At 75.2% G+C, this 55,824-nt stretch carries 57 protein-coding genes (1 of these 57 only partly in view); 32 read left to right on the top strand and 25 right to left on the bottom strand.

The features are described from left to right. The 6 genes from ACI8AG_RS06790 to ACI8AG_RS06765 form a co-directional block, all read left to right on the top strand. A protein-coding gene (locus ACI8AG_RS06790) for an FtsX-like permease family protein (RefSeq protein WP_456596411.1) crosses the window boundary here: on the top strand, positions 1-2,518 show its 3' portion. 11 nt of this gene lie to the left of the window's left edge; the window shows 2,518 of its 2,529 coding nt (coding positions 12-2,529); its start codon lies off the left edge, out of view; it ends in the stop codon at positions 2,516-2,518. 110 nt (positions 2,519-2,628) lie between these two features. Further along, positions 2,629-3,165, top strand: a complete 537-nt coding sequence (locus ACI8AG_RS06785; RefSeq protein WP_456596410.1) for an N-acetyltransferase family protein — start codon at positions 2,629-2,631, stop codon at positions 3,163-3,165. Then, a complete protein-coding gene (locus tag ACI8AG_RS06780; RefSeq protein ID WP_456596409.1) occupies positions 3,162-3,815 on the top strand; it encodes a GNAT family N-acetyltransferase in 654 nt (217 codons plus the stop codon). Before ACI8AG_RS06785 ends, ACI8AG_RS06780 begins: the two co-directional genes overlap by 4 nt. After that, the gene (locus ACI8AG_RS06775) at positions 3,812-4,447 is read left to right on the top strand and encodes a hypothetical protein (RefSeq protein ID WP_456596408.1); all 636 of its coding nucleotides are present in this window, start codon (positions 3,812-3,814) and stop codon (positions 4,445-4,447) included. Before ACI8AG_RS06780 ends, ACI8AG_RS06775 begins: the two co-directional genes overlap by 4 nt. Before the next feature lie 41 nt (positions 4,448-4,488). Next, the gene (locus ACI8AG_RS06770) at positions 4,489-4,680 is read left to right on the top strand and encodes a hypothetical protein (RefSeq protein ID WP_456596407.1); all 192 of its coding nucleotides are present in this window, start codon (positions 4,489-4,491) and stop codon (positions 4,678-4,680) included. Positions 4,681-4,789: 109 nt separating this feature from the next. Continuing rightward, positions 4,790-5,887, top strand: coding sequence for a hypothetical protein (locus ACI8AG_RS06765; protein ID WP_456596406.1), 1,098 nt, complete (start codon positions 4,790-4,792; stop codon positions 5,885-5,887). Positions 5,888-5,891: 4 nt separating this feature from the next. On the opposite strand, the gene ACI8AG_RS06760 is transcribed toward ACI8AG_RS06765, so the two are convergent. Further along, positions 5,892-6,068: a hypothetical protein gene (locus ACI8AG_RS06760; RefSeq protein WP_456596405.1), complete on the bottom strand. Its 177-nt coding sequence runs from the start codon at positions 6,066-6,068 to the stop codon at positions 5,892-5,894. Between the two features lie 57 nt (positions 6,069-6,125). Then, positions 6,126-6,992, bottom strand: coding sequence for a DUF368 domain-containing protein (locus ACI8AG_RS06755; protein WP_456596503.1), 867 nt, complete (start codon positions 6,990-6,992; stop codon positions 6,126-6,128). 273 nt (positions 6,993-7,265) lie between these two features. Between ACI8AG_RS06755 and ACI8AG_RS06750 the strand changes: the two genes are divergently transcribed. From ACI8AG_RS06750 to sigB, 3 genes are all read left to right on the top strand, one after another. Next, positions 7,266-7,796 carry a DUF421 domain-containing protein gene (locus ACI8AG_RS06750; RefSeq protein ID WP_456596404.1) on the top strand — a complete coding sequence of 177 codons (531 nt, stop codon included), beginning with the start codon at positions 7,266-7,268 and terminating at the stop codon, positions 7,794-7,796. A gap of 199 nt (positions 7,797-7,995) precedes the next feature. Then, positions 7,996-8,427, top strand: a complete 432-nt coding sequence (gene dtd / locus ACI8AG_RS06745) for a D-aminoacyl-tRNA deacylase (protein ID WP_456596403.1) — start codon at positions 7,996-7,998, stop codon at positions 8,425-8,427. Positions 8,428-8,708: 281 nt separating this feature from the next. Further along, the gene (sigB, locus tag ACI8AG_RS06740; RefSeq protein WP_456596402.1) at positions 8,709-9,695 is read left to right on the top strand and encodes an RNA polymerase sigma factor SigB; all 987 of its coding nucleotides are present in this window, start codon (positions 8,709-8,711) and stop codon (positions 9,693-9,695) included. 199 nt (positions 9,696-9,894) lie between these two features. Here the strand turns inward: sigB and ACI8AG_RS06735 are convergent, their stop codons facing one another. Both ACI8AG_RS06735 and ACI8AG_RS06730 read right to left on the bottom strand, forming a co-directional pair. Beyond that, positions 9,895-12,648 carry a bifunctional acetate--CoA ligase family protein/GNAT family N-acetyltransferase gene (locus ACI8AG_RS06735; protein ID WP_456596401.1) on the bottom strand — a complete coding sequence of 918 codons (2,754 nt, stop codon included), beginning with the start codon at positions 12,646-12,648 and terminating at the stop codon, positions 9,895-9,897. Then, complete coding sequence (locus ACI8AG_RS06730; RefSeq protein ID WP_456590975.1) at positions 12,641-13,822, bottom strand: acetoin utilization protein AcuC; 1,182 nt, start codon at positions 13,820-13,822, stop codon at positions 12,641-12,643. Before ACI8AG_RS06730 ends, ACI8AG_RS06735 begins: the two co-directional genes overlap by 8 nt. 155 nt (positions 13,823-13,977) lie before the next feature. Here ACI8AG_RS06730 and ACI8AG_RS06725 point away from each other — a divergent pair, with 155 nt between their 5' ends. From ACI8AG_RS06725 to ACI8AG_RS06715, 3 genes are all read left to right on the top strand, one after another. Further along, complete coding sequence (locus ACI8AG_RS06725) at positions 13,978-14,703, top strand: metal-dependent transcriptional regulator (RefSeq protein ID WP_456590976.1); 726 nt, start codon at positions 13,978-13,980, stop codon at positions 14,701-14,703. Positions 14,704-14,727: 24 nt separating this feature from the next. Beyond that, a complete protein-coding gene (locus ACI8AG_RS06720; protein ID WP_456596400.1) occupies positions 14,728-15,036 on the top strand; it encodes a hypothetical protein in 309 nt (102 codons plus the stop codon). Positions 15,037-15,106: 70 nt separating this feature from the next. Next, positions 15,107-17,185 (top strand): alpha/beta fold hydrolase, encoded by a 2,079-nt coding sequence (locus ACI8AG_RS06715; protein ID WP_456596399.1) that lies wholly within the window; start codon positions 15,107-15,109, stop codon positions 17,183-17,185. 15 nt (positions 17,186-17,200) lie between these two features. On the opposite strand, the gene ACI8AG_RS06710 is transcribed toward ACI8AG_RS06715, so the two are convergent. The 3 genes from ACI8AG_RS06710 to ACI8AG_RS06700 form a co-directional block, all read right to left on the bottom strand. Then, on the bottom strand, positions 17,201-18,298 hold the full coding sequence (locus ACI8AG_RS06710; protein ID WP_456596398.1) for a DUF4192 domain-containing protein: 1,098 nt from the start codon (positions 18,296-18,298) through the stop codon (positions 17,201-17,203). Between the two features lie 316 nt (positions 18,299-18,614). Beyond that, positions 18,615-19,382, bottom strand: a complete 768-nt coding sequence (locus ACI8AG_RS06705; RefSeq protein ID WP_456596397.1) for a hypothetical protein — start codon at positions 19,380-19,382, stop codon at positions 18,615-18,617. Between the two features lie 36 nt (positions 19,383-19,418). Then, positions 19,419-19,712, bottom strand: a complete 294-nt coding sequence (locus ACI8AG_RS06700; RefSeq protein ID WP_456596396.1) for a Dabb family protein — start codon at positions 19,710-19,712, stop codon at positions 19,419-19,421. A 94-nt stretch (positions 19,713-19,806) separates the two neighbouring features. Here ACI8AG_RS06700 and ACI8AG_RS06695 point away from each other — a divergent pair, with 94 nt between their 5' ends. Genes ACI8AG_RS06695 through ACI8AG_RS06670 form a run of 6 tightly spaced genes read left to right on the top strand, consistent with a single transcriptional unit; the run spans position 19,807 to position 25,090 of the window. Beyond that, the gene (locus ACI8AG_RS06695; protein ID WP_456596395.1) at positions 19,807-21,060 is read left to right on the top strand and encodes a glycosyltransferase family 4 protein; all 1,254 of its coding nucleotides are present in this window, start codon (positions 19,807-19,809) and stop codon (positions 21,058-21,060) included. Continuing rightward, positions 21,054-21,821, top strand: coding sequence for a class I SAM-dependent methyltransferase (locus ACI8AG_RS06690; RefSeq protein WP_456596394.1), 768 nt, complete (start codon positions 21,054-21,056; stop codon positions 21,819-21,821). The genes ACI8AG_RS06695 and ACI8AG_RS06690 overlap by 7 nt, the downstream gene beginning before the upstream one ends. Positions 21,822-21,834: 13 nt before the next feature. Then, the gene (locus tag ACI8AG_RS06685) at positions 21,835-22,920 is read left to right on the top strand and encodes a prenyltransferase (RefSeq protein ID WP_456596393.1); all 1,086 of its coding nucleotides are present in this window, start codon (positions 21,835-21,837) and stop codon (positions 22,918-22,920) included. Beyond that, the gene (locus ACI8AG_RS06680) at positions 22,917-23,792 is read left to right on the top strand and encodes a glycosyltransferase family 2 protein (protein ID WP_456596392.1); all 876 of its coding nucleotides are present in this window, start codon (positions 22,917-22,919) and stop codon (positions 23,790-23,792) included. The genes ACI8AG_RS06685 and ACI8AG_RS06680 overlap by 4 nt, the downstream gene beginning before the upstream one ends. After that, positions 23,789-24,736 (top strand): glycosyltransferase family 2 protein, encoded by a 948-nt coding sequence (locus tag ACI8AG_RS06675; protein WP_456596391.1) that lies wholly within the window; start codon positions 23,789-23,791, stop codon positions 24,734-24,736. The genes ACI8AG_RS06680 and ACI8AG_RS06675 overlap by 4 nt, the downstream gene beginning before the upstream one ends. Before the next feature lie 42 nt (positions 24,737-24,778). Further along, positions 24,779-25,090 carry a hypothetical protein gene (locus ACI8AG_RS06670; RefSeq protein WP_456596390.1) on the top strand — a complete coding sequence of 104 codons (312 nt, stop codon included), beginning with the start codon at positions 24,779-24,781 and terminating at the stop codon, positions 25,088-25,090. 16 nt (positions 25,091-25,106) lie between these two features. On the opposite strand, the gene ACI8AG_RS06665 is transcribed toward ACI8AG_RS06670, so the two are convergent. The 4 genes from ACI8AG_RS06665 to ACI8AG_RS06650 form a co-directional block, all read right to left on the bottom strand. Continuing rightward, on the bottom strand, positions 25,107-25,439 hold the full coding sequence (locus ACI8AG_RS06665; RefSeq protein WP_456596389.1) for a TraR/DksA family transcriptional regulator: 333 nt from the start codon (positions 25,437-25,439) through the stop codon (positions 25,107-25,109). 81 nt (positions 25,440-25,520) lie between these two features. Then, entirely contained in the window at positions 25,521-26,138 is a 618-nt protein-coding gene (locus ACI8AG_RS06660) for a class I SAM-dependent methyltransferase (RefSeq protein WP_456596388.1), read from the bottom strand. A gap of 14 nt (positions 26,139-26,152) precedes the next feature. Beyond that, a complete protein-coding gene (locus tag ACI8AG_RS06655) occupies positions 26,153-27,427 on the bottom strand; it encodes a YibE/F family protein (RefSeq protein WP_456596387.1) in 1,275 nt (424 codons plus the stop codon). 48 nt (positions 27,428-27,475) lie between these two features. Next, a complete protein-coding gene (locus tag ACI8AG_RS06650) occupies positions 27,476-27,940 on the bottom strand; it encodes an STAS domain-containing protein (protein WP_456596386.1) in 465 nt (154 codons plus the stop codon). A gap of 156 nt (positions 27,941-28,096) precedes the next feature. Between ACI8AG_RS06650 and ACI8AG_RS06645 the strand changes: the two genes are divergently transcribed. The 7 genes from ACI8AG_RS06645 (at position 28,097) to ACI8AG_RS06615 (ending at position 33,441) form a co-directional block, all read left to right on the top strand. Further along, positions 28,097-28,594 carry an Hsp20/alpha crystallin family protein gene (locus ACI8AG_RS06645; protein WP_456596385.1) on the top strand — a complete coding sequence of 166 codons (498 nt, stop codon included), beginning with the start codon at positions 28,097-28,099 and terminating at the stop codon, positions 28,592-28,594. Between the two features lie 103 nt (positions 28,595-28,697). Continuing rightward, positions 28,698-29,045: a helix-turn-helix domain-containing protein gene (locus ACI8AG_RS06640; protein ID WP_456590993.1), complete on the top strand. Its 348-nt coding sequence runs from the start codon at positions 28,698-28,700 to the stop codon at positions 29,043-29,045. 60 nt (positions 29,046-29,105) lie between these two features. After that, positions 29,106-29,426 (top strand): metal-sensitive transcriptional regulator, encoded by a 321-nt coding sequence (locus ACI8AG_RS06635; protein ID WP_456590994.1) that lies wholly within the window; start codon positions 29,106-29,108, stop codon positions 29,424-29,426. Positions 29,427-29,450: 24 nt separating this feature from the next. After that, positions 29,451-29,663: a heavy-metal-associated domain-containing protein gene (locus ACI8AG_RS06630; protein WP_456596384.1), complete on the top strand. Its 213-nt coding sequence runs from the start codon at positions 29,451-29,453 to the stop codon at positions 29,661-29,663. A gap of 13 nt (positions 29,664-29,676) precedes the next feature. Further along, positions 29,677-30,585, top strand: coding sequence for a hypothetical protein (locus tag ACI8AG_RS06625; RefSeq protein WP_456596383.1), 909 nt, complete (start codon positions 29,677-29,679; stop codon positions 30,583-30,585). Continuing rightward, positions 30,582-32,903 (top strand): heavy metal translocating P-type ATPase, encoded by a 2,322-nt coding sequence (locus ACI8AG_RS06620; RefSeq protein ID WP_456596382.1) that lies wholly within the window; start codon positions 30,582-30,584, stop codon positions 32,901-32,903. The genes ACI8AG_RS06625 and ACI8AG_RS06620 overlap by 4 nt, the downstream gene beginning before the upstream one ends. 166 nt (positions 32,904-33,069) lie before the next feature. Beyond that, positions 33,070-33,441, top strand: a complete 372-nt coding sequence (locus ACI8AG_RS06615) for a hypothetical protein (protein ID WP_456596381.1) — start codon at positions 33,070-33,072, stop codon at positions 33,439-33,441. Here the strand turns inward: ACI8AG_RS06615 and ACI8AG_RS06610 are convergent. Together ACI8AG_RS06610 and ACI8AG_RS06605 are read right to left on the bottom strand one after the other, a co-directional pair. After that, positions 33,427-34,350 (bottom strand): M56 family metallopeptidase, encoded by a 924-nt coding sequence (locus ACI8AG_RS06610; RefSeq protein WP_456596380.1) that lies wholly within the window; start codon positions 34,348-34,350, stop codon positions 33,427-33,429. The two genes, ACI8AG_RS06615 and ACI8AG_RS06610, sit on opposite strands and share 15 nt — an antisense overlap. An 18-nt stretch (positions 34,351-34,368) precedes the next feature. Next, entirely contained in the window at positions 34,369-34,731 is a 363-nt protein-coding gene (locus ACI8AG_RS06605) for a BlaI/MecI/CopY family transcriptional regulator (protein WP_456596379.1), read from the bottom strand. Positions 34,732-34,852: 121 nt separating this feature from the next. On the opposite strand from ACI8AG_RS06605, the gene ACI8AG_RS06600 reads away from it, so the two are divergent. The 3 genes from ACI8AG_RS06600 to cydC are packed head-to-tail and all read left to right on the top strand — an operon-like array spanning position 34,853 to position 40,920. Further along, positions 34,853-36,442, top strand: coding sequence for a cytochrome ubiquinol oxidase subunit I (locus ACI8AG_RS06600; protein ID WP_456596378.1), 1,590 nt, complete (start codon positions 34,853-34,855; stop codon positions 36,440-36,442). A gap of 36 nt (positions 36,443-36,478) precedes the next feature. Beyond that, positions 36,479-37,522 carry a cytochrome d ubiquinol oxidase subunit II gene (gene cydB / locus ACI8AG_RS06595; RefSeq protein ID WP_456596377.1) on the top strand — a complete coding sequence of 348 codons (1,044 nt, stop codon included), beginning with the start codon at positions 36,479-36,481 and terminating at the stop codon, positions 37,520-37,522. Continuing rightward, positions 37,519-40,920, top strand: coding sequence for a thiol reductant ABC exporter subunit CydC (gene cydC / locus ACI8AG_RS06590; RefSeq protein WP_456596376.1), 3,402 nt, complete (start codon positions 37,519-37,521; stop codon positions 40,918-40,920). Before cydB ends, cydC begins: the two co-directional genes overlap by 4 nt. A 6-nt stretch (positions 40,921-40,926) precedes the next feature. On the opposite strand, the gene ACI8AG_RS06585 is transcribed toward cydC, so the two are convergent. After that, positions 40,927-41,556 carry a hypothetical protein gene (locus tag ACI8AG_RS06585; protein WP_456591006.1) on the bottom strand — a complete coding sequence of 210 codons (630 nt, stop codon included), beginning with the start codon at positions 41,554-41,556 and terminating at the stop codon, positions 40,927-40,929. A 17-nt stretch (positions 41,557-41,573) separates the two neighbouring features. On the opposite strand from ACI8AG_RS06585, the gene ACI8AG_RS06580 reads away from it, so the two are divergent. Further along, complete coding sequence (locus ACI8AG_RS06580) at positions 41,574-41,807, top strand: hypothetical protein (RefSeq protein WP_456596375.1); 234 nt, start codon at positions 41,574-41,576, stop codon at positions 41,805-41,807. 39 nt (positions 41,808-41,846) lie between these two features. Here ACI8AG_RS06580 and ACI8AG_RS06575 read toward each other — a convergent pair whose 3' ends face one another. From ACI8AG_RS06575 to ACI8AG_RS06560, 4 genes are read right to left on the bottom strand one after another with little or no spacing between them, the layout of a single operon-like run. Beyond that, positions 41,847-42,257, bottom strand: a complete 411-nt coding sequence (locus tag ACI8AG_RS06575) for a universal stress protein (RefSeq protein ID WP_456596374.1) — start codon at positions 42,255-42,257, stop codon at positions 41,847-41,849. After that, positions 42,254-43,795 carry a tripartite tricarboxylate transporter permease gene (locus ACI8AG_RS06570; protein ID WP_456596373.1) on the bottom strand — a complete coding sequence of 514 codons (1,542 nt, stop codon included), beginning with the start codon at positions 43,793-43,795 and terminating at the stop codon, positions 42,254-42,256. Before ACI8AG_RS06570 ends, ACI8AG_RS06575 begins: the two co-directional genes overlap by 4 nt. Continuing rightward, positions 43,788-44,348, bottom strand: coding sequence for a tripartite tricarboxylate transporter TctB family protein (locus ACI8AG_RS06565; RefSeq protein ID WP_456596372.1), 561 nt, complete (start codon positions 44,346-44,348; stop codon positions 43,788-43,790). The genes ACI8AG_RS06570 and ACI8AG_RS06565 overlap by 8 nt, the downstream gene beginning before the upstream one ends. Then, a complete protein-coding gene (locus ACI8AG_RS06560) occupies positions 44,345-45,328 on the bottom strand; it encodes a Bug family tripartite tricarboxylate transporter substrate binding protein (protein ID WP_456596371.1) in 984 nt (327 codons plus the stop codon). Before ACI8AG_RS06560 ends, ACI8AG_RS06565 begins: the two co-directional genes overlap by 4 nt. 194 nt (positions 45,329-45,522) lie before the next feature. On the opposite strand from ACI8AG_RS06560, the gene ACI8AG_RS06555 reads away from it, so the two are divergent. Together ACI8AG_RS06555 and ACI8AG_RS06550 are read left to right on the top strand one after the other, a co-directional pair. Then, positions 45,523-47,118: an ATP-binding protein gene (locus ACI8AG_RS06555; RefSeq protein ID WP_456596370.1), complete on the top strand. Its 1,596-nt coding sequence runs from the start codon at positions 45,523-45,525 to the stop codon at positions 47,116-47,118. Next, positions 47,115-47,831 (top strand): response regulator, encoded by a 717-nt coding sequence (locus ACI8AG_RS06550; RefSeq protein WP_456596369.1) that lies wholly within the window; start codon positions 47,115-47,117, stop codon positions 47,829-47,831. Before ACI8AG_RS06555 ends, ACI8AG_RS06550 begins: the two co-directional genes overlap by 4 nt. Positions 47,832-47,837: 6 nt before the next feature. On the opposite strand, the gene eutC is transcribed toward ACI8AG_RS06550, so the two are convergent. From eutC to eat, 3 genes are read right to left on the bottom strand one after another with little or no spacing between them, the layout of a single operon-like run. Continuing rightward, on the bottom strand, positions 47,838-48,563 hold the full coding sequence (gene eutC / locus ACI8AG_RS06545) for an ethanolamine ammonia-lyase subunit EutC (RefSeq protein WP_456596368.1): 726 nt from the start codon (positions 48,561-48,563) through the stop codon (positions 47,838-47,840). Further along, positions 48,560-49,975 carry an ethanolamine ammonia-lyase subunit EutB gene (locus ACI8AG_RS06540; RefSeq protein ID WP_456596367.1) on the bottom strand — a complete coding sequence of 472 codons (1,416 nt, stop codon included), beginning with the start codon at positions 49,973-49,975 and terminating at the stop codon, positions 48,560-48,562. The genes eutC and ACI8AG_RS06540 overlap by 4 nt, the downstream gene beginning before the upstream one ends. Beyond that, positions 49,972-51,384 carry an ethanolamine permease gene (gene eat / locus ACI8AG_RS06535; RefSeq protein WP_456596366.1) on the bottom strand — a complete coding sequence of 471 codons (1,413 nt, stop codon included), beginning with the start codon at positions 51,382-51,384 and terminating at the stop codon, positions 49,972-49,974. Before eat ends, ACI8AG_RS06540 begins: the two co-directional genes overlap by 4 nt. A gap of 257 nt (positions 51,385-51,641) precedes the next feature. Between eat and ACI8AG_RS06530 the strand changes: the two genes are divergently transcribed. Then, positions 51,642-52,190 carry a hypothetical protein gene (locus ACI8AG_RS06530; RefSeq protein WP_456588579.1) on the top strand — a complete coding sequence of 183 codons (549 nt, stop codon included), beginning with the start codon at positions 51,642-51,644 and terminating at the stop codon, positions 52,188-52,190. Between the two features lie 124 nt (positions 52,191-52,314). Here the strand turns inward: ACI8AG_RS06530 and ACI8AG_RS06525 are convergent, their stop codons facing one another. The 4 genes from ACI8AG_RS06525 to ACI8AG_RS06510 all read right to left on the bottom strand — a co-directional run bounded on the left by ACI8AG_RS06525 (position 52,315) and on the right by ACI8AG_RS06510 (position 55,753). Then, the gene (locus ACI8AG_RS06525) at positions 52,315-53,313 is read right to left on the bottom strand and encodes a Brp/Blh family beta-carotene 15,15'-dioxygenase (protein WP_456596365.1); all 999 of its coding nucleotides are present in this window, start codon (positions 53,311-53,313) and stop codon (positions 52,315-52,317) included. Between the two features lie 4 nt (positions 53,314-53,317). Continuing rightward, a complete protein-coding gene (locus ACI8AG_RS06520; RefSeq protein ID WP_456596364.1) occupies positions 53,318-54,238 on the bottom strand; it encodes a bacteriorhodopsin in 921 nt (306 codons plus the stop codon). Positions 54,239-54,373: 135 nt separating this feature from the next. Further along, the gene (locus ACI8AG_RS06515) at positions 54,374-55,273 is read right to left on the bottom strand and encodes an SDR family NAD(P)-dependent oxidoreductase (protein WP_456596363.1); all 900 of its coding nucleotides are present in this window, start codon (positions 55,271-55,273) and stop codon (positions 54,374-54,376) included. A 78-nt stretch (positions 55,274-55,351) separates the two neighbouring features. Continuing rightward, on the bottom strand, positions 55,352-55,753 hold the full coding sequence (locus ACI8AG_RS06510) for a hypothetical protein (protein ID WP_456596362.1): 402 nt from the start codon (positions 55,751-55,753) through the stop codon (positions 55,352-55,354). Positions 55,754-55,824: the final 71 nt, after the last annotated feature.

Genomic DNA, 55,824 nt, shown 5'->3' with positions numbered 1-55,824 from the left:
GGCTCTCGCCAACGCGCTCGCGCACCGGTCCCGGCTTGCGCTGACCTGGCTGGCCGTCGCGCTCGGTGTCGCGTTCGCCGCCGGCAGCCTCGTGCTCACCGACACCAGCAGTCGGCTGCTCGACGAGCAGTTCCGCGCCACCGCCGCCGGCGTCGACCTCACCGTCCGGGGTGCGGCCGCCTTCGACGCCGCGATGGGGGTCGAGGTGCAGCGCGACCCGCTACCGGTCGGGCTCGCCGACCGCACCGCTGCCACCCCCGGTGTCGACCGGGTCCGGGCGGTGGCCTCGGGTCCAGGGCAGCTGCAGGTCGACGGGCAGTCCGTGGGACTGGCGGGGCCGACCATCCTCGCCTCCTGGGCCGAGGCCCCGTTCACTGCCTACAGCCTGCGGGCCGGCCGCGCCCCGGCCGGTGACGGGGAGGTGGTGCTCGACTCGGCGACCGCCGCCGAGCACGGCATCGCTCTCGGCGACACCGTCACCGTGTCGGCGACCGCCAGCCGGCAGCTGCGCGTCGTCGGCCTGACCGGCGTCGGAGACGGCGACGGCCTGGCCAACAGCACCGTGGCGCTGGTCGACCTGCCCACCGCGCAGGCGCTGCTCGACCTCGGCGCCGGCGTCACCTCGCTCGACGTGCTCGCTGCCGACGACGTCGCCGTGACCGATCTGCGCGGCGATCTGGCCGCCGCCCTCGGCGAGGACTACGCCGTGGCCAACGCCCAGGACGCCGCCGCCGCCAGCGCCGACGCCGCCAAGGAGAGCATCGACTACCTGCGCATCGTGCTGCTGGCGCTGGCCGCCGCCGGTCTCGTCGTCGGCGGGTTCCTGATCGCCAACACCTTCGGCATCGTGCTCACCCAGCGCGCCGGGGAGCTGGCGCTGCTGCGTGCCGCCGGAGCCACCGGCCGGCAGGTGTTCGTCTCCGTGCTCGGTGAGGCGCTGCTGGTCGGCGTCACCGGCGCCGCGGGCGGCACCGCCGCCGGAGTCGGCGCCGCCTACGCCCTGCGGGGGCTGGCCTCCGGCGTCGGGTTGGCGCTGCCCGACGGCCCGCTGACCGTCACCGCCCGCACGATCGTCGTCGCGCTGGCCTCCGGCACGGTGATCACGCTGCTGGCCGTGCTGGGTCCGGCCCGACGGGCTGCCCGCACCGCGCCGGTGGAGGCCATGCGTAGCTCCGACCCGGTGCCGACGGCCCCCCGACGCGGCCGGCTGATCGCCGGCTGGGCGGCCTCCGCGCTCGGCCTGGCGGGCCTGCTTGCCGCCGCGCTGCTGCGCGACATCGCCGGCGTCGCGCTGGGCGCGGTGCTGCTGCTGTTCGGCCTGATCGTGCTGGGCCCCGTGCTGACGCCGCGGCTCGCGCGCGCGGTCGGCCGGCCGCTCACCGGCCTCGGCGTGCCCGGCCAGCTGGCCCGGGAGTCCGTGGTGCGCAACCCGCGGCGTACCGCAGCCACCGCGATGGCCCTGGCGCTGAGCCTGGCGCTGATCGGCTTCGTCACGGTGCTCGGCAGCTCGGTGAAGGCCATCGGCGCGACCACCGGTGAGGCGATCACCGCCGACCTGCTGGTGCAGAGCAGCCGCGACGAGATGCTCGGCGGACTGTCCCCGCAGATCGCCGCCCGCGTCGCCGCCCTGCCCGAGGTCGCCACCGTCTCCGCGGTCCGCTACGGCCACTGGCTCGACGCCGGCACGACCAGCGCGCTCACCGCGGTCGACCCGGCCACCCTGCCCCGTGTCGCCGACATCGACATGACCGCCGGCGACCTGGCCGCCCTCATCGACGGGGGCATAGTGCTCGCCGACGGCGTTGCTGCCGAGCGCGGCCTGTCCGTCGGCGACAGTCTCGCGCTGACCCTCCCGCGCGACGGTGACCAGCGGCTGCGGGTGGTCGGGCTGATGGCCGACGACTCCGCCCGCGCGCTGTCCACCAGCTACGTCATCTCCCTGGACACCTACGCCGCCCACTTCAGCGAGAACGTCGACGCCACCGTCTACGTCGCCCTCGCCGACGGCACCGACCCGGCCCACGCGCGGACGGCGCTGCGCACAGCGGTCGCCGACTTCCCCAACGCCGAGGTGCTCGACCAGGCCGAGGCCGCGGCCGGTCGCGCCGCCGCCGTCGACCAGGTGCTCGGCCTGATCACCGTGCTGCTCGGTTTCGCCGTCTGCATCGCGCTGCTGGGCATCACCAACACCCTGGCGCTGTCCATAGTCGAGCGGACCCGCGAGATCGGGCTGCTGCGGGCGGTCGGCATGACCCGCGCGCAGCTGTCGTCGATGGTCCGAGCCGAGGCGGCGCTGATCGCCGCCGTCGCCGCGGTCGTGGGGATCGGTCTCGGTCTCGGTCTGGCCGCGGCCACCCTGGCCGGGTTGTCCGGGGACAACTCGTTCGTCATGGAGGTCCCCGTGGTCCGGCTGCTCGCCGTCGCCGCCGTGACGGTGCTCGCCGGCCTGGCCGCCGGTCTGCTGCCCGCCCGCCGGGCCGCCCGGCTCGACGTGCTCACCGCCATCGCCGCCCGGTGATCGCCCGGTACCGGGCCCGGCCGCACCCGGGTCGGGCACCGGCACCTCCCCGCTGCGACCGTCCGACCTCCACCCCGCCCCGAGTCCACGCCACACTGCAGGAGCCGACCATGACCCATCTGCCCGCGGCCGACAGCAGCTCCCTCGCCAAGTCGACCCCGCCCGTCGCGATCCGGCGGGCCGCACCCACCGACGCCGCCGTCGTCGCCGCGATGGTCGGCGAGCTCGCCGCCCACGAGAACCAGAGCGCACACGTGCACGTCGATGTGGAGCAGTGGCGTCGGCTGCTCGACCGCCCCGATGTCATCGTGCTGCTCGCCGAGCGGGCCGGACAGGCGGTCGGCTACGTCTCCGCCCTTCGCCGGCTGCACCTGTGGACCGGCGGCGACGTGCTCGACCTCGACGACCTCTTCGTCCGCCCCGGCCACCGCGACGGCGGCGTCGGCCGCCGGCTCATGGCCGCCCTCGCCGCACTCGCCGCACCCGACCAGCTGCTCATCCGCTGGGGCATGGAGGTCGACAACATCGACGCCCAGCGCTTCTACCGCCGCCTCGGCGCCACCCTGCGGCCCAAGGTGCTCGCCGCCTGGACTCCCGCCGCCTACCGCCACCTCACGTCAGCCCGCCCCCGGCCGGAGGACCGATGACGCTGCACCTGCGCCCCGCCACGGCCGGCGACCTCCCGGCCGCGGCCGCGCTCCTCGCCGACGCCTTCACCGACTACCCCTGGACCCGCTGGACCGTCGCCGCCGACGACCACGACCGGCGGCTGACGGCACTGCAGGAGCTGTACCTCACCGCCGTCGCCCTGCCCTACGGACACATCGACCTGGGCTGCACCGACGACGTCCCAGCGGCGGTCGCGGTCTGGCTGCCCGGCACCGCCGTCCCCGACCAGGTGTGGCGCGAGATCGGACCGGCGGTCGCCGACCTCGCCGGTGACCGCGCGGCCACGGCCGCCGCCGCCGACGCCGTGTTCGCCCCGTACCGGCCCGACGGCGAACACCTGCTGCTGGCCAGCGTCGGCGTGGGAAGGAGCTACCAGGGGCGGGGCCTGGGGGCGGCCGCCCTCGGACCGGGGCTCACCCGCGCCGATCGATCCGGGCTGCCGGTGCACCTGGAGACCAGCGCGCCGCGCAACGTGCGCTTCTACCAGCGCCTCGGCTTCACGGTGACCGACGTCGTCGACCTGCCCGACGGTGGTCCACGCACCTGGCTGATGCACCGTGCGCCACGCTCCGCCGACGTGGGCTCCGCCGACACCGGGACGGCGGTCGGAGCGGAGTCCATCCGGTGAACGGGTTCCTGATCGCACTCGTCGTGGCCTGCGAGGTCGGCTTCTGGTGCCTGCTCGGGGCCGGCCTGATCGCCCGCTACCTCCTGCGCCTGCGCCGCACCAGCGCTGTCCTGCTGGCCGGCGCCCCGATGCTCGACCTGGCCCTGCTCATCGCCTCCGTCCTCGACCTCCGCTCGGGCAGCACAGCCGGCGCCGCGCACGGGCTCGCCGCCGTCTACATCGGCTTCTCCGTGGCCTTCGGATCGGTCACCCTGCGCTGGGCCGATCAGCGCTTCGCCCACCGGTTCGCCGGTGGCCCGCCACCCGTCCGCCCGCCGAAGGACGGGCAGGCACGGGCCCGCTACGAGTGGCAGCTGTGGGCCCGGGCACTCGCCGGGTGGACGGTGGCCTGCGGCCTGCTCGGCCTGGCCATCCTCGCCGTCGACGACCCGGCCCGCACCACGCACCTGACCGGCTGGATCGACGGCCTGACCGCCGGGGTGATCATCTGGGCGCTGGCCTGGCCCCTGCCCTACGCCCTCTGGCCGAAGATCCACCGGTCACGATGCCGCACCCAGTCGTGGCCGGTGCACGATCAGGCTGGTTACCGGCAGCGCTCACCGCTCGGGAGCTGGCGCCGGACCGGGTGCTGACCTCGTGACGGCGTGGTGCCGCGACTTCTAGCCTGGAGCGGGTGAACTGGCCACGGTGGGACAGCGGGGCGCGCTGGTGGCTGATGGCTGCGGCCGTCGTCATGGGCGCAGCCGCGGCTGTCGCGGAGCTCTGGTGGACGACCGCCGGCATGGCCGTCCTCGTCGTCGGTCACCTGGCCGCCCTCGTCCGCCGGCGTCGGCGAGAAGACAGCGGGGATCGCCCGGGCCAGTGAGCCCAGCCGGACGCACCCGCTCTGCGAGCGTTGACCCGCAACCGCGGCGCACGTGCCCGGCTCCGCCGGTGGCCTCCGCAAGGAGTGCGGACCGCGGGAGGATCGGGAGATGCCGCGCCGTCCAGCTCTCCGGGCCACCCTGGCGTTGGTGCTGGTCACGACCGCGCTCGCCGTCGCGGGACTGGTGTGCCACCCGGCCGTGCGCGCGACCGCGAAGGCCGTGTTCGTGCTCGACAGCGCGCTCGACGGGCCGCTCCCCCGGCCGTGGGCGCCACCGGTCGAGCGCAGCGAGCAGCAGTTGGGGGACGTGGTCGTCGACCGCTACTCGCCCGCTGCTGACGCGCCGCCGGTCCTCGTGGTGCCCGGTGCGGCCCCCGCCGGGCGGGACGACGAGCGTGTCGTGTCCCTGGCCTCGTCGCTCGCCGCCGCGGGGCGGGAGGTGGTGGTCCCCGAGCTGAACCTCTACGGGCAGGTGCTGGACGTCGACGACCTCGCCCGGGTGGTGGAGGTGGCCGCGGAGCTCTGCCGCGGTGGCGATGAGCTGGTGCTCCTCGGGTTCTCCTACGGCGGGTCCCTCGCCCTGGTCGCGGCCGCCGACGAGCGCGTGGCCGGCTGCATCGACCTGGTCGCGACCTTCGGCGCCTACGCCGACCTGGTCGGGGTCCTCCAGGCGGCGGTGACCGGGGTCTCTGTCGTGGACGGTGAGGTGCACCCGTGGCAGGGCTCCGACGAGTCCGTCGTCCGCACGGTGCTCCGGGACGCGGCGACGCAGCTGGTGCCCGAGGATCAACGGGAGCCGCTGCGCCGCGCGCTCGAGCAGCGCGACCCGAGCGGTCTGCCCGCCGCCGCGCGCCACGTCTACCGCATGGCGACCACCGACGACCCGATGCTGGTGGCCGACCTCGCCCGGAGCCTCCCGCCGCCCGGGGACGCCCTCGTGGAGACGTTCTCCCCCGTCGACGTCGCCGACGACGTCGAGGCCGACGTGCTGGCCGCACACGCCCTCGACGACCCGGCCGTACCGGTCGCGGAACTCGTGCGCCTCCAGCGGGCCTTCCCCGAGGCGGAGGTGGCGGCTGTTCGTTCCTTCGAGCACGTCGACCTGGCCACGGACGCCGACCTGGGCGCCCTGCTCAGCGATCTGGTGACCGCATGGGGATTCATGCAGGGCGTGCTGCGGGCGCAGGAGGACTGGCCCTGGGACTAGGGGCTCAGCGCGCGACCTCGTCGACCAGGTCCTCCGCGGCCCTGCGCGTGCGCCGCAGCAGCACCTCGCCGCCGGCCCAGAGCGCCACGAAACCCGCGACGATCAGGACCCACGCGGGATCGGGCCACTCGATGATCGACTGCACGTGGCGGTGCAGGAGGCCGATGAGAAGCGCACCCACCAGGCGATCTTGGACACCAGCAACGAGAACGACGCAGGCCCTGTCGAGCGGCCTCGATCAGCGGGGGTGGCTGTGCGGCCGCGCGCCCTCGGGCGCGGCCCGCCGTTCGACGTAGGCCTGGATGGCCACGAAGGCGGTGACCACGAGACCGGCGCCGATCGCGAGGGCGAACATCGGCAGCCCGCCGTCGTCCGGTGCCAGCAGGGTCCGCTCCTCGTCCTGCCACGGCCACAGCGCGCGCAGGCACCCCACCATGAGGCCGCTCATGATCGCCAGGGTCAGGGCGCGGTGCCGGTGGAGGGCTGCCTGCAGGGCCTTCACGAACATCCCCAGCCCGAGCGCCGCGCCCAGGGCGAAGGCGCCCACGTAGGCGAGATCGCGGTCGTTCACCGCGGCCAGGGTGGGCTGGTAGAGGCCCAGTGTCAGCAGGAGGAAGGAACCTGACAGCCCGGGCAGCACCAGCGCGCAGATCGCCACCGCCGCGGCGACGACGACCACCGCCAGGGGTGGGTCCACGTCACCTGCGGGCGGCAGGCCGGTGAGCACGAACGCCGCGACGGCGGCCAGCACCGCTGCGGCGACGTCGCGCGAGGACCAGCGCCCCACCATCCGGGCCGGCACGATGATCGAGAACAGCACCATCCCGAAGAAGACCGCGCGGGCGCCCACGGGGTGGTCGGTGATCACCGGCTCCAGGAGGCGGGCGGCGGCGAGGACGGCGAAGAGCATGCCGACGAGCACCGGGACGATGGTCGACCACTCCGCTCGGCCCACCTGCTCCCGGGCTCGCGCCCACTGGCCCGTCACGGCCAGCCGCAACGCGGTCACGACGTGCCCGGCACCGTCGATGAGCCGCTCGTAGACCCCCACGACGAGGGCGACCGTTCCCCCGCTGACCCCCGGCACGACCTCCGCGGCGCCCATGGCCACGCCGCGGAGGACGTGACCGGGGGCGGGAGGCAGGCGCGACGGCCGCTCGGGTGGGGCAGAACTCGCGTTCACTGGTGGGCGCACCAGGACGAAGTTACCGCCGACACCCTGGCGCGATGTGGTCGTCGACCGGTGCGCCGCGAAGGCGTCGTCCGACGGAGCTGCCCGCCCGGTCCCAGCGTTCCCGGCTGGCGCGATCGAGGCCCCCCCGTTGAGGTGGTCATCGGCGTCGACAGTGGCGCCCTGACACCTCCGGAGGGCACCCGCGTGAACCAGACCCAGTTCCTCTGGGACGGCTGGGACCCGATCCTGCGCATCCTCCTGGTCGGCACCCTCGGCTACATCTGGCTGGTGCTGCTGCTGCGCGGCACCGGCCCCCGCAACATGGCCAAGATGACGCCGTTCGACTTCGTCATCACCGTGACGCTCGGCTCGGCGTTCGGCCGGGTGCTCACCGCCTCGGAGGTGCCGTTGTCGGAGGCGTTCGTGACGTTCGCGCTCCTCGTCGCGCTGCAGTGGCTGTTCGCCGCGGGGCGGGCGCGGTGGTCTGCCCTCAGGCGGCTGGTGGACCCCGGCCCGACGCTGCTGTTCCACGACGGGCAGCCGGTGGACCGCGCGCTGCGCCGGCACCGCATGATCGAGGCGGACCTGCACTCGGCGGCGCGGGAGAAGGGGTTCGGTTCACTGGACGACGTCGCGGCGGTGATCCTGCAGGCCGATGGCACGCTCGCCGTGGTCGGCGCGAGCAAGATGGGCGACGGCGCCTCGGTGCTCCCCTTCACCTCGACCGGGAGGTGACGACGACGGCGGCGCGCCGCCCAGGGTCGGCACCGGCCGTCGTCGTGGCCATGATCAGCTTCTCCCGGTCGGTGTGCCGCGACCGATCCGGCAGCACCATCGGCGCCGCGGCTGTGGCGGGGCTGTGCGCCGGCCCCGCCCTCCATGCGGGTCCGCAGGCCCCCGCCCGTCGCCGGCCGGGGCGCGGGAGGATGCCGAGGTGCGAGCGGTGGTGAGCCGGGTGAGTACAGCGGCTGTAACTGTGGACAGCGGAGTCGTGGGCGAGATCGGCCCCGGCTTGCTGTCACTGGTCGGAGTGGGCCGGGACGACGACGCGGACCGGGCACGGGCGATGGCGCGCAAGATCCACGAGCTGCGCATCTTCCCGGGGCCTGACGGCGCGGTGTCCGCGTCCGACCTCGGGCTGCCGCTCCTCGTCGTCAGCCAGTTCACGCTCTACGCCGACACGCGCAAGGGCCGCCGCCCGTCCTGGCAGGACGCCGCCCCGGGCGAGCTCGCCGAACCCCTCGTCGACGAGGTCGTGGCCGAACTGCGCCGCCGCGGCGCGACCGTGGCCACCGGGGTCTTCGGTGCCAGCATGCGGGTCTCGTCGGTCAACGAGGGGCCGATGACCCTCCTCCTGGAGGTCTGACCTGCGGAACCGCCCGGGGTCAAATGACATGACTGGGACCCCGCGGCCCCGGGTACCGAGGGGTGACCGAAGACACTCCCTGTCGGTTTGCTGTGAACGGCGGGTTAGCGGAACACGAACCCCCGTGGCGGCCGTTGTGCAGGGCGTACCACACCGGACAGAGAAGAGCGGGACCGGCCGGTGACCCCGTAGCCGTGGACCCGCTCCACGCCTGGACCGCACCGCCGCCCGACGACGCCCGGCAGGTGCATCCGAACCCAAGGCAAGGACGAAGACCCATCGTGACGCTGCTGCAGTCCTCCCCCACCGACACCCTGGACGTGCGCGCCCCCCGGCGGGAGCCCGACACCAGCGGCCTGGTCTCCACCGACCTCGTGCGCGTCTACCTCAACACGATCGGCAAGACCGCTCTGCTCACCGCGGAGCAGGAGGTGGAGCTGGCCAAGCGGATCGAGGCCGGGCTTTACGCCGAGCGCCTGCTCGCCGAGCAGGAGGGCCTCACCCCGGCCCGCAAGCGCGACTACAAGATCCTGGCGACCGACGGCAAGGCGGCCAAGGCGCACCTGCTGGAGGCCAACCTCCGGCTCGTCGTCTCGGTGGCCAAGCGCTACACCGGCCACGGCATGACGTTCCTGGACCTCATCCAGGAGGGCAACGTCGGCCTGATCCGTGCCGTCGAGAAGTTCGACTACACCAAGGGCTTCAAGTTCTCCACCTACGCCACCTGGTGGATCCGGCAGGCGATCACCCGCGCCATGGCCGACTCCGGGCGCACGATCCGGCTGCCCGTCCACCTGGCCGAGCAGGTCAACAAGGTGGTCCGGACCCGCCGGCGCATGCACCAGGAGCTGGAGCGCGAGCCCACCGCCGAGGAGCTGGGGCTGGAGCTCGACCTGCCCGAGGAGCGGATCACCGAGCTGCTCGAGTACAGCCGCGACCTGGTCAGCCTCGACCAGACCGTCGGCGCCGACGAGGAGTCCCGCCTGGGTGACTTCATCGAGGACGCCGACGCCGCCGTCGCGGAGGATGCCGTGGCCTTCCAGATGATGAAGGGCGATGTGCGCACCGTGCTCTCCACGCTGGAGGACCGCGAGCGGGACGTCGTCGTGCTGCGCTTCGGCCTCGACGGCGGCCAGCCCCGGACGCTGGAGCAGATCGGCAAGCAGTTCGGTCTCTCCCGCGAGCGGGTGCGCCAGATCGAGCGCGAGACGATGGCCAAGCTGCGCGACCCGCAGCGCGCCGACGCCCTGCGCGACTATCTCGCCTGAGCGATGACACTGTCGTCCTCCGGACGACACCACGGCCACGAGCCGTCCCCCGGCTGCGCTGAGCGTGTCCACGGACGTCCTGCCGGGAGCCTCCGGCTCCGCGCCAGGACGCCGTTGCGCGCAGAGCGGCTCACCTCGACGAGGTGACTGGCCGGGCACGAGAGCCCGTCCCCGACCCCGGGGGCGGGCTCTCGGCGTCTCAGACCGGCGAGCGCATCCTCCTGGGCCCGGGGTCGACCCGGGCGGTGGGCGGACCGATGCGGGCGGTGCCGCCGGCCACCACGAGCGACCGGCCACCGTGCCACGGGTTCTTCGGACCCACGATGACCGGCTCCAGCTGCAGGTGCAGCACCTCGGGCAGGTCGTCGGCGAGGCGGGCCACCCGCAGCAGCAGGTCTTCCAGCGCCTCCACGTCGACCGGCTCCGCACCCCGGTAGCCGTCGAGCAAGGGCCAGGCGCGCGGCGCGCGGACGAGCTCGGCTGCGTCCAGGTCGGTCAGCGGCAGCGTTCGGTACGCCCGGTCGCCGAGCAGGTCGGTGGCCACGCCCCCGACGCCGAAGCTGACGAGCGCCCCGAACGACGGGTCGTCGACGATCTCGACCACGGTGGCGACACCGGGGGCGGCCATCTGCTGGACGATCACCGGATCGCCCGCCGGGATCGCGGCGTAACCGGCGCGGACGGCGTCGGCGTCGAGGAGGTCGAGGCGCACCCCGCCGAGGTCGGACCGGTGCCGCAACCACGGCGCTGTGGACTTCAGGACGACGGGGTAGCCGATCTCGTCCGCGGCGGCGACGGCGTCCTCCGCGCTGGTCACCGTCCGCGTCGCGAGGACCGGGACGCCGTAGGCCCCGAGCAGCTCGATCAGCTCGTGGTCGACCAGCTCGCGCCCGCCGGCGCCCTCGGCGAGGACGCGGCGGACCAGGCCGCGGGCGGCGGCCTCGTCGACGTCGGGCAGGTCGGGGACCTCGCCGACCGGGCGGCGGCGCCATCGGCCGTACTCCACCACCTTGGCCAGCGCGATGACCGCCCGCTCGGGCGTGCTGTACGACGGCACCGAGCCGCGGGCGGGCATCCCGTGCTCGTCGAGCACCGCGAGCTCGGGCGGGATGCCCTCGGCGGAGAGGAAGCTGGCCACGATCGGCTTGCCCGACCCGGCCGAGACCTCACGCAGCGCCGGCCCGTACTCGGCCGACCCGGCCATCAGCGGCGGCAGGAACACCGCGATCACCGCGTCGACGCCCTCGTCGTCGACGGCGGCCTGCAGCGCGGCCCGGAACTCCTCGGGGCTGCCGGCGACCCCGATGTCCACCGGCGCGTCGTGCGCCAGCTCCATCCCCTCCTCGAGGACGGCGTCGGCGACGAGCACCCCGATGGCGGTCGAGTTGCCCACGACCGCGACCCGGGTCCCGGCGGGCACGGGCTGGTGGGCCAGCAGCGTGCCGACGTCGAACAGCTGCGCGACGGTCTCCACGCGGATCACCCCCGCCGAGGCGAACAGCGCCGCCACCGACTGCTCGGGCACCGCCACCGACGTGCCCGCGAGGCCCGGGGTGACCCCGACGTGCCGGCCGCTCTTCACCGCGACGACCGGCTTGGTGCGCCCGACGGTGCGGGCCAGCCGGGCGAACTTGCGGGGGTTCCCGAAGCTCTCCAGGTGCAGCAGCACCACCTCGGTGCCGGGGTCGGTGGACCAGTACTGCAGCAGGTCGTTGCCGCTGACGTCGGCGCGATTGCCGGCGGAGACGAAGGTGGACAGTCCGATGCCCCGGCTGCGGGCCCGCTCGAGCAGCGCGACGCCGAGCGCGCCGGACTGGGCGAAGAACCCGACCCGGCCACGGCCGGGCACCATCGGCGCGAGGCTGGCGTTGAGCCGCACCTCCGGGTCGGTGTTGACCACGCCCAGGCAGTTGGGCCCGACCACCCGCATGCCCGACGCGCGGGCCGCGGCGACCAGCCGGCGTTCGGCCTCACGCCCCTCCGGCCCGGCCTCCCCGAAGCCGCCGGAGATCACGACCAGGCCGCGGACCCGCTTCCGGCGGCAGGCCTCCACCACACCGGCGACCTCGTCGGCGGGCACGGCCAGGATCGCCAGGTCGAGGTCGTCGGGGATGGACTCGATGTCGGCGTACGCCGGGACGCCGCGCACGTGCCGGGCGCCGGGGTTGACCGGGTAGACCGGCCCGGCGAACCCGTAGTCCAGCAGGTGCCGGAGCACCGCGTTGCCGATCTTGCCGGCGTCGTTGCTGGCGCCGACCACGGCCACCGAGGACGGCGTCAGCAGCCGGGCGATCGACCGCGACTCGCTGCGCTGCTCGCGCTCGTAGGCGACCGCGAGCGCGTCCTCCGTCTGCTCGATGGGGAAGGTCAGGTGGACGACGCCGTCCTCGTACGAGCGCTCGGCCTTGTACCCGGCGTCGCGGAAGACCCGCACCATCTTGCTGTTCTGCGCCAGCACCTCGGCGACGAAGCGCTTGATGCCCCGCTCCCGGCCGGCGGCGGCGAGGTGCTCGAGCAGCACCGAGCCCAGTCCCCGCCCCTGGTGGGCGTCCTCGACCAGGAAGGCCACCTCGGCGTCGTCGGTGCCGGGGTACCGGTCGTAGCGGCCGACGGCGACGACCTGGTCGCCCAGCAGCACGACGAAGGCGACCCGGTTGTCGTGGTCGACGTGGGTGAACCGGTGCAGGTCGCGCTCGGACAGCCGCTTCATCGGCCCGAAGAACCGGTAGTAGCGGGTCTGGTCGCTGCTGCGCTCCATCAGCCCGTTGAGGCCGGCGGCGTCCTCGGGGCAGATCGGCCGCAGGTGCACCGTGCCGCCGTCGGCGGCGACGATGTCGGCCTCCCAGTGCGGTGGCGGCGTCGGGTTCTGCTGCTGCTCGTCGGGCGGCCCCTCTCCAGGGGCCCGCTGCGAGCCTGCGAGCGGTGGGGGGGAGAGGGGTCCTTGTTCAGTCACGGGGGTCGTCCGGGTCGAGGCCGAAGTAGGGGAAGCTGGCACGACGGGTGCGCATGATCGCCCGGTCGACCCGGGACTCGGTGAAGGTGTCCCACCGGGAGAAGCCGGTGTACCCGCCCTCGGTCATGTGCGTGGGCGGTCGGGCGCGCAGGCCGCGGCGCAGCACGTCCTCGCGCCACGGCTCGGGGATCTCCGTGGCCGGGTCCAGCGTCGCGCCACCGGCCTCGGCGATCAGGTGGGTCCACGCTCGGGGCACGCAGCGCACCAGGCCGTACCCACCGCCACCGAGGGCGACCCAGCGCCCGTCGCAGATCTCGTGGGCCAGTTCGTGCATGGCCTTGTAGCTGGCGCGCTGCCCGTCGACGGTGAGCGCGAGGTCGGCCAGCGGGTCCTCGTGGTGGGCGTCGCACCCGCACTGGGTCACGATGATCTGCGGCGCGAAGGCCTTGAGCACGCTGGGCACGACGGCGGTGAACGCCCGCAGCCAGGACGAGTCGTCCGTGCCGTTGGGCAGCGCGAGGTTGACGGCGCTGCCCAGGGCCTTGCCGGGGTCGCCCGTCTCCTCCGGGAAACCGGTGCCCGGGAACAGCGTCAGCGGCGTCTGGTGGATGCTCACGGTGAGCACCCGGGGGTCCTCGTAGAACGCGGCCTGGACCCCGTCACCGTGGTGGACGTCGAGGTCGACGTAGGCGATCCGCTCGTACCCCTGGCCGAGCAGCCAGGCGATGGCGATGGCGGCGTCGTTGAAGATGCAGAAGCCCGAGGCGGCCCCCCGCATCGCGTGGTGCAGGCCGCCGGAGATGTTCACCGCGTGCTGTGCGGCGCCGCTGTGCACCTGCTGGGCGGCGAGCACGCTGCCCCCGGTGATCAGCGCCGCGGCCTCGTACATCTCCGGGAAGATCGGGTTGTCCGGGGTGCCCAGACCGTGGCCGACGCCGGGATCGGCCGGCGCCTGGCGCACCGCCTCCAGGTACAGCGGGTCGTGGACCAGGGTGAGCAGGTCCTCGCCGGCCGGTTCCGGTGCGAGCACCCGCAGCCGGTCGCTGGACAGCAGGCCGAGGCCGTCGGCCAACCGCATCGTCAGGTCCAGCCGCACCGGGTGCAGCGGGTGGTCGCCTCCCATCGTGTAGCCGAGCAGCGCGTCGTCCCAGACGACGGCGACCGAGTCGCTCACGGCACCTCCCCTCCGGCGCGCCCGGCCGGGCGCGGCGGCTCGGTCGCCGACGCTACCGGGTCCCGTGGTGACCGGTACCTCGGCGAGACCGCTCGCCGGGGGGCCGGTGACCGCCCTCCGGCCCCGTAGACTGGACGCCGACACGGAGGAGACCTGTGAACGACCTCATCGACACGACCGAGATGTACCTCCGGACGATCTTCGAGCTGGAGGAAGAGGGCATCGTCCCGCTCCGGGCCCGCATCGCCGAGCGCCTGCACCAGAGCGGTCCGACGGTGAGCCAGACGGTCGCCCGGATGGAGCGCGACGGCCTCCTGACCGTCGAGGGCGACCGGCACCTGCAGCTCTCCGAGGAGGGCCGCCAGCTGGCCACCGCGGTCATGCGCAAGCACCGGCTCGCGGAGTGCCTGCTCGTGGACGTGATCGGCCTGGACTACGCCGACGTCCACGAGGAGGCCTGCCGCTGGGAGCACGTGATGAGCGAGGCGGTCGAGCGCCGTCTGCTGTCCCTGCTCGGCAACCCCACCGTGTCGCCGTTCGGCAATCCGATCCCCGGGCTGGAGGCCCTGCGCGGCGACGAACCGCTGGGCGGTGAGACCTCCGCGGTCCTCGACTCCCTGACGCTGCTGTCGACCACCGCCTCGGCAGAGGGCCGGCCGGTGGTGATCCGCCGGATCAGCGAGCAGCTGCAGGAGAACGCCGAGCTGCTGCGTGCGCTGGCCGACCACGGGGTGCGCCCGGGCGTCACGATGACGGCCCAGCTGGTCGACGGATCGGTGAGCCTGGACGGGTACGTGCTGCCCGCCGGTGTCGCCCAGCACATGTTCGTGAGCGCCGTCGACGAGGAGCTGACCCCGCTCGAGGCCGCGCCGCGCCTCTGAGCCGACCGGATGCAGGAGGTGGGCGTGGACGAGCACGCGGCGACGGCTCCCCGGGCCGCCGAGGTGTTCCTCGCGCGGCTGCTGCCCCGGCCCGGCGGGGCGCTGCTGCACCGCCTGCGGGTGGCCGGGGCGTTCGCCTCCGGGCTCCTGTGGGGCCTGCTGCCCGCGCCGTCGGTGCACGATGTCGTGGTGACCCGACGGGACGACGGCAGGGAGGTGCTGCGCTTCCCGGCCGGTGACCCGTTCGCGGCCGGGGACATGCTGCGGGCGGTGGACACGGAGCTGGCGACGCTGGGCCCGGAGGAGTTCCTCCGGGCCTGGGACGTGCGCTGACGCACAGCGGGGCGCTGCGCGGCTCACTACGGTGAGGCGGTCCCCCGCTGCCGTGCGAGAGAAGGCCCTGGTGAGCTCGTCCGCTCCGGCACCCGCAGACATCTCCCCCGAGCCGGCACCCACGCCGTTCCACCGGCTGGCCGATTTCACCGCGTTGCCGCGGATCGGCGCCCTGGCGCTCTCTCCGGACGGGACCCGGCTGGCGGTCTCGCTGCAGACGCTGGACCGCGAGGGCAAGAAGTGGCAGTCGGCGGTGTGGGAGCTCGACCCGCAGGGTGCGCGGCCCGCCCGGCGGCTCACCCGCAGCGCGCCGGGCGAATCCGCCCCCGCCTGGGCGCCGGACGGCTCGCTGCTGTTCACCTCGGCCCGGCCCGACCCCGGCGCGGAGCCGGCGGCCGAGCCGAAGCCGTCGCTGTGGCGCCTCCCCGCCGAGGGAGGCGAGGCCCGGCCGGTGCTGGGACGCCCGGGGGGCATCGGCTCCTTCGTCGTCGCCGCCGGCAGCGGGGACGTCGTGGTCGTCTCCGCCACCATGCCCGGCGGCTCCGACCCGGACGCCGACGAGGAGCGGCGCAAGGCCCGGAGCGAGGCCGGGGTCTCGGCGATCCTGCACGAGGCGTACCCGGTGCGGTACTGGGACCACGACCTCGGACCGGCGGCTCCGCACCTGTTCTGGGCCGGGCAGCTCCCGACCGAGGAGCAGCCGGCCGGCAACCCGCCGGTGGAGCTGCGCGACCTGACCCCGGACGCGACCCCGCCCAACGGGTCGGGCGACGACATCGCGCTCTCCCCCGACGGCCGCCTGCTGGCCCGGGCCGAGGAGGTGCCCGACGGGCCGGCCGGCCGGCGCACCCGGCTGGTGCTCACCGACACCGGCTCCGGCGACACGCGGGTGCTGGTGGACGACCCGCTGGCCGATGTCCACTCCGCGGCCTTCTCCCCGGACGGCGCCCGCCTGGTCTGCGTACGGGAGGCGATGTCCTCCTACGCCGAGCCGCCGGACTACACGTTGCTCCTGGTCGAGGTCGCCGACGGCTCCGCCCGGGAGCTGACCCCCGACTTCGACCGCTGGCCGAGCGCACCGCAGTTCGCCGCCGACGGCACCGCCGTCCACTTCCTCGCCGACGAGGACGGCCGGCACGCGATCTTCCGCGTACCCGTCGACGGCGGGGAGCCGGTGCGGCTCACCGCCGACGGCGCCTACAGCCACCTGCAGGTCGCCCGGGACGGCAGCGCGCTGTACGCCCTGCGGTCGGCGTACGACTCGCCGCCGCTGCCGGTCCGCCTGGACCCGACGGCCCCGATGCAGGACCCGGAGCCGCTGCCGAGCCCGGCGGCGATCGACCGGCTGCCCGGCAGCCTGCACGAGGTGGAGGCGACCGCGGCCGACGGCACCCGCGTGCAGTCGTGGCTGGTGCTACCCGACGGGGCCTCGGCGGAGGCACCGGCCCCGCTGGTGCTCTGGATCCACGGCGGCCCGCTGATGAGCTGGAACTCGTGGTCCTGGCGCTGGTGCCCGTGGGTGCTGGCGGCCCAGGGCTACGCGGTCCTCCTGCCCAACCCGGCGCTGTCCCAGGGCTTCGGCCAGGATTTCGTGCGCCGGGGCTGGGGCGAGTGGGGCGACACCCCCTACACCGACCTGATGGCGGCGGTGGACGCCGCGGAGCAGCGACCCGACGTCGACGCCGCACGGACGGCGGCGATGGGCGGCTCCTTCGGCGGCTACATGGCCAACTGGATCGCCACCCGGACCGACCGGTTCCGGGCGATCGTCACCCACGCCAGCCTGTGGAACCTCGAGCAGTTCACCGGCACCACCGACGCCGCGTACTACTGGGAGAAGGAGTGGGGTGACCCGTTCACCGAACCGCGGCGGTACGAGCAGAACTCCCCGCACCGCTACGTGGACCAGATCCGCACCCCGATGCTGGTCATCCACGGCGACAAGGACTACCGGGTGCCGATCGGTGAGGCACTGGCGCTCTGGTACGGCCTGCGGAAGCGCGGCGTCCCCTCGAAGTTCCTCTACTTCCCCGACGAGAACCACTGGGTGCTGACGCCGGGGAACAGCCGCCTCTGGTACGAGACCGTGCTCGCCTTCCTGGCCGAGCACGTGCGTGGCGAGCAGTGGCGGCGGCCCGAGCTGCTCTGAGGACCGGCGCACGGCTCACCCCGGCCGGCGGCTGCCGCCGTCGGTGCCAGCCCGCGCCAGCAGGTCGCGCAGCCCCGCCGGCGGCAGGCAGGCATCCAGGGCCTGGCGGAGCAGATGGGCCAGGCTGTACCCGGGATCGCCGTCCAGGGCCCGGTCGAGGGCGATGCCGGCCATCGCCCCGTCGCCGCGCAACCAGGCGCTGACCGCCAGGAGGGTGGCCGGGGCCGCGTCGAGCGGCGCGGGCAACCGCCGGGCGCACTCGGTCCAGAGCACCTCCGCCGCTGCGGCGTCGGCGCCGAGCGCCAGCTGCAGGGCGCGGTCGCGCACCTGCACGTCGCGCAGCGCCCAGGCCAGACCGGCCAGCTCGTCACCACCGAGCGGTCCCTCGCCGGACGGGCCCGGCCGGTACCGCGCGACCGCCCGCCGGACCGCGGCCCACGACTCCTCGGCCAGCGCCGCCCACCCCACCTCCCGGAGCCGGGCCGAGCGCTCCTCGGCGGCGCGGAGACAGGCGGCCCGCATGCCTCCACCCGGCCCGGGCGGCGAGGTGAGGCGCTCGGCCAGCGCCGCCCGGTCGGGGGCCACCACCTGCCCGGTGCTGATCGCGGCGGCCGGCAGCGCACCGACCCCGCCGGGCAGGGGCGTCCCCGCCGACGGTGCGCAGCAGGGGTGCGGGCAGTCGTAGGACCACCAGCGCCCGCGCCGGACGAGCAGCGCGTCGCGCGGGGCGATGCCGGTGGCGGCCAGGGCCAGGACGAGTTCGTGCACCAGCGTCCGGTGCGGCAGGACGCCGGCCGGCCCCTCCTCCGCGCCGCCCTGACCGGTGTCGTCGGGCGCCTCGGAGACCACCACGACCAGCGCGGCCGCGGGCCGGTCGCTGTGCAGGCTGTCGACCAGCAGCCGCGCGATCCCCGCGCCGTCGCCCGACGGGGGGAGGTCGCCCCGGACCGTGAGCCCGACCCGCCCGCCCGACGGGCCGCCCAGGCCGATCAGCACGATCGACTCGGCCGGGTGGAAGCCCAGCAGGTGCGGTAGCGCAGCGGCCACCTCCCCGGGGTCGGAGAGCCGGATCTCCAGCTGGTCGGCGGGTTGCTGCGCGGTGGGCACGTCCATGCGGGCGACCCTGCTCGCGCCCGGGCCGCGGCGAGCGGCCCCGGGTCGATCTGTGGACGGCGACCGCTCCTGTGGACGCCTCAGCCCACCGGAGCGGGCAGGGCGCAACCGCCCGCGGAGCACGCCGTCCCGCCGCGGGTCCGGGACGACTCCGGGTGGGGGGCCTGGCGGAGCTCGTGCCCTGCCCACAGGGGCGGGCAGGGCACGAGCTCCGAGGCCGCTACCCGTGTCGCCCCCTCCCCCGGGACAGGGCAACCCCCGGGACGGCCCGGAGCGCCGGGCCGTCGTGGCATGGCCGGCGTGGCCGGCGGCCGGCTCAGCCCAGCGCGTCGGCCTGCGTCTCGTAGGCCTGCTGGAGCAGCTCGGCGAAGGGTGCCGGGTCGGCCGGTGTGGCGCCGGCGAGCCCGGTGTCCAGGGACACCAGGAGGAGCAGCCGGTCGTCGTCCTCCACCGCCCCGATCAGCGTCGGCACGGTCACCCGAGAACCGTCGGGGGCGGTGATCGCGGTCGTGTAGCGCACGAGGGCCGAACCGTCACCCAGGTCGGCCACCGGGAGGTTCTCGAAGGAGACCGCCGCCTCACCGATCTGCGGGGAGGCGAGCTGCGCCTCGGGGCAGCGCTCGACGGCGTCGGCCAGCTGCGCGACGGCGCCGTCCAGCGGTCCGCCGCGCACCAGCATCTGCACCGTCGTCGCCGATCCGGTGGTCGCGCTCTGCGCGGCGACGTCCTCGAACGCCGCCAGATCGGGCTGGGTGCCGTCCACGGCGGCCCGGCAGCTGTCCGGGGTGATCTGCACGTCCGGCGCGGCGGCCGCGATGCCCGCGCCCAGGCGCAGCTGCTCCGGCGACACCGCCACCACGGTGGCGTCGGGACCGAAGGCGTCGGCGGGCAGCAGCCCAGAGGTCAGATCGGGCGCCTCCGTCGCCTGCGCGGCGGAGGCCTCCGCTGCCGAGGAGGCGGCCGCGGCGGTGCGGTCCGAGGCGTCCCCGCCGCCGCAGCCGGTCAGCAGCACGACGGCGGCCGCCCCGGCCAGCAGGGCGCCGGGACGACGGTGCCGGCCGGGGAGGCGGTGTGCGGAGGTCATGGCGAAGACGCTAGTCGGCGGGCACCGCACCGCCCCTCAGATCCGGTGCTGGATCGCCGCCCGCGAGGCCAGGATGGGCCGCACGTGGTCGGCGATGACCGCCAGGTGCACGGGGTCCTGCGCGTAGTGGCGGAAGGCCTCGACATCGGGGAACTCGGCGATCAGCACGGTGTCGGCGTTGCCGTCGACCAGGCCCGCGTCGTCGGCGACCACCAGCGACGTCATCCCGCCGACCGTGCGCCGCAGCCCGCGCAGCGCCTCGATGGTCTGCGCCCGCCGCTCGGCGTCGGCATCCGGGGACCAGGTGAAGAGCACGACGTGTCGGATCATGCGGGAACTGTGCCAGGCCCGGCGTCGACCGGCCGGGTGGTCCGGCTACCGGCTGGTAGCCGTCGCCCGGTGCGCGATCGTTAGAGTCCGGTCCATGGGACGGTCGTTGCGCATTGCACTGCTGTCCTACCGCAGCAAGCCGCACGGCGGCGGCCAGGGCGTCTACGTCCGGGCGCTCTCCCGCGAGCTGCGCGAGCTCGGTCACCGTGTCGAGGTGCTCAGCGGTCAGCCCTACCCCGAGCTCGACCAGGGCGTGCCGCTCACCCGCGTGCCGAGCCTGGACCTCTACCGGGAGCCCGATCCCTTCCGCACCCCGCGCCCGTCGGAGATCCGCGACTGGGTCGACGTGGCGGAGTGGGCCACGATGTGCACCGCCGGCTTCCCCGAGCCGCTGACGTTCAGCCTGCGCGCCGCCCGCCACCTGCTGCCCCGGCGGGACGAGTTCGACGTGGTGCACGACAACCAGTCGCTGGGCTACGGCCTCCTCCGGCTGGTGCGGGCCGGCGTGCCCACGGTGGCGACGGTGCACCACCCGATCGCCATCGACCGCGACCTCGAGCTGGCCGCGGCCCCGACGCTGCGCCGCAAGCTCACCCTGCGGCGGTGGTACGCCTTCACCCGCATGCAGGCGCGGGTGGTCCAGCGGCTGGATGCCGTCACCACGGTGTCGGAGAACTCCCGCCGTGACATCGCCGCCCGCATGGGGCTGGCGCCGGAGCGGATGAGCGTCATCCCGGTGGGGATCGACCCCGACCAGTTCACCCCGCCGCCGGCCGGGCAGCCCCGTGAGCCCGACTCGATCCTCGCGGTCACCAGCGCCGACGTGCCGCTCAAGGGGCTGGTGCACCTGCTGGAGGCGCTGGCGAAGCTGCGCACGGAGCGACCCGTGCGGCTCACCGTCGTGGGCTCCGCCCGGCCCGGCGGTCCCGCCGAGGCGGCGCTGGACCGGCTCGGGCTGCGCGACGCCGTCCGCTTCACCGGCCCGGTGCCCGAGTCGGAGCTGACCCAGCTGTTCCAGCGGGCGAGCGTCGTGGCGATCCCCTCCCTCTACGAGGGGTTCTCGCTGCCTGCAGTGGAGGCCATGGCGTGCGCGACCCCGCTGGTGACCACCGACGCCGGTGCGCTGCCCGAGGTGGTCGGCACGAAGGCGGGGCTGCGGGTGCGCGCCGGTGACGTCGGCGAGCTGACCGCCGCCCTGCAGCTGGTGCTCGACTCCCCCTCACTGGCCGAGCAGCTGGGGCGCGCCGGCCGCCGGCGGGTCCTGGACACCTACACCTGGCGGGCCACGGCCGCGCGCACCGCCGAGTGGTACGCCGAGACGCTGGACCGGAAGGGAACCCCGTGCTGACCGTCGACTACGACCGGCTCGACCTGCGCCCGGGGATGACCGTCCTCGACCTGGGCTGCGGCGAGGGGCGGCACGCCTTCGAGGCCTACCGCCGCGGCGCGCGCGTGGTCGCCGTCGACTGGGGCCAGCACGAGGTCGAGACGACGAAGCGCTGGCTCGGCGCGATCGCCGAGGCCGGCGAGGCCCCGGCCGGTGCGCGCTTCGAGGTGGTGCGCGGCGACCTGCTGCACCTGCCCTTCCCCGACGCGAGCGTCGACCGGGTGATGGCCTCGGAGGTGCTCGAGCACATCCCGGACGACGCCGCGGCGATGGCCGAGATCGTGCGCGTCCTCAAGCCCGGCGGCCGGGTGGCGGTGACCGTGCCGCGCTACGGCCCCGAGCGGGTGTGCTGGGCGCTGTCGGACGAGTACCACGCCAACGAGGGCGGCCACATCCGCATCTACCGCGGCGAGGTGCTGCGCGCCCGCCTGGCCACCGCCGGCCTGGTCCCGGGGGCGAGCCACCACGCGCACGCCCTCCACGCCCCGTACTGGTGGCTCAAGTGCGCCGTCGGTGTCGAGAAGGACACCGCCGCGGTCCGGGCCTACCACCGGCTGCTGGTCTGGGACCTCACCACGCGTCCCTGGCTCACCCGGGCGCTGGAGCGCGTCCTCGACCCGCTGATCGGCAAGAGCTTCGTCGTCTACGCCGACAAGCCGGCCGGGGCCGCCGCGGCCGCGGCGGCCGGGCTGGACCTGGAGCGGTCCGCTGCGGCCCGCTGACCGGGGCGGCCCGGTGCTGCCCGAGCTGCCCGGGGTGCTCGGCGCCGACCAGGTGCGGCAGACGGTCGCCTGGATCGCCGGCGAGCAGCATCGCGACGGCGCGCTCCCCTGGTTCGCCACCGGGCAGCTGGACCCCTGGGACTCCGTCGAGGCGGCGATGGCGCTGGACCTCGGTGGCGAGCACGCCCGGGCGGCGGCCGCCTACCGGTGGCTGGCCGGCCGGCAGCGGGCGGACGGCAGCTGGGCGGCCGAGTACCGCGGCGGCGAGGAGTCCGCGCCCGCCGCGGAGAGCAACCACGCCGGCTACCTCGCCGTCGGGCTCTGGCACTCCTGGCTGGTCTCCGGGGACGAGCAGCTGGTCACCGAGCTGTGGCCGGCGGTGCGGGCCGGCCTGGACCTGGTGACCCGGATGCAGCTGCCCGGCGGAGCGGTCTCGTGGGCGCTGCGGCCCGACGGCACCCCCGACGACCTCGCGCTGCTCACCGGGAACGCCAGCCTGTTCCAGGCGCTGCGCTGCGGCCTGGCGCTGGCCGAGCTGGTCGGCGAGGCCCAGCCGGACTGGGAGCTGGCCGTCGCCGACCTCGGCACGGCCCTCCGCCGGCGACCGGAGGCGTTCGCCGACCGGTCCCGCTACTCGATGGACTGGTACTACCCGGTGCTCGGCGGCGCCGTCACCGGTGCCGCGGCCCGCGACCGGCTGGCCGGCGACTGGCACCGGTTCGTCGTCCCGGGGCTCGGCATCCGCTGCGTTGCGGACCGGCCGTGGGTGACCGGGGCCGAGACCTGCGAGCTCGCGCTGGCCCTGGTCGTCGCCGGGCAGCGCGACGCCGCCCTCGAGCAGGTGGCCGCGATGCAGCACCTGCGGGACGACGACGGCTCCTACTGGACCGGGTTCGTCTACCCGGACGACGCGCGATGGCCGGTCGAGCGCACCACGTGGACCGCCGCGGCCGTGCTGCTGGCGGCCGACGCCCTCTGCGGCGCCTCCCCCGCCAGCGGGCTGTTCGCCGACCCCTGGGCGCTGCCGGCGGCGGGCATGGCGGACGCCACTCCGACCGCTGATTGGCTGGCCGGAGGCGCGGGCACGGTGACCCCGTGACCGCGCCCTCCCCGACCGACCGGGCTCCATCCCCCGACGTGACCGTCGTCGTCGCGAGCCGCAACCGCCGCGAGGACCTGCTGGCGACGCTGCCGCGTCACGAGGCCCCGGTGGTGCTCGTCGACAACGCCTCCACCGACGGCACCGTGGACGCGGTGCGCCAGGCGCACCCCGAGGTGACGCTGCTGCTGCTGGACCGCAACGAGGGCGCCCACGGCCGGACGCTGGGTGCCGCGCGCGCCCGCACCCCGTTCATCGCCTTCGCCGACGACGACTCGTGGTGGGCACCGGGCGACCTCGCCCGCGCGGTGGCGATCATGCGGGCCCACCCCCGGCTGGCCCTCCTCAACGCCCGCATCCTGGTCGGGCCGGAGGAGCGGCTCGACCCGGTCTGCGCGGAGATGGCCGCGAGCCCCCTCGGCACCGCGCGGGACCTGCCCGGCCCCTCGCTGCTGGGCTTCGTCGCCTGCGCCGCGCTGGTGCGCACCGAGGCGTTCGAGGCCGTCGGCGGGTTCGACCCGGTGGTCCGGTTCCCCGGCGAGGAGGAGCGGCTGGCCCTCGACCTGGCCGCCGCCGGGTGGGGGCTGGCCTACGTCGACGAGGTGACCGTGCACCACCACCCGTCTCCCCGGCGCGAGGCCCCCGGACGGCGGCAGACCGGGATCTGGCGCAGCCGGCTGCTCACCGCGGCGATGCGGCTCCCGATGCGGGACGTCGTCCGGACGGCCGGGCGGGCCGTGCGCGCGGGTCGCCCCGGCGTCGAAGGCCTGCTGCGGGCGCTGCCCGACGTCCCGGCCGCCCTCCGCCGGCGGGAACCGGTCCCCCCGGCGGTGCGGGCGGACCTGCGGGTGCTGGCCGGTGAGCGCGCGTGAGCACGACCGGCACGATCCCCGCGGCGGCCACCGGTGACCGCCCCGCCGGGCCCGACCCGCGCGTGGCCGTCGTCGTCATCACCCACCAGCGACGGGACGAACTGCTGCTGGCCCTGGAACGCCTGGTGGCCCTGCCCGAGCAGCCGCACGTCGTGGTCGTGGACAACGGCTCGACCGACGGCACCGCCGATGCCGTGCGCGAGCAGTTCCCGCAGGTCGAGCTGATCGCCAGCCCGGAGAACCTGGGCGCGGTCGGCCGCAACCTCGGCGTCGCCCGGCTCGACACGCCCTACGTCGCCTTCTGCGACGACGACACCTGGTGGGAGCCGGGGGCGCTGCGCACCGCGGCGGACACGCTGGACGCCCACCCGCGGCTCGCCGTCGTCACCGCCCGGATCCTGGTCGAGCCGGGCGGTGTCGAGGACCCGATCGTCGCCGAGCTGCGCGACTCCCCCGTCCGCGGCGCCGACTGGCTCCCCGGCCCGGCGCTCGGCTCCTTCCTGGCCGGTGCCTCCGTCCTGCGCCGGGAGGCGTTCGAGGAGGTGGGCGGGTTCTCCGCGCGGCTGTGGCTGGGCGGCGAGGAGGAGCTGATGGCCGGCGACCTGGCCGCCCGCGGCTGGGAGCTGTGCTACCTGGAGCAGCTCACCCTCCACCACCAGGCGAGCACCGCCCGGGACCCGCACAAGCGGCGGGCCGACGGCATCCGGAACACGCTGTGGACCACGTGGCTGCGGCGTCCGTTCCGCCCGGCGCTGCGGCGCACCGTGCACCTGCTGCGCACCGTGCCCCGCGACCGGATCACCGCGCGCGGCCTCGCGCAGGCCGTCCGCGGGTTGCCGTGGGTGCTGCGCGAGCGGCGGGTGCTGCCCCCGCACGCCGAGGCCCGGTTCGCCGCGCTCGAGGAGGCGCAGCGGAACTCGAAGGCCCGGCGGTACGTCAGCTGAGACCTCGTGCGGCCGGGGTGCCGCCGGCCTACCGTGCGAGCCGTGGAGAACGGGCAGGGGCGGCGCCACGTCCGGCTGATGACGGACTACGGGGCCGAGTGGCCGTTGTGGACCGTCGGCCTCACCGACCCCGGCCGGCTCGGGCTCTCCGAGGAGCTCACGGCCCGCCTGGCCGCCTGGAACGAGCTCTTCCAGGAGCATTTCCACTGGGACGGCGGCTGGCGCGATCCGGATGCCCGCGCCCGCTTCGCCGCGGAGGGCCCGCGCCTGCTGCGGGATCTGCGACGCGAGCTGCCCGACGACGAGGTCGAGTTCGACGACTGGACGCAGTCGGGGGTGTTCGGCCCCGGGTGACCACGCGGCCGGCGCCTCAGCGGGCGCAGTCGATGCAGGTGCGGGCGGTGGGGCGGGCGGCGAGCCGCTCCGGCGCGATCGGCCGGCCGCAGGTCTCGCAGCGGCCGTAGGTGCCGTTCTCCACGGCGACGACCGCGGCGTCGACGTCGGCCAGCCGGCGACGCGCCTGCTCCAGCAGCGCAGCCACCTGCTGGCGCTCGAACGCGATGGTGGCGCCCTCCGGATCGTGCTCGTCGTCGGCGTTGGACGCCTGCGACGCCGCGACGATCGCGTCGAACTCGCGGGTCAGCGCCTCGATCTGCGCCAGCGCCTCCGCCCGCGCGCGGGAGAGGTCATCGGGTGGGAGCACCGATCCATCCTCCACCCCGGTGCCGACAGGACGACGGGTCCGCCCGCGCACCGGCCTCACCCGCGGTCGGCGCGGGGCGCCTCAGGCGGTGCGGCGCAGCAGCCGCAGCGACCCGCTGCCCGGCAGCTCGTCGAACTCCCCGCTCTCGAGCACCCGGCGGTAGACGCCGTAGGGCGCCTGCCCGCCGTCGGCGGGGTCCGGGAAGACGTCGTGGATGGCCAGCGTGCCGCCGACCGCGAGCTTCGCGACCCAGGCGTCCTGGTCGCGGCGCGCGGACTCCTCGGTGTGGCTGCCGTCGAGGAACAGCAGCGCGAGCGGCGTGCTCCACAGGGGCGCGAGGGTCTCCGACCGGGTGACGACGGCGATCACGACGTCCTCGGCGCCGGCCTCGGCGATGGTCCGGCGGAAACGCGGCAGGGTGTCGATCCGCCCGACGGCGGGGTCGACCAGCGACGGGTCGTGGTACTCCCAGCCGGGCTGGTGCTCCTCGGAGCCCCGGTGGTGGTCGACGGTGACCACCTGGCGACCGGTCTCCCGCGCGGCCGCGGCCAGGTAGAGGGCCGACTTGCCCATCCAGCTGCCCACCTCCAGCAGCGGCCCGGGGACGGGGATGGCGCGGGCGGCCTCGTACAGGGCGCGGCCCTCGTCGTCGGGCATGAAGCCGGAGGCCGCCCGGGCGGCGGCGAGCAGGTCGGTCACGCGCACAGCCTGGCTCATCGGGCGAACCGGGTGCGCAGGGCGGTCAGCCCGCGCTCCGTGGCGGTGCCGGCCTGGGTGTCCGCCGCCTTGGCGAAGAAGGCACCGGCCGCCGTCGTCACCGGGACGGCGAGCACCAGCGCGATCGCCCCGACCAGCGTGCGGATGACCTCCTCGGCCAGCGCCGCGCTGGTGATGAGGGTCCAGACGGGCGTGGCGTAGATCTCCAACAGCAGGAGGAGGGGCAGCGCCGCCCCGGCGTAGGCGAAGACGATCGTGTAGACCGTCGAGGCGATGTGGTCCCGGCCGACCGCCATGCCGCGGGTGTAGAGCTCCCGCCAGGTCATCTCCGGGGAGACCTCGTGCAGCTGCCAGATCGCCGACGCCTGGGTGATGGTGACGTCGTTGAGCACCCCCAGGCCGGCCACCACGACTCCGGCCAGCACCAGCCCGGAGAAGTTCAGCGTGGGGTCGAAGCGCTGGAGCGTGAATGCGTCCTCGCTGGTGAGCCCGGTCAGCCGGGCGGCCGACACCGCGAGCGACCCCATGACCGCCACGAGGGTGAGACCGAAGAGGGTTCCCACGAGCGCGGTGGTCGTCCGGGCCGTGAACCCGTGCGCCAGGTAGAGGACGACGAACATGATCGCCGCGGAGCCGACCAGGCTGACCAGCGTCGGGTTGTCCTCGCTCAGCAGCCCCGGCAGCATGAACTGGAGCAGGACGAAGAACGCGAACGCGAGCCCCAGCAGGGACGCGAGGCCCCGGAGCCGCGCCACGGCCCCGACGACGACGGCGAAGGCGATGGCCAGGACGATGATCGGGGTGTCCCGCTCGTAGTCCCAGAAGGCGTACGTCGGTCCCCCTTCGGCGCCCGCGTCGCGGGTGAGCACCAGCGTCTCCCCCTCCGAGACGCCGGCGGCGACCACCTCCGGCGGCATGTCCACCCGTTCGAAGTTCCCGGCACCCTCACCCTCGAGGACCTCCACCACGGCGGTGGCGCAGGTCTGCGGCGGGCCCGAGGGGTCGACGCCGCAGTCGAAGGTCTCGATCGAGATGATCCGCCCGTCGGGATAGGTGGTCCCCGGCGGCAGGGCCTGCTCGGCCGCCAGTCGAGCACGCGTCGGCTCCCCGCTGGGCCAGAGGGCGACCAGCCCGATCACCGTGGCCAGGCCGACGGGCACGAGCAGCAGGAGCATCAGCCAGACGGCGCGCCGCCGGTGGCCGAGCGCCTCCTCGGTGGGCGGGGGCGCGTCCGGATCGGGACCGTGGCTGTGGGCATGCGTGGACGACACCCGGTCAGGCTAGGAGCCTCGTGGCCGCGGAGCCGCCCCGGCGCCGGGTCAGGTGTGTCGCGGGTCCGGCGGCGCGGGGCTCCCGCCGGTCGACGCCTCGGTGACCACCCGGCCGTCGTCCGTCACGACGGTGAAGCGGTGCCAGAGGCCGGTGAGCTGCAGGGGGCGCGACACCGAGGACGGCGGCTGCACCAGGACCGTGGGGATCCCGCGGGGCACCCCGAGCTTCTGCAGCTGCACCAGCACCGCGAGCCCCGCCGAGTTCATGAAGCCGACCTCACGCAGGTCCAGCTCCACCCGCTGCAGCGAGTGCTCGGCGAGCAGCAGGTCGGTGAGGGTGCGCACGAGTGGCCGGCGCGCGGCCTCGGTCAGCTCGCCGCCGACGACCAGCCTCGCGGTGTCCCCCTCGACCGTGTGCGACACGGAGGGCTCGGCGGACGGCGCGTCGGCGTGCGGTGGGTCGTTGGTCGTCTCCTCCACGGTCCGGTCCTGCCCCGCCGGGCCTCGGTTCACGCACCCGACGGTCGGCCCACCGGCAGCCGACGCGGGGAACATTTTTCCGCGAGGAACGTTTACCAGGGTGCGCGACCGAGGTAATCTGTAGCCGCCACTAGAGGTTCAGACCTCGGGCAGCGAACACGAGTACCACCGTCACAGGAGGTTCCAGCCATGATGCTGACCGCTTACGACCCGTTCGCCGCCACGTCCGCCGCCTTCCGCGCGCTGGATCAGCTCACCGGCCGCGGTGGGGGCACGACCGCCCGCCCGCTCTCGGGCATGCCGATGGACGCCTACCGGGTCGGCGACAACTTCGTCGCCCACTTCGATCTGCCCGGCGTGGACCCCGGCTCGATCGACCTCTCGGTGGAGGGCAACACCCTCACCGTGAGCGCCGAGCGCTCGGTCCCCCAGCTGGAGAACGCGGAGTGGACGGTCGCCGAGCGCCCGTTCGGCAGCTACACCCGTCAGCTGGTGCTCGGCCGCAGCCTCGACACCGACCGGCTCGAGGCCAGCTACCACGACGGCGTGCTGACCATCAGCATCCCGGTGGCCGAGCAGGCGAAGGCGCGCAAGATCACCGTGACCCGTGCCGACACGCCCGCGGCCGTCGAGGGCCGCACCATCGAGGGCGAGGCGCAGCGCGAGGCCAAGGCGGTCGAGAGCTGATCGCGGCCGAACCGGTCAGCACCACAGGGGCCGGGCCCGTCCAGGGCCCGGCCCCTGTTCCGTTCGACGCCCGACGCGGCGTCCCGACACCCGGAGGCGGGCGATGGACCCCGACCGCACTGATCCGCTGCGCCGGCTGGACGATCCGGACTACCCGGCCCTGACCATGAGCCAGGCGGCCGAGCTGCTCGGCGTGCAGGCCGCCTTCCTGCGCAGCCTGGACAACTCGGGCGTGCTCTCCCCGCACCGCTCCCCCGGTGGTCATCGCCGCTACTCCCGCCAGCAGCTGGCCCTGGCCGCGCGCATGCGGGGCCTGCTCGACGACGGCCACCCCGTCGCCTCGGCCGAGATGATCGTCGGCCTGCAGGACGAGCTCGCCGCGGCCCGGGCCGACCTGGCCAGGCTCCGGGCGGAGGAGGAAGAGGAGGGCGCGACCGGACTTGACGCATAACCCTAGGGGGGTATGGTGTTCCTCGGCGTCGCGGGGCGCGGCGCCGGCAGGAGGGACGACGTGGACACGACCGACGGTGCCTGCAACGACCACGAGCACGCGCACGGCTACATCCACCGCAAGGACGACTACCTCAAGCGCCTGCGGCGCATCGAGGGGCAGGCCCGCGGCCTGCAGCGCATGGTGGAGGACGAGAAGTACTGCATCGACATCCTCACCCAGGTCTCGGCCATGACGAAGGCGCTGCAGGCGGTTTCGCTGGGGCTGCTCGAGGAGCACCTGAGCCACTGCGTCGTCGACGCGGCACGAGCCGGTGGCCGCGAGGCCGAGGAGAAGGTCCGCGAGGCCACCGACGCGATCGCCCGCCTCGTCCGCTCCTGACCCGTACACCCGAGAGGACCCCCCATGACCACCACCGCCAGCTACACCGTCACCGGCATGACCTGCGGCCACTGCGTCAACTCGGTCACCGAGGAGGTCTCGCAGGTACCCGGCGTGACCGGCGTCGAGGTCGACCTCGCCACCGGCGGCCTGACCGTCACCAGCGAGCAGCCGGTCGACGACGCCGCCGTCCACGCCGCCGTCGAGGAAGCCGGATACGAGGTGAGCGGCCGCTGACGCGGCCGGTGCCATGAACACTCCCGCGAGGATCGCCGCGTTCGCCGTCGGCCTGGTCGCCGTCTTCGGCGCGGCGGTCGGCGTGGGCGCAGCGGTCGGCCCCGTGGGGCCGGCCGCGGACACCGCCGGTGCCGGGCACGCCGAGCCCGGCACCGGCCACGGCGGCCACGACGCCGCCCCCGCACCGGCGGGCGGACCGGGCGGGCTCCAGGTGACCCAGGACGGCTACACCCTCGCCCTGGCCGACGGCACCGCTCCGGCCGGCCCGGCGACCCCGGTCACCTTCACCATCCGGGGTCCCGACGGCTCCCCGGTGACCGCCTACGAGACCGACCACGACGTCGACCTGCACCTCGTCGCGGTGCGCCGCGACCTGACCGGCTACCAGCACGTGCACCCCGACCTCGGGGACGACGGCGTCTGGCGGGCCCCCCTGGCCCTGGAACCGGGCAGCTGGCGACTGTTCGCCGACTTCACCGCCGCCGCCGACGGCGAGAACCGCGTCCTGGGCGCGGACCTCGCCGTGCCCGGCACCTACGAGCCCGCTCCCCTGCCCGCACCGTCGGCGGTCGCGGAGGTCGACGGCTACACCGTCGTCCTGACCGGCGACCTCGTTCCCGGGGAGGAGACGGAGCTGACCCTGAGCGTCAGCCGGGACGGCGCGCCGGTGACCGACCTCCAGCCCTACCTCGGCGCCTACGGGCACCTGGTCGCCCTGCGGGACGGCGACCTGGCCTACCTGCACGTACACCCCGCCGAGCCCGCCGGTGGCAGCCGGCCCGCGCCCGGACCGCACGTCTCGTTCGTCACCACCGCCCCGTCGGCGGGCACCTACCGGCTGTTCCTGGACTTCCGGCACGGCGACGCCGTGCACACGGCCGCGTTCACGGTGCCCGCGCAGGAGCACGAGGAGCACCCATGACCGCCGCCCCCGGCAGCACCACCGACGTCGAACTGCTCATCGGCGGGATGACCTGCGCCTCGTGTGCGGCACGCGTCGAGAAGAAGCTGAACAAGCTGGACGGCGTCACCGCCACGGTCAACTACGCCACCGAGAAGGCGAAGGTCAGCTACGCCGGCGGCGTCAGCACCGACGACCTCATCGCCACGGTGGAGAAGACCGGCTACACCGCGCGGCTCCCGGAGCCCCCGCGACCGGAGGCGCCCGCCGAGGACGACCAGGCCGACGGGCCGGCGCGCGCGCTCGGCACCCGGCTCGCCGTGTCGGCGCTGCTCAGCGTGCCGGTGGTCCTGCTCGCGATGGTGCCGGCGCTGCAGTTCGAGTACTGGCAGTGGCTGTCGCTGACCCTGGCCGCGCCGGTCGTCGTCTGGGGCGGCCTGCCGTTCCACCGCGCGGCCTGGACCAACCTGCGCCACGGCGCGGCGACCATGGACACGCTGGTCTCCCTGGGCACCCTGGCGGCCTTCGGCTGGTCGCTGTACGCGCTCTTCTGGGGCACTGCCGGCGTGCCGGGGATGACGCACCCGTTCGAGCTGACCATCGCCCGCACCGACGGCGGCGCCAACATCTACCTCGAGGCCGCGGCCGGGGTGACGACGTTCATCCTCGCCGGGCGCTGGTTCGAGGCGCGGTCGAAGCGCCGGGCCGGGGCGGCCCTGCGGGCGCTCCTCGAACTCGGCGCCAAGGAGGTCTCGGTGCTGCGCGGCGGCACCGAGCAGCGCATCCCCGTCGCCGAGCTCGGCCGCGATGACCTGTTCGTCGTCCGCCCCGGCGAGAAGATCGCAGCCGACGGCGAGGTCACCGAGGGGTCCTCCGCTGTCGACGCCTCGATGCTGACCGGCGAGTCGGTGCCCGTGGAGGTGCGCCCGGGCGACACCGTCACCGGCGGCACCGTCAACGCCGGGGGCCGGCTCGTCGTGCGGGCCACCCGCGTGGGGAGCGAGACGCAGCTGGCCCAGATGGCCCGGCTGGTGGAGGAGGCGCAGAACGGCAAGGCGGAGGTGCAGCGCCTGGCCGACCGCATCTCGGGCGTCTTCGTCCCGGTCGTGCTGGTGATCACCGCCGGGACGCTCGGCTTCTGGATCGGCACCGGCGCGGGACTGCCTGCCGCCTTCACCGCCGCGGTCGCCGTGCTGATCATCGCCTGCCCCTGCGCGCTCGGCCTGGCCACCCCCACCGCCCTCATGGTGGGCACCGGACGCGGCGCCCAGCTGGGCATCCTGATCAAGGGCCCCGAGGTGCTGGAGTCCACCCGCCGGGTCGACACCGTGGTCCTGGACAAGACCGGCACCGTCACCACCGGCCGCATGACCCTGCTCGACGTCGTCCCGGCCGCCGGCGAGGACGCCGACCGCGTACTGCGGCTGGCCGGCGCGCTCGAGGCGGCGTCAGAGCACCCCATCGCACAGGCCGTCGCCCGGGGTGCGGCCGAACGCACCGGCCCCCTTCCGCCAGTGGCCGAGTTCGCCAACGTCGAGGGGCTCGGGGTCCAGGGGGTGGTCGAGGACTCCGCGGTGGTCGTCGGCCGCAGGCGCCTGCTGGCCGACTGGGCCATGCCGCTGCCCACCGACCTCGAGCGGGCCGTCACCGAGGCCGAGGCCGCCGGCCGCACCGCGATCGCGGTCGGCTGGGACGGCGCGGCGCGCGGCGTGCTGGTGGTCGCCGACGCGGTCAAGGACACCTCCCCGACCGCGATCGCCCAGCTGCGCGCGCTGGGGCTGACGCCGATCCTGCTCACCGGCGACAACGAGCAGGCCGCACGGGCCGTCGCCGCCCAGGTGGGCATCGACGAGGTCGTCGCCGAGGTGCTCCCGCAGGACAAGGTCGACGTGGTCCGGCGGCTGCAGGACGAGGGCCGGACCGTGGCCATGGTCGGGGACGGCGTGAACGACGCACCCGCCCTGGCGCAGGCCGACCTCGGCCTGGCGATGGGGACCGGCACCGACGTGGCGATCCAGGCGAGCGACCTGACCCTGGTGCGAGGTGACCTGCGGGTCGCGGCGGACGCCATCCGGCTGGCTCGGCGGACGCTGGCCACCATCAAGGGCAACCTGTTCTGGGCGTTCGCCTACAACGTCGCCGCCCTGCCGCTCGCCGCCGCCGGGCTGCTCAACCCGATGATCGCCGGCGCCGCCATGGCGTTCAGCTCGGTCTTCGTCGTCTCCAACAGCCTGCGGCTGCGCTCGTTCGCGCCGCTGCCGGAGAACCGGGACGCGGCGACCGCGGTGCCGTCCGGACGACCGGCGGAGAACCCGGCGAGCACCACTCCGGTTGGCTGACCCGACGCCGACCAGGGCGGGGCCCTGCCCGGCACAGTCTGCCTCTGAGCGCGCCTGCACTCAGAGGCAGACTGTGCCCAGCGCACCCTCGACCCCTGCGATGCTGCGCTGAGCACTCGACCCCCGGGAGGATCGCGATGAACGCCCAGGTCCTGGGAGGACGGCGATGAACGCACGTGCCGAGGGGCGACGCCGCGTCGTCGCCCGGCTCGTGAGCGGCGCGGGTCTGGTCGCCGGCGCGGGGCTTCTGGCAGAACCGGGGGCGGTGCTCGCGCGGCTCGTCCCCCGGTACCCCGAGCCGCTGCTGTGGGTCACCCGGGTGCTCGGTGCGCGGCTGATCGCCCAGCACGCGCTCGTCCTGGTCCGGCCGGACAGCGCCCGGCTGCGGCTGGCGGCCGGCGTGGACGCCCTGCACGCGGCGAGCATGCTCCCGGTGCTCGCGCTCCCCCGCTACCGCCGGGCTGCGCTGGTCAGCAGCGGCGTCGCGGCGGTGTCCGCGCTCGCCGCGGAGCGGCTGGCGAGGTCAGAGCGCCGGTAGCAGCAGCAGCGCCGTCGGCAGGAGCAGCAGCAGGACGGCGGCGGCGAGGGCCGTCACGCGGGCCGCGGGCGGCAGCGGGTCGGCCGGCTCGAGCAGCCGCACCACCCGGGCCCGCACCCCCGCCCCGGCCACCGCGAGGGCTCCGCTCGGCACGCCACCGGAGCCACCCGCGGCGGCGACGATCGCCTCGGCGAGCGTGCGCCGGGGAGCGGCGCCGTCCAACGACCTCAGCGCCACGTCGTCGGCCCGCATCTCCACCAGCTCCCGGACCGCGCCGTAGGCACGCTCGGCCGCCGGCAGCACCGGCAGCGCCGCCTTCCACGCCACGAACGGCAGCAGCAGCAGGTGGTGGTGCTCACCCAGGTGCGCCCGCTCGTGCGCGACGACGGCGGCGAGCTGCTCGTCGTCCAGCTCGGCGACCATGCCGGAGGAGAGCACCAGCAGCGGCCGGGCCCCGGGGATGCAGAACGCCACGGGGACCGGGTGCTCCAGCAGCCGGGCATCGGGCTGCGGGGCCGGCTGCACCACCAGCTCCAGCAGCGCGCGGTGCCGGCGCCGGGTGCGGGCGATCCGCACCCAGGAGAGCACCAGCACCCCGACCAGCTCGAAGGCCAGCACGCCGGCGAGGGTCAGCGTCACCCAGTGGTCGCCCCGGACCGGGTCGACGGCGGAGTGCCCGGTCAGCACCGCCCACCCCGCCTCGGGCAGCGAGTGCCCCCACGGCGCGAGCCCGTGCACCAGCAGCGCGCCGATGATCGACAGGCCGCCGGCCAGCCCGATCGCCTGCCAGCACAGCAGCGCGACGAGCGGGTCGCGCGAGGGCCAGCGGGCCCGGGCCAGCAGCGCCGGCACCGGCCAGGCCAGGAGGGCGGCCAGGACGGCGAGGGCGGCCGCGGTGGCGGGGAGCACAGCGGAGGACGCGCGGGGTCAGGCGGTGTCGCGGGAGGGCGGCCCCGCCAGCAGCTCGCGCAGCAGGCGCGCCTCCTCGGCGTCGACGCTGCCCACGAACCGGGCGAGCACGGCCTGCCGGTCGCCGGCCTGGCCGAGCACCTCGCGCATCACCTGGGCCGCGTGGTCCTCCCGGCTGGCCCGGGCGGAGAACCGGCGGGGCCGGGCGCCGTCGTGGACGACGAACCCCTTCTGCTCCAGCCGGGTCAGCACGGTGTGCACCGTGGTCAGCGCGACACCCCGATCGGCCAGCTCGTCCCGCAAGCGGGTCGCGGCCACCGGGCCGTCGGCGGCCCACAGCCGCTCCATGACGGCGCGCTCGAGCTCTCCCAGTGAAGCCATCGGTCCTCCTGTCCGGCGGATCACACCGCACTCTTCTACGTGTCGTAGAAAATCTCTTCTACGAAGCGTAGAAAGAACGTGTCGATAGTACGTCGGCCTCGACGACGAGGGGACAGGTGCCGTGGACGTCCTGGACGTGGCGCGCTGGCAGTTCGGGATCACGACCGTCTACCACTTCCTGATGGTCCCGTTGACCATCGGGCTGGGGCTCGCGGTCGCCGTCATGCACACCATGTGGGTGCGCACCGACAAGCCCGAGTGGCTCCGGATGACCCGGTTCTGGGGCAAGATCTTCCTGATCAACTTCGTGCTCGGGGTCGCGACCGGGCTCGTGCAGGAGTTCCAGTTCGGGTTGGCGTGGAGCGAGTACTCCCGCTTCGTCGGCGACGTGTTCGGCTCGCTGCTGGCGCTGGAGGCCCTGCTGGCCTTCTTCCTCGAGTCGACCTTCCTGGGGCTGTGGATCTTCGGCTGGGGCCGGATCCCGAAGAAGGTGCACCTGGCCGCCCTGTGGGCGGCGGTCATCGGCTCGACCGTCAGCGCCTACTTCATCATCGCCGCCAACTCCTGGATGCAGCACCCGGTCGGGGTGGTCGCCGACGACGCCACCGGCCGCCCGGTGCAGGTCGACTTCCTCGCCGTGCTGACCAACAACACCGCGCTCGCCGCTTTCACGCACACCATCGTGGCCGCCCTCATGGTCGCCGGCGCGCTGCTGGTCGGCGTCGGGTTGTGGCACCTGCGCCGGCGGAAGCTGGCCGGGCGCCCGGCCGACGAGATCGACCACGCGGTGTGGCGGCGGTCGGTCCGGATCGGCGGCTGGGTGTCGCTGGTGGCCTTCGTCCTGGTCGCCCTCACCGGTGACTGGCAGGCCAAGCTGATGTACCAGCAGCAGCCGCTGAAGATGAGCTCGGCGGAGGCGCTGTGCGAGACCGAGGCGCCTGCCTCCTTCTCGGTCTTCGCCTGGAGCAAGCTCGGCTCCAACGAGTGCGACGACGTCCACTCGATCACCGTCCCGGGCCTGCTGTCCTTCCTCGCGCACAACGACTTCACCAGCGAGGTCCCCGGCGTCAACGACCTCAAGGAGCGGTACGCCGAGGTCTACGGCGCCACCTACCCCGACGACCCGTCGCGCTTCGGCTCGCTGGCCGGGGAGCCGGTGGACTACCAGCCGCTGCTCGCGGTCACCTACTGGAGCTTCCGGCTGATGATCGGCATGGGTGCCGTCTCGGCGGGGGTCGCGGCCTACGCCCTCTGGGCGACCCGGCGCGGCCGGGTGCCCACCTCCCGGATCGGCGTGTACGGCGCGCTGGCCGCGGTGGGGGCTCCGTTCGCGGCCAACGCCGCGGGCTGGGTGTTCACCGAGATGGGCCGCCAGCCGTTCGTCGTCGTCCCCAACCCGGACGTGCCGGTCGACGAGCAGATCTGGTTCTTCACCGCCCAGGCGGTCTCACCCGGCGTCACCGCGGGCGAGGTCTGGACGTCGCTGACCGCGCTGACCCTCGTCTACGGGGTGCTGGCCGTCATCGAGGTCGGCCTGCTGACCCGCTTCATCCGGGCCGGCGTCACCGCGGGCGACACCAGCGCCACGCCCCCCATCGGCACCGGGAAGGACGACGACCGCCGCGAGGGACCGGACGGCGACGCCGGCGGCGTCGGGGGCGACGGCCGCGACCGCCGCCCCGACGACGACGTCCTCCAGTTCGCCTACTGACGCCCCGCACCCGCTCGTAGACCCGAGGACACTGTCATGGACCTGCAGACCCTGTGGTTCGCCGCCGTCGCCGTGCTCTGGATCGGCTTCCTGCTCCTGGAGGGCTTCGACTTCGGCGTCGCCGCCCTCCTGCCGGTGCTGGGCCGCAAGCCCGCCGACCGGCACCTGATGCTGCGCAGCATCGGCCCGCTGTGGGACGGGAACGAGGTGTGGCTCATCACCGCGGTCGGCGCGGTGTTCGCCGCCTTCCCGGGCTGGTACGCCACCTGGCTGCCGGCGCTCTACCTGCCCTTCGTGCTCGTGCTGCTGGGGCTGATCGTGCGGGCGGTGGCCTTCGAGTGGCGGCACCAGTCGCACGACGCGCGCTGGGACACCAGCTGGACGCACGTGATCACCGCCGGCTCGCTGATCGCCTCCCTCGGCATCGGCGCCGCCCTCGGCGCCACCACGCTGGGGATGCCGATCGACGGCGACGGCAACCGGGTGGGCGGCGTCCTCTCCGGCCTCGGCTGGCCGGCGCTGCTGGGCGCGGTCGCGGTGCTCGCCTTCTCCCTGGTGCACGGCGCGCTGTTCCTGGCGCTCAAGGTCGACGGCGACGTCCGGCTGCGGGCGCGGGCGTTCGCGCTCCGCTGGGCCCCGGTCGCCGCGCTGCCCCTGCTGGCGTGGGCCGGCCTGGTGCACCTGCGGTACGGCACGACCATCACCGCCGCGCTGTGGGCGGTCGCCGGCGCGGCCGTCGTCCTGGCCTGGACGCGGATGAAGCTCGACCGCGAGGGCGCGGCGTTCACCGCGTGGGCGGTGTTCCTCGTCGCCGCCGCGGCGACGATCTTCGGGGCCGCGTACCCGGTGGTCCTGCCCTCGACCCTCGACGTCGCCTTCGACCTGACCATCGCCGAGGCGTCGGTCAGCGACTACACGCTCACCGTGATGACCTGGGCCGCGGCGGTCGGCCTCCCGGTCGTGCTCTGCTACCAGGCCTGGACCTACTGGGTCTTCCGCCGGCGGCTGACCGCCGAGCCCCAGCACGAGGACGCGCCCGGGGCGGGCCGGGCCCCGGCCCCGGGTGAGGTCCCGGCGTGAGCAGTCCTGCGGCCGGGGCGCCGGCGCGCGCCCGGGGACCCCTCGGGGCGCTGGCCGGCGTTCCCGATCTGCGCGCGGCGCTGGTCCGGGCCGCGCTCGCCGCCCTCGTCCAGACCGGTGGCCTGGTCCTGCTGGCCGCCGGCCTCGCGCACGCCGTCGCCCGGGGCGCGGGGCTCGCCGACGGCTCCCCCGTCGTGCCCCTGGCGCTCGCCGCCGCAGGTGCCGCGGTGCGGGCGCTCGCCGGCAGCCTCGGCGAGGTGCTGGCCGCCCGGGACGCACGCCGGGCCGAGGACCTGCTGCGCCGCGAGCTGCTCGACCGGCTCGCATCGTCCCCGGCCGCCCTGGCCGCCGGCGGCGGCCCCGCACCGGCGGCCGTGCTCGCCACCACCCGGCTGCACGACCTCGGGCCGGCGCTGGCCACCTACCTGCCGGCGCTGGCGCAGACCGTCGTCGTCCCGCCGGCGCTGCTGCTGGTCCTGGCGTGGACCGACCTGCTCTCGGCGGTGCTGGTGGCGGTCACCCTCCCGCTGGTGCCGCTGTTCATGGTGCTGGTCGGCAGGCACACGCAGGCGGCGACCGCCGACTCCGCGCGGGCCCTGGACCGCATCGCCGCGCACGTCGCCGAGCTGGTGCGCGGCCTGCCCGTGCTGGTCGGGCTGGGCCGGGCCGCCGAGCAGACGGCGGCGCTCGCCGCGCTGGGCGAGGCCCACCGCACCCGGACGCTGGCCACGCTGCGGATCGCCTTCCTCTCGGCGCTCGTGCTCGAGCTGATCGCCACCCTGTCGGTCGCGCTCGTGGCGGTGACCGTGGGCGTCCGGCTGGTCGAGGGGCACCTGGCCCTCGCGCTGGGGCTGACCGCGCTGCTGCTCGCCCCCGAGGCCTTCGCCCCGCTGCGGGCGCTCGGCGCGGCCCACCACGCCGCGGAGGACGCCGCCCTGGCCGCCGCCGAGGCGCGCGCGGTGCTGGCCGCGCCCGCCGGTGCTCCCGTCGCTCCGGCCCCCGGGGACGACGACCCGCGCGGCGCCGACGTGCTGGTCGCGGGCCTGACCGTCGCCTACCCCGGCCGGGCCGTCCCCGCCCTGCCGCCCACCGACCTCGCCGTCCGCCCCGGTGAGCTGATCGTTCTCCGCGGCCCGAGCGGATCGGGCAAGTCCACGCTGCTGGCCGCGCTCGCCGGCCTGACCGACCCGGCCGCCCGCGTCACGGGCGCGGTGACGGGTGGGAGCCCCGTCGCGGTCGTGCCGCAGTTCCCGCGCACCACCGGGGCCACCGTCGCCGACGAGCTGCGCCGGCACGCGGGCGCCGAGCCGGGGGTCGACGAGATCGTCGGCGAGCCGTACGTCATCGAGGCGCTGCGCCGCGTCGAGGCCGACGGGCTGGCCGGGCGGGCGCCGGAGTCGCTCTCCCCCGGCGAGCTGCAGCGGGTGGCGCTGGCCCGGGCCCTCGTGCGGGTCCGCCGCGGCGCCCGGCTGCTGCTGCTCGACGAGCCGACGGCCCACCTGGACGACGACGCCCGCGGGCTGGTCGCGGCCGTGCTCGCGTCGCTGCACGGCACGGTGACGATCGTGCTGGTCACCCACGACCCGGTGCTCGCCGGCCTCGCCGACCGCACCGTCGACCTCCCCGTGCCCTCCCCCACCGCACCAGCCGTCGTCCGGCCTGCCGGCGCCGTTGCCACCCCGGCGCCCGGCGCGCGGTCGGGCACCGTGAGCACCGCGCTACCCGGGCCGTCGCCGACTGCCCCGACCGCCTCGACCGCACCGACCGCGGGCGCCCTGCGGCGCGCGGTGCTCGCCGGCGCCCTCACCTCCGGCGCGGGGGTCGCGCTCACCGCGACCTCGGGCTGGCTGATCGTGCGGGCGGCGGAGATGCCGCCGGTGCTCACGCTGCTGGTGCTCACCGCCGGCGTCCGCTTCTTCGGTCTCGCCCGGGCCCTGCTGCGCTGGCTGGAACGCATGACCGCGCACGACGCCGCGCTGCGGCAGGCCACCGACCTGCGGGTGCGGGTCTGGCGGGCGCTCGCCGCGCGGGGCCTGGCCGCCGACCGCACGCCGGGATCGGCCCTGGCCCGCGTGGTGGCTGACGTCGGCGTGGTCCAGGACCTCACCGTCCGGGTCCGCCCGCCACTGCTGGTCGCCGCGGTCGTGCCCGCGGTCACCGTCGCGGTGCTCGCGCTGATCCACCCGGCCGCCGCGGTCGTGGTCGCCGCCGTGCTGGCCGCCACGGTAGGCGCCGTCCTGCTCGCCCACCGCGGCCTCGACGCCGGCGCCGCCCGCGCGGAGAGCGCCCTGCGGGTCGCGGCGCTGCGCGAGACCAGCACGGTGCTCGAGGGGCTGCCCGACCTGCGGGCGCACGGGCTGGCCGCCCGGGCCGCGGCGGAGCTCGGGGCGTCGGCCGCCCGGCAGGCAGCCCGCGCCGGCACCCGCGACCGGGCCGCCGCGCTCGGCAACGGCCTGGTGGTGCTGGGCACGGGCCTCGCCGCGGTGCTCGGCACCGCCGCGGCCTGGGCGGGCGGCCTCTCCGGCCCCGCGCTGGCGGCGGTCGCGCTGGCTCCGCTGGCCCTCGCCGAGCCGCTGTCCGGTCTGGTCGCCGCCCTGCAGCGGCGCGGCGCGCTCGCCGACGCGCGGGCCCGCCTCGACGCCGTCCTCACCGCCCCGGTCGCCGCCGACCCCGCCGACCCGGTGCCCGCGCCGGCCGGCATCTCCTCGCTGCGCACCGAGGGCCTCGTCGCCGGCTGGCCCGGCCGGGCCGACGTGCTGCACGGCGTCGACGCCGAGGCCGAGGCCGAGGCCGAGGCCGAGGCCGGCGCGGGCTGGCTGGTCGTGCGCGGGCCGTCGGGCAGCGGCAAGTCGACGTTCCTGGCCGTGCTGATGGCGGCGCTGCGCCCCCGCGCCGGGAGCTATCTGGTCGACGGCGTGCCCACCGAGCGGCTGACCGGCGAGGCCCTGCGCAACCGCATGGCCTGGCTGCCGCAGGAGGCGCACGTGTTCGCCTCCACCATCCGGGCCAACCTCGCGCTGGCCGCCCCACGCGGGGAGCTCGCCGGCCCGGCCGGGGAGGCACGCATGCTGGCCGCCCTGACCGCCACCGGGCTGAGCGGGCTGCTCGCCACGCTCCCCGACGGCCTGGACACCCCGGTCGGGGCCGGAGGCACGGCGCTGTCCGGCGGCGAGCGCAGACGGCTGGCCGCCGCGCGGGCGCTGCTGGCGGACCGGGACGTCGTGCTGCTCGACGAGCCGACCGCGCACCTCGACGCCCCGACCGCCGCGGCGCTGGTGCGCGACCTGCGGGCGGCGCTGGCCGGGCGGGTGGTCGTCTGCGTGACGCACGACGAGCTGGAGAGCGCCGGCGACACCGTCGTCCGGCTCGGCGAGACGGCGACCCGCACGCCCGCCTGAGGCCGGTCAGCCGTTGGGGACCTCCACCGGGATCTCCGGCCCGAGGCGGGCGCCCCGCAGCAGCTGGAGGTCGTCGCCGGACCAGAAGCTCCCGGGGTCGTAGGCGTTGGCCGGTCGGTCGGCGGGGAGCAGCCCCATCGCCGTGTACGTCGCCGCGACGAGCTCGGCGCAGTAGACCGTCTCGGTGCTGGTGCCCCGGCGGAGCCGGCCGTTGATCCAGCCCCCGGCCAGCCGCCGGGTCGTCGGGAAGGGCCGGCCGTCCATGCGGGCGATCGTGCGCAGGACGGCGTCCTCCATGGCCGGGGTCACCCCGCCGTCGTCGGACGGCCCGACCAGCTGCCGCAGCCACGCCCGCTGGCCGTACTTCACCCGCCAGGTGACCACGGCGTCGCGCAGGTCGTGCAGCTGGACCCCGCGCTGGTGCTTGCCCGTCCAGACGTCGGGCAGCGACCGGCCGAGCTCGGCGTGCCACAGCAGCGGGGGCAGGTCCTCCAGCACCACCGCCATCCCGACGTGGTTCACCGGGGCGTTGGTCAGCGTCTGGATGGCCCGGTCGGCGACGGACGCGCCGCGGAAGATCCACACGTCGCCGGTGCGGGTGAGGTCGACCGCCTCGTCCAGTGTCAGCGTCGGCACGGCGCTACCGTACGGACGTGCGCCTCTGGAAGCTGCTCGGCCTGGCCGGCCTGGCCGGGGTCACCGCCGGCGGTGTCGTGCTCGCCCGCGACGAGCGGCAGCGCCGCGCCTACACCCCCGACGACGTGCGCGCCCGCCTGCACGAGCGCGCGGCGGCGGCCCCGGAACCGGAGGAACCGGCCCCGGCGACCGCCGCCGAGCTCACCGCGGGCCGGACCCACCGGCTGGCCCGGGTCCTGCGCCGCCGCTGAGCGACCGGCCCTGAGCGACCGGCCCTGAGCGACCGGCCCTCAGCCGGCGCCGTCGGCCTCCGCCGCCTTGACGGCCAGCACCTGGCACTCGGCGTCCAGCAGGATCCGCTGGGCGTCGCTGCCGAAGATCAGCTTCCCGGTCGGCGACCGACGGCGGAGCCCGATGACGATCAGCGAGGCGCCGAGCCGGTGCGCCGCCGCGACCACCTCCTCGGCGCCGTCGCGTCCTCCCACGCGCTGCTCGAGCTCGAAGGGGACGCCGGACTCCTCCAGCACCCGCCGCACCTCGGCCAGGTCCTCGGCGGTCGCGTAGGACGGGTCGACGTAGGCGTCCCCCCGCGACGTGTTGAGCACGTGCAGCGGCTGGTTGCGCAGGTCCGCCTCCTCGACCGCGGCCCGCAGCGCTGCACGCCCCTCCGGCTTGGGCACGTATCCGACCACGATGGTCACGAGCGGGTCCCTTCTGACGTCACGGGTTCGGACCGGGCCTCGCCGAGCTCCGCCTCGACCCGCGCCTGCCGGCGCTTGATGTACACGCCGGCGGCCAGGAAGACGAGGAGCAGGGTGTAGACCATCGCGGCGAACGGGCTGGTGATCAGCGCGCTCGGGTCGCCCTGGCTGATCGCCAGGGTCCGCCGCAGCTGCTCCTCGGCGATCGGCCCCAGGATGAGACCGACGACGGCCGGCGCGACGGGGAAGCCGAACTGCCGCATGCCCCAGCCGAGGACGCCCACCGCGAACAGCAGGATCATGTCGGCGGTCGAGGCGCCCACCGCGTAGCTGCCGAGCGCGGCGAACGTGAGGATGCCGGCGTACAGGTACGGGCGCGGGATCTGCAGCAGCTTCACCCAGACCCCGACCAGCGGCAGGTTCAGCACCAGCAGCAGCAGGTTGCCGATGTAGAGGCTGGCGATCAGCGTCCAGACCAGCGACGCCTCCTGCTCGAAGAGCAGCGGGCCGGGCTGGATGCCGTAGCTCTGGAAGGCCACGATGATGATCGCGGCAGTCGCGGAGGTCGGCAGGCCGAGGGTCAGCAGCGGCACCAGCACGCCGGCGGCCGCGGCATTGTTCGCCGACTCCGGGCCGGCCACGCCCTCGATCGCGCCGTGGCCGAACTCCTCCTTCCGCTTCGACAGCTTCCGCTCCATGGAGTAGGAGAGGAACGTCGCGACGTCCGCGCCACCGGCCGGGATGGTCCCGATGGGGAACCCGACCGCAGCACCCCGCAGCCACGGCTTCCACGAGCGCCGGAGGTCCTCGCGGTTCATCCAGCTGCCGCCGATGGGCACCAGGGGCAGTGGGCCCCTCCGCATCCGGGAGGCGACGTAGAGCGCCTCACCGACGGCGAAGATGCCGACCGCCACCACGACGACGTCGATGCCGTCGGCCAGCGCCGGCAGCCCGAAGGTGAAGCGCTGCTGCCCGGTGAGCGAGTCGGTGCCGACCATCGCCAGGAGCAGCCCGACCGCCAGGGCGGCGATCCCGCGCGCCGGCGAGGCGCCGAACATCGCGGCCACGGTGAGGAAGGCCAGCACCGTGAGCGCCACGAAGTCCTGCGGGCCGAGCTGGACGGCGAGGCCGGCCACCACGGGCGCCAGGAAGGTCAGCGCGATCGTGGCGATGGTGCCCGCGACGAACGAGCCGATCGCCGCCGTCGCCAGCGCCGATGCCCCCCGCCCCGCCCGGGCCATCGCGTTGCCCTCCAGCGCGGTGACGATGGACGCCGCCTCGCCGGGGGTGTTCAGCAGGATCGACGTCGTCGACCCGCCGTACATGCCGCCGTAGTAGATGCCGGCGAACAGGATCAGGGCGGCGGCGGGCTCCAGGCTGTAGGTCAGCGGCAGCAGCAGGGCCACGGTCATGGCCGGGCCGATGCCCGGGAGCACGCCGACGGCGGTGCCCACCGTGACGCCGAGCAGCGCGTACAGCAGGTAGAGCGGCTGCAGGACGGCCGCGAAGCCGTCCATCAGGAGGCCGATGTCACCCAAAGAAGGGCACCCCCTCCAGCGGCCCCGCGGGCAGGAAGAGCCCGAGGACCTGCACGAACAGCACGTGGATGGCGACGTTGAGCACGGCGCCGACGACGGCGGCGCGCACGACGCGGGCGCCGAGGGCCCACGCCGTGCCGGCGAACAGCAGGGTGGCGGCGATGGGCCAGCCGAGCGGCTCGATCAGCAGCACCAGCGCCGCGAACGAGGCGACCAGCTTGGCCACGGTGACCCAGTCGGTGCGGGCGCTCGCGTCGACGTCCTCACCCTCCTCGGCGTGCCCGTGCTGCCCGCGCGCCAGGCTGACCGCGAGCGCCAGGGACGCGCCGATCAGCAGCACGCCGACCGCGTACGGGAAGGCCCGCGGCCCCAGCACGTTGGCCGAGCCGGGAACGGTGATCGACGTCGTCTCCACGAGGGTGAACACCCCCACGGCGAACAACCCCGCGGTGATGGCGGCCTCGCCCCAGGACCAGGTCCGGGAGCGACCGCCCCGCTCCGGCGCCGCTCCCCCGGAGGAGGCGGCGGCGCCGGAGCCGGAGGCGGTGCTCACTGGACGAGCCCGATGTCCTCCAGCACGCCACGGACGCGCTGGCGCTCCTCGGCCAGGAATGCCTCGAACTCGTCACCGGCGAGGTAGGCGTCGGACCAGCCGCGCTCCTCGATCTCGCTCTGCCATGCCTCGGACTCCTGCATCTCCGCCACCAGGGCGAGCAGTCGCTCGCGCGCCTCGTCCGAGATGTCGGGCGGACCGACGACACCGCGCCAGTTGGTCAGCTCCACGTCGTACCCGGCCTCGGTGAGGGTGGGCGCGTCGATGCCCTCGACGGGCTCCGCGCCGGTCACCGCCAGGGCCCGCAGCTCCCCCGCCTCGATCTGCTGGGCGTACTCGCCGACGCCGGAGATGCCGGCGTCCACCTGGCCGCCGAGGAGGGCGGCCAGCGACTCGCCGCCGCCGGAGAACGCCACGTAGTTGAGGTCCTCGATCGGCAGGTCCGCGGCCTGGAAGAGCAGCCCTGCCGCGATGTGGTCGGTGCCGCCGGCCGAGCCACCGGCGATCGAGACGCCACGACCCTCGGTGCGGACGTCCTCGACCAGGTCGTCGACGCTCTGGTACGGCGAGGCAGCGGGGACGACGATGATCTCGTCCTCGGTGGTCAGCCGGGCGATCGGCGTGACGTCGTCGAGGGTGGCCTGCGACTGGTTGGTCTCGACGGCGCCGACCATGACCAGCCCCATCACCATGAGGAAGTCCTCGCTGCGCTCGTTGGCGAGCTCGGCGAGGCCGACCGTGCCGCCGGCGCCGCCGACGTTCGTCACGCGGGTGCTGCCGACCAGCTGCTCCTCCTCGAGCGCCGCCGCGATGGCCCGGGCGGTCTGGTCCCACCCCCCGCCGGGGTCGGCCGGTGCCATGACCGCGAGCCGGTTGATCCGGTCGGCGCCGCCTCCCGAGCCGCCACTGCCGCCCTCGCTGCCGCAGCCGGTCAGGCCGACCGCCAGGGCGGCCGCGGCCGCGACGGATGCCGAACGCACGCGCCGGCGGACCGGCCGGTGGACCGCTCGATGGGTGACTGTCATGGAGGACCTCCTCGTCCCGGAGCCGGACGGCTCGTGGTGCGCCGGACGCTAGGAGCGCCGGGACGGCGGGAGAATCCTGCGGTCGTACCGGTCGTATTGGTCGTTGTGGTCGCAGTCACATCCGACCTGCGGGCAGCGACAATGACCCGGTGCGCCGGACCATGACCCTGGGAGCCCAGCTCCTGCTGCTGCAGGTGGGCATCGTGCTCGTGACGTTGCTGCTCGCCGGCGCCGTCGCCATCCACCACCAGCAGGAGCAGATCCGGGACGCCTACCGGCAGCAGGTGCTCACCGTCGCCAACAGCACCGCGCGGCTGCCGAGCGTGGTGGACGCCTACGGCACCGCTGACCCGAGCGAGACGCTGCAACCCCTGGCGGAGCTCATCCGGGAGGCCTCGGCGGTCACCTTCGTCGTCATCACGGACGCGAGCGGCATCCGGCACTCCCACCCCGATCCCGACCGGATCGGTCAGCGCGTATCGACCGATCCGAGCACCACCCTGGCCGGTGAGGTCTTCGTCGGCACCGAGACCGGCACGCTCGGGGAGTCGCTGCGCGCCAAGGTGCCGGTGCGCGGCCCGGACGGCGCGGTCATCGGTGCGGTGTCGGTCGGCATCCTGGAACGCGAACTCGCCGCCGAGTTCGGCCGCGAGGCCCCCGCCCTCGTGGCCTGGCTCGGCGGCGCCGCGCTCGTCGGCGCCCTGGGGTCGGTGCTCGTCGTCCGGCTGCTTCGCCGCCGCATCTTCGGCCTCGAACCGGAGGAGATCGCCCGGTTGCTCGAGACCCGCGAGGCGATGCTGCACGGCATCCGCGAGGGGCTGGTGGCGGTCGACCAGAAGGGGCGGGTGGTCCTGGTCAACGATGAGGCGTCGCGGCTGCTCGACCTCCCGCCGGACGCCGTCGGCCGCCCGGCCGCCGAGGTCCTCGACACCGCCATGCTCCCGCTCGTGCTCGGTGACCGGCCGGTCACCGACGAGCTGGTGCTCTCCGGCGAGCGGCTGCTGGTCGCCAACCGCACGGCCGCCGTCGTCGGTGGCCGCCGGATCGCCGAGGTGCTCACCCTGCGCGACCGCACCGAGCTGTTCAGCGCGATGCGCGAGCTCGACGGCCAGCGCAACCTCACCAACACGCTGCGGGCCCAGGCACACGAGTTCAGCAACCAGCTGCACGTCGTCCAGGGGCTGATCGAGCTCGACCGGCGGGACGACGCCGTCTCCTTCATCGAGCGCATCGGCGGGGGCCGGCTGCTCGGCGGGGCGCCGCTGACCGACGTCGCCGACCCCGGCGTGACCGCGCTTCTCCTGGCCAAGGCCGCAGTGGCGCGCGAGCAGGGCGTCCGGCTGGTGCTGGGCGCCGGCAGCCGGCTGCCGGCCGGGCTCGGCGACGACGTCGTGACGGTGGTCGGCAACCTCGTCGACAACGCGGTCGACGCCGCCGGCCACGGTGGCGAAGTGCACGTGTTCGTGCGCCAGGACGACGACGGCACCGTGCTGGTGCAGGTCGACGACGACGGGCCGGGCGTCGCGCCGGCCGACCGGGACCGGGTCTTCGACGTGGGCGTGACCACGAAGGGCCGGCCGGACGGCAACCACGGCCGCGGCATCGGCCTGGCCCTCGTCGCCCGCATCGCGGCCCGCCGGGGCGGCACGGCGACGGTCACCGACTCCCCCGCCGGCGGCGCCCGGGTCACCGTGCGGCTGCCCGGGTCGCGGCAGCCCGCGCCGGACGCGCTGGTCGCCCCGTGACCGGCGCCGGCCCGGTGCGCGTGCTCGTGGTCGACGACGACTTCGCCGTCGCCTCGGTGCACCGCGGGTACGTCGAGTCGCTGGCCGGGTTCGAGGTGGTGGGCGAGGTGCACCGCGGGACCCAGGCGGTGGAGGCGGTGCGCGTCCTGCGGCCGGACCTGGTGCTGCTCGACGTCTACCTGCCCGACATCTCCGGCCTGGAGGTGCTGCGGCGGATCCGCTCGACGCCCGGACCGCAGCCCGACGTCCTGGCGATCACCGCCGCACGGGAGGTCGACACCGTCCGGCAGGCGATGACCGGCGGCGTCGTGGACTACCTGGTGAAGCCCTTTTCCCTGGCGACGTTCCGGGAGCGGCTGGAGCTCTACCGCGCCCACCGCACCGATGTGCTGCGGCGCAGCGGCGACACCGGAGGCCTGGAGCAGAGCGACGTCGACCGGCTGCTGGCCGGCCGGCGCCGCGGCGGTGGCGCGGGGTCGGTCACCGACCTGCCGAAGGGTCTCTCACCGAGGACCCTCGAAGCCGTGGCGCGCACGCTGCGCAGCGACCCCACCCGGGACCTGTCCGCCGGGGAGGTGGCCGAACGCTGCGGCCTCGCCCGCGTCAGCGCCCGCCGGTACCTCGAGCACCTGGAGCGCACCGGCCGGGCCGCGGTCTTCCCGCGGTACGGCGGCACCGGGCGGCCGGAGAACGGCTACCGGTGGGTGGACTGAGCGGCGTCAGCCGGTCAGCATCGGCCCCTCGTCCTTGAGCGCCACTCCGGAGGCCCCCAGTTCCCTGGCCGCCGTCAGCAGCCGGACGACGACGTCGGCCGCCTCCGCGTAACCGAGCCCGTGCGGGGGCCGGACGTTGGAGACGCAGTTGCGCTCGGAGTCCGCCCGGCCCGGCCGCGGGTCCCAGGTGAGGTAGATGCCGAGCGAGTCGGCCGAGGAGAGACCGGGCCGCTCCCCGATGAGGACCACGACCACCCGCGCCCCGAGCGCCGCCCCGATCTGGTCGCCGAGGGCCACCCGCGCCTGGGCGGCGAGCACGACCGGGCCGACCGACCAGTCGACCAGCCGGTCCAGCAGCGCGGTCGCCAGGGCCGGCCCGTGCTCGTGCACCGCCCGCGGCGAGAGCCCGTCGGCGAGCACCAGCGCCACGTCGGCGTGCGCGCGGGGCAGGGTCGTCCCGGGGGCCAGCCGCCGGCCGAGGTCGGGTCGTTGCAGGTACTCGGCGCGGTCCGCGGCGGCCGAGTGGACCTCGAGCACCGGCAGCCCGCCGAACCCGGCACGCACGACGGCGGGATCCAGGGCCGTGTGGACGGCGTCGCGCGCCACCGCGTGCGCCAGCCGGAACTCCAGCTCCCGCGCGGTGGGCAGGCCGTCGCCGGCGCGCCCCAGGGCGACCCGTGCCCGGGTCGCGCCGCGCAGCACCGCCCAGGGGTCGTTCCCGGCGATGCTCACGACTGCGCCGCCGCGAGCAGGGCCCTCGCCGCCGGGGCGTCGGCGGTCAGCGACCGCACCCGGCCGGCGTCGTCCAGCAGGTCCATCCGGGTCAGCCACGCCTCGAACTCCGGCGCCGGGCGCAGGCCGAGCACCTGCCGTGCGGTGAGCACGTCGGAGAACGACAGCGACTGGTAGTGCAGCATCACGTCGTCCGACCCCGGGACGGCGATCACGAACGAGCAGCCCGCCGCCCCCAGCAGCAGCGTCAGGGTGTCGGTGTCGTCGGCGTCCACCTCCGCGTGGTTGGTGTAGCAGACGTCGACCCCCATGGGCAGGCCGAGCAGCTTGCCGCAGCAGTGGTCCTCCAGCCCGGCCCGGATCACCTGCTTGCCGTCGTAGAGGTACTCCGGCCCGATGAACCCCACCACGGTGTTGACCAGCAGCGGCTCGAAGTGCCGGGCGACGGCGTAGGCCCGGCACTCCAGGGTCTGCTGGTCCACCGGCCGGCCGTCGACGCCGCGGTGGGCGTCGGCCGACAGCGCCGAGCCCTGGCCGGTCTCGAAGTAGGTGACGTTGCGCCCGACCGTGCCCCGGCCGAGCTCCAGCGCGCCCGCCCGGGCCTCGGCGAGCAGGTCGAGCGTGACACCGAACCCGCGGTTGGCCGCCTGCGTGCCGGCGACCGACTGGAACACCAGGTCCACCGGCGCACCCTTCTCCAGGGCCCGCAGCGTCGTCGTCACGTGCGCCAGCACGCACGACTGGGTGGGGATGTCGTACCGCTGGATGACCGCGTCCACCAGCTCCAGGAGCGCGATCGTCCGCCCCGGGGAGTCGGTGGCCGGGTTGATGCCGATCACCGCGTCACCCGAGCCCTGGAGCAGCCCGTCGACGATCGACGCGGTCACGCCCACCGGGTCGTCGGTCGGGTGGTTGGGCTGCAGCCGCGAGGCCAGCCGCCCGGGGAGACCCAGCGTGCTGCGCAGCCCGGTCACCACCCGCGCCCGGCGGCCGACGGCGACCAGGTCGGCGTTGCGCATCAGCTTCGAGGTGGCCGCCACCATCTCCGGGGTGAGGCCGCGGGCCAGCCCGCTGATCGCCGCCTCGTCGCCGGCCGCGGCCCAGCCCAGCAGCCGGTCCCGGAACTCCCCCACGGTCAGGTCCGCCACCGGGGCGAAGGCGACCGGGTCGTGGGTGTCGAGGATCAGCCGGGTGACGTCGTCCTCGTCGTAGCCGACCACCTGCTCCTCCAGGAAGGTCGCCAGCGGCAGGTCGGCGAGCACCGTCTGGGCGGCGACCCGCTGTGCGGCCGACTCCGCCGCGCACCCGGCCAGCACGTCGCCCGAGCGGGCCGGCGTCGCCTTGGCGAGCAGGTCGGACAGCGACGGGAACTCGTACGTGTGCCCGCCCAGCGTCGTGCGGCGGACGGTCATCGCACCTCCTCCTCGGCGGCGGCGAGCAGCTCGAACTCCTCCTCGGGCGCCGACGCCACCAGGTGGTGGCGGCTGTAGAGGGCGAAGTAGCCGAGGAAGACCGCGTAGGCGGCCAGCGTCCAGAGGGCGGCGACCTCGTCGACCAGGAAGGTGGCGACGACGGCGGCCGCGGCCAGCACCAGGGCGACGCCGGTGGTGACCGTGCCACCCGGGGTGCGGTACGGGCGGGGCAGCTCGGGCTCCCGGCGGCGCAGCACGATGTGGCTGACCATCATCAGCACGTAGGAGACCGTGGCCCCGAAGACGGCCATGTTCAGCAGCATCGCGCCCTGGCCGGTCAGCGAGAGCGCGAAGCCGATGGCGCCGGGCACCAGCAGGGCGAGCACCGGGGCCCGGCGGCCGTTGGTCACCGACAGCGCCCGCGGCAGGTAGCCGGCCCGGGACAGCGCGAACGTCTGCCGCGAGTAGGCGTAGATGATCGAGAAGAAGCTGGCCACCAGGCCGACCAGCCCGGCGTAGTTGATCAGCGTCGTCAGCCAGCCGGCGGCCCCGGCGACCTGGAGCGCCTCCACCGGCGGGTTGCCGCTGGCCGACATGGTCTCCGCGCCTCCGGCGCCGGCGGTGAACACCAGCATCAGCACGGCGAGGACCAGCAGCACCCCCATGGCCGCGACGATGCCCCGGGGCATCGAGCGGGCCGGGTCGCGGGCCTCCTCGGCGGCCAGCGGCACGCACTCCACCGCGAGGAAGAACCAGATCGCGAACGGGAACGCCGCCCAGACGCCCATCAGCCCGAACGGCAGGAAGTCCGAGGCGCCGGCGGCGTCGGTGGGCGCGATGTCGAGCAGGTTGGCCGAGTCGAAGGCCGGGACGGCCCCGACCAGGTAGACGACCAGCCCGGCGACGGCGATCCCCGCGATCACCAGCATCACCCTCAGCGCCTCGCCGACCCCCATGAGGTGGATGCCGATGAACAGCGCGTAGGCGGCCAGGTAGACCCACCAGCCGTCGGTGATGCCGAACAGGCCGAGCGACTCCACGTACGCCCCGATGAAGGTGGCGATCGCCGCGGGGGCGATCGCGTACTCGATGAGCACCGCGACCCCGGTGGCGTACCCACCCCAGGGCCCCAGCGCGCGCCGGGCGAAGGTGTAGCCGCCCCCGGCCGTCGGCAGCGCCGACCCGAGTTCGGCCAGGCCGAACACCATCGCCGAGTACATGATCGCCATGAGGACGACGGCGATCAGCAGGCCCCCGAAGCCGCCCTCGGCCAGGCCGAAGTTCCAGCCCGCGTAGTCACCGGAGATGACCGCCGCGACCCCCAGCCCGGCCAGCAGCACCCACCCGGCGGTCCCGGTCCGCAGCTGCCGTTTCTGGTGGTAGCCGGCATCGACCGTCTCGGCCTCCACCCCGTGACGGTGGACCGGCCGGCCTGGACGTACTCGGGGTTCCGCGGTCATGCGCCGGCCTTCCGGTGAGCCCCCGCAGGTCGGGTGGGGTCAGCCTGGCCCCGCCCGGCCGCACGGGCAATGCCTTGCGACAGGACGGAACACGCTGTTCACACGGCCGCTCCCTACCTGCGCCGCCGTCCACGGTGCCGGCAACCCGCGTGATCACGGGCAGCCGGGGGTATGACCGCAGCTCCGACCTCTCCCAGGGAGTCCTCATGGCCCGTCACACCCTGTCCCGCTCGCTGCACGACCTCGGCCTCTCCGCCTGGTTCGGTGGCACGCTCGCCAACGCCGTCGCCCTGAACGCGGCCGCCGGGGAGGCGGGGAGCGCCCCCGCCACCGGCCGGGTGGCCAACGCCGGCTGGGACCGCTGGACGCCGGTCAACGCCCTGGCCATCGGCGCCCACCTGATCGGCAGCGTGGGTCAGCTGCGGGCGGACAGGGAGCGGGTCGCGCAGCAGGAGGGCGTGGCCTCCATGTCGGGGATCAAGACCCTGCTCACCGTCGCAGCCCTGGGCGCGACGGCGTACAGCCGGGTCCTCGGCCAGCGGGTGTCGGCCGCAGGGTCGGTGCCGTCGCGGTCCGGGACCCGGCCGAGCAAGCGCACCAAGGCGGCCCGCGCCGACGTCGCCGCCGCCCAGCAGCAGCTGGACACCCTGCAGTGGGTCATCCCCGCCCTGACCGGCGCGCTCGTCGCGGTCACCTCGTACGCGGGTGAGCAACAGCGCCCCAGCGAGGTGGCCAAGGGCGTCGCCGGTCGGTGAGCAGGCGCTGACCCGGCCGGGCGACCCGCCCGGTGCTCCGGGTCCCGGGGCCGACGCCGCACGGCGCGGGGGGCCTGACCCGTTCGGGCGGGCCCCTCCCGGCGCGCGGTGCCCGGCTGCGGGCTCACCCCGTCGAGCGCGGCGGCTGAGTGCGGTCGAGCCAGCTGACGGCCAGCACGTGCGGCAGCGTCAGCGCCGCCAGCAGCGGCAGGCCCGTGGCGACGAGTCCGCGCCAGCCGTTCGCCCAGGACCAGAGGGCGGCGAGCGCCAGCAGGACGGCGGCGGTCGGCGGGCCTGCCGCCAGGGCGAACCGGCGCAGCGGCAGGACCAGCCGTCCCGCGACCAGATCGGGGCCGCTCGCCGGGTCCTCGGCCATCACGCGCGCCACGTGCCGCAGGGAGTGCCAGGCCCCGAAGTAGACACCGAAGGCGGCCAACGGCGGGACCACGAGGACCACCGCCGCCAGGAGGCCGACCTCCCCCGCCTCCAGCCACCGGCGGCGGCGGGCCAGGACGAACGCGAGCACTCCCCCCGCGCCGAGGAGCACCGCGACGGCTGCCGTCGCGACTCCGGGCGGTACGCCGCCCCAGCCCGGGGCCACGGCCTCGGTGAGCGCGCCGGTGTCGCTGCCGGGAACGCCCAGGCCGCGGAGCAGGGGCACCAGCAGCACGAGGCTCCCGAGGACGAGCGACGCCGCCGGCCGCGGCCGCACGGGGCGACCGGCGCGCAGATCGGCGAAGGCGGTCTCGCCGGTGCCGAAGTGCCATGCCGAGACCAGGACGAAGATCAGCAGCGCCGGGCCGGGCGCGGCGGTGAAGGCTCCGTAGGCCCCGGCGGCCAGAGCGGCGTACGCGGCCCCGAAGACGGCGAGCCGGGTCGGCCGCCAGCCGAACCGCCACGCGGGTAGGAGGTGATCGACGGCCCCGTGCGGCAGCCCCAGGAGCAGTCCGGCGACCAGCACCGCCGCCGAACCGGTGGCTCCCCAACCACCGGGGACGGCGACCTCGACCGCCAGGGCCGCCCCGGCCCCCACGCACGACCACCGGGTGGCGGCCCGGGCGGGAGCCCCGAACGGGGCCACGGGGGCGCGCCCGGTCGCCGAGGCGGCGACGCCCCCGGACACGCCGTCAGCCGCGGGCCGGGCGGACGTCCTCGCCCCGGGCCCGGCCGATCACCGCCGTCGAGATGCGGGTGAGCTCCGGGAGCACGGCGTCGCTCTTGTGCACGTTGCTCGACCACACCGGCTCGGTGTGGGTGTCGACGCCGGCGACGACGTCCTCGGCGGTCCGGAGCTTGGCGACCTTGTGGATCAGCACGCCGAAGCCGACCTTGGCCACGACGTCGGTCACCGAGTAGCCGACCTGCATGGCGGTGAGCCAGGCCGGGGTGACGTCGACGAAGACCGGGACCGAGTAGATCAGCGGGTAGATGCCGAAGCTGCCGAGCAGGACGATCGTCGCGTTGCGGAGGGTGGTGGCGGCCTCCGTGCCCATGGTCGGCAGGGACGCCCGGACCGCCCCGATCAGCGCGACGTAGAGGTAGACGAGGAAGACCGTGCTGATCAGCCCCCACACCACCAGGGCCGTGGTGTCGCGGCCCTGGGCGACCACTTGGGAGCCCATGTACCCGGTGACGATCATGAGGAAGGCGGCGGCCATGGTCGAGAAGCGCAGGTTGCGCGCCCTGGCGCCGGCGAGCGAGCACACCGCCAGCAGCTCCACCATCAGCAGCGGCACGGTGATCGACCAGTCGATGTAGCGGCTGCTGATCGTGTGCAGCGCCTCCGGGTTCGGCACGTACACGCCGCCCTGCAGCGTGAAACCGGCGTCCCACTTGCTGACCATGCGGGCGTAGGCGAGGGCCGCGACCGCCGCGAGGCAGAAGCCGGCGTAGGCCGAGGGGCGGTACCGCGCCGACACCTCCTCCCGGCTGGTCAGTGCGTAGAGGAAGTAGGCGAACAGCGCGAACCCCGCGCCGAGGAGCGCCAGCTGGACGACGTCGTAGAGGCCCGGGGGCATCGTCTGCAGTTCGGGAGCGGGGGTCTCCATGCGCACTCCTGGATGTCGCGCGACGGCGACTCCCGGACCGGGCCGCCGCTTTCCGCCCGGTGCCGGGACGGTGCCGGGCCCCTACCCGCACCGGCCGTCCGCAACCGGGCGGCGGACGACCCGGGGGGCGACGGCTCAGATGCTGCGCCAGCGGCCCTCGACCGCGTTGCCCTCGGGCCGGGACCGGAAGACGTTCCCCTCGGTGGGCTCCGTCCCGTCCCCGGCCAGCGCCAGCCGCCGCAGCAGCGGCTCGACCAGCACGTCGTAGACCCCCGGTAGCAGCCGGAAGCCTGCCGTGACGACGTGGTTGAGCGCCCCCGCCTGCACGACCCGGCGTGGCCGGTCGAGGGTGGACAGGACCCGGCGGGCCACCCGCTGCGGCGAGTAGACCGGCGGCGGGGGCCGCCCGGTGCTGCCCGCCCATGTCGCGCCCTGGGAGTAGATGGGAGTGTTCACGCCGCCGGGCTGGACGATGGAGACGGAGATCCCCGGCTCGTCCCGGGTCTCCTGCTGCAGCACGCGGGCGAGCGCCAGCTGACCCCACTTGGCGACGGCGTAGCTGCCCATGACCGGCGTCGTCACGTTCCCCAGCAGGGAGTTGACGACGACGAGGTGGCCTGCGCCCTGCCGCCGGAAGACCGGCAGGACGTGCCGCGCGATCGTGGCCGTGCCGTGCAGCGAGGTGTCGACGACCCGCTCGAAGACCGCCTTCGGCACGTCCTCGATGCGCCCGTAGGCCATCACCTGGGCGGAGTGCACGACGACGTCGAGGTGGCCGAGTTCGCGCAACGCGCCATCGACCACCGCGGCGATCGCCGCCTCGTCCAGCACGTCGGCCGGGCAGACCAGGACCGCGGCGGCGCCGGCGGCACGGAGCTCATCGGCCGTCTCCTCCAGCGACGACCGGCCGCGCGCCACCAGCACCAGTCGCGCACCGCGGCCGGCCAGCTGTACGGCCGTCGCCCGGCCGATGCCGCTGGACGCGCCGGTGATGAGCACGCTGACCGGTGCTCCGCCGGAGTCGGGGATCGGCACGGAGGTCTCCTCGCTGGGGGTGAGTCCGGCGCTGCGGGCACCGCTTGTCCACAACCGACTACCCGACCGGCCCGGCGGTCATGCGGTGCGCCGGTCCAGCTCGGCCAGCAGCCAGCCCGGCCCGCTGACGTCGACGCCGTCGGGCAGGCGGGCGCGCAGCCCCCGGTCGGCGGTGACCACCAGCACCTCGCGCCCGTCGCCGGCCAGCTCGGGTACGACGTCGGCGAGCGCGTCGTCCCCGCTCCCCCGAGCGCGCACCACCCGGACCCCGTCGGGCGCAAGAACGTCCCGGGCCTGCCCCTCCACGACGGCCACCACGTCGGTGCAGGTCAGCTCCTGCCCGCCGGGCCCGGGCACGGTCTGCCCGGCCAGCTCGGCGAGGCGGTCCAGGAAGCGGCCGGCCGCTCCCACCCGGTCCCGCCACCAGCCGTCGGGACGGGCGCCGACCACGTTGGCGACGTCCACCACCAGCACTGCCATCTCGTCCTCCCTCCGTGGGCGCCGCACGAGGCGTGCTCGCGGCCCGTCCCGTGCGTCTCGCCGGGCCCTAC

Source organism: Blastococcus sp. SYSU DS0552 (assembly GCF_054050815.1).
Note: the sequence above shows the minus strand (reverse complement) of the source record. Positions and strands in the feature narration are given on the sequence as shown.

Excerpts from the sequence above, each read along its gene's own strand:
- ACI8AG_RS06785 (WP_456596410.1), top strand. The coding sequence starts at position 2,629 with ATGACCCATCTGCCCGCGGCCGACAGCAGCTCCCTCGCCAAGTCGACC.
- ACI8AG_RS06780 (WP_456596409.1), top strand. The coding sequence starts at position 3,162 with ATGACGCTGCACCTGCGCCCCGCCACGGCCGGCGACCTCCCGGCCGCG.
- ACI8AG_RS06765 (WP_456596406.1), top strand. The coding sequence starts at position 4,790 with ATGCCGCGCCGTCCAGCTCTCCGGGCCACCCTGGCGTTGGTGCTGGTC.
- ACI8AG_RS06755 (WP_456596503.1), bottom strand. The coding sequence starts at position 6,992 with ATGGGCGCCGCGGAGGTCGTGCCGGGGGTCAGCGGGGGAACGGTCGCC.
- ACI8AG_RS06710 (WP_456596398.1), bottom strand. The coding sequence starts at position 18,298 with ATGGACGTGCCCACCGCGCAGCAACCCGCCGACCAGCTGGAGATCCGG.
- ACI8AG_RS06705 (WP_456596397.1), bottom strand. The coding sequence starts at position 19,382 with ATGACCTCCGCACACCGCCTCCCCGGCCGGCACCGTCGTCCCGGCGCC.
- ACI8AG_RS06700 (WP_456596396.1), bottom strand. The coding sequence starts at position 19,712 with ATGATCCGACACGTCGTGCTCTTCACCTGGTCCCCGGATGCCGACGCC.
- ACI8AG_RS06695 (WP_456596395.1), top strand. The coding sequence starts at position 19,807 with ATGGGACGGTCGTTGCGCATTGCACTGCTGTCCTACCGCAGCAAGCCG.
- ACI8AG_RS06645 (WP_456596385.1), top strand. The coding sequence starts at position 28,097 with ATGATGCTGACCGCTTACGACCCGTTCGCCGCCACGTCCGCCGCCTTC.
- ACI8AG_RS06640 (WP_456590993.1), top strand. The coding sequence starts at position 28,698 with ATGGACCCCGACCGCACTGATCCGCTGCGCCGGCTGGACGATCCGGAC.
- ACI8AG_RS06630 (WP_456596384.1), top strand. The coding sequence starts at position 29,451 with ATGACCACCACCGCCAGCTACACCGTCACCGGCATGACCTGCGGCCAC.
- ACI8AG_RS06625 (WP_456596383.1), top strand. The coding sequence starts at position 29,677 with ATGAACACTCCCGCGAGGATCGCCGCGTTCGCCGTCGGCCTGGTCGCC.
- ACI8AG_RS06620 (WP_456596382.1), top strand. The coding sequence starts at position 30,582 with ATGACCGCCGCCCCCGGCAGCACCACCGACGTCGAACTGCTCATCGGC.
- ACI8AG_RS06615 (WP_456596381.1), top strand. The coding sequence starts at position 33,070 with ATGAACGCACGTGCCGAGGGGCGACGCCGCGTCGTCGCCCGGCTCGTG.
- ACI8AG_RS06605 (WP_456596379.1), bottom strand. The coding sequence starts at position 34,731 with ATGGCTTCACTGGGAGAGCTCGAGCGCGCCGTCATGGAGCGGCTGTGG.
- cydB (WP_456596377.1), top strand. The coding sequence starts at position 36,479 with ATGGACCTGCAGACCCTGTGGTTCGCCGCCGTCGCCGTGCTCTGGATC.
- ACI8AG_RS06540 (WP_456596367.1), bottom strand. The coding sequence starts at position 49,975 with ATGACCGTCCGCCGCACGACGCTGGGCGGGCACACGTACGAGTTCCCG.
- ACI8AG_RS06530 (WP_456588579.1), top strand. The coding sequence starts at position 51,642 with ATGGCCCGTCACACCCTGTCCCGCTCGCTGCACGACCTCGGCCTCTCC.
- ACI8AG_RS06520 (WP_456596364.1), bottom strand. The coding sequence starts at position 54,238 with ATGGAGACCCCCGCTCCCGAACTGCAGACGATGCCCCCGGGCCTCTAC.
- ACI8AG_RS06510 (WP_456596362.1), bottom strand. The coding sequence starts at position 55,753 with ATGGCAGTGCTGGTGGTGGACGTCGCCAACGTGGTCGGCGCCCGTCCC.